Origin of the sequence: Pseudomonas sp. EL_65y_Pfl1_R83 (genome assembly GCF_963970695.1) — a bacterium.
Lineage (GTDB): Bacteria > Pseudomonadota > Gammaproteobacteria > Pseudomonadales > Pseudomonadaceae > Aquipseudomonas > Aquipseudomonas tritici.
The window spans coordinates 1-57,671 of the sequence record NZ_CAXAQI010000021.1 but is presented as its reverse complement, the minus strand read 5'-3'; the positions used below and the strand labels follow the sequence as shown (position 1 = coordinate 57,671).

Annotated in this window: 48 protein-coding genes, 2 tRNA genes and 1 other RNA gene (1 of these 51 running past the window's edge); 18 read left to right on the top strand and 33 right to left on the bottom strand. The window is 55.9% G+C overall.

Annotated elements, in window-relative coordinates:
- The 16 genes from AACY08_RS24535 to rlmE form a co-directional block, all read right to left on the bottom strand.
- Nucleotides 1-128 carry the 5' end (the start) of a BON domain-containing protein gene (locus tag AACY08_RS24535; RefSeq protein WP_339471741.1) on the bottom strand. The gene continues 493 nt to the left of window position 1, outside the view, so 128 of the gene's 621 nt are visible here — the first part of the coding sequence; its start codon is at nucleotides 126-128; the stop codon falls past the left edge of the window.
- 294 nt (nucleotides 129-422) lie between these two features.
- Nucleotides 423-2,528: a polyribonucleotide nucleotidyltransferase gene (gene pnp / locus AACY08_RS24530; RefSeq protein ID WP_339471740.1), complete on the bottom strand. Its 2,106-nt coding sequence runs from the start codon at nucleotides 2,526-2,528 to the stop codon at nucleotides 423-425.
- 194 nt (nucleotides 2,529-2,722) lie between these two features.
- A complete protein-coding gene (gene rpsO / locus AACY08_RS24525; RefSeq protein ID WP_003176135.1) occupies nucleotides 2,723-2,992 on the bottom strand; it encodes a 30S ribosomal protein S15 in 270 nt (89 codons plus the stop codon).
- A 159-nt stretch (nucleotides 2,993-3,151) separates the two neighbouring features.
- Nucleotides 3,152-4,069 carry a tRNA pseudouridine(55) synthase TruB gene (gene truB, locus AACY08_RS24520; RefSeq protein ID WP_016976825.1) on the bottom strand — a complete coding sequence of 306 codons (918 nt, stop codon included), beginning with the start codon at nucleotides 4,067-4,069 and terminating at the stop codon, nucleotides 3,152-3,154.
- Between the two features lie 3 nt (nucleotides 4,070-4,072).
- On the bottom strand, nucleotides 4,073-4,468 hold the full coding sequence (gene rbfA / locus AACY08_RS24515) for a 30S ribosome-binding factor RbfA (RefSeq protein WP_065875288.1): 396 nt from the start codon (nucleotides 4,466-4,468) through the stop codon (nucleotides 4,073-4,075).
- Between the two features lie 159 nt (nucleotides 4,469-4,627).
- On the bottom strand, nucleotides 4,628-7,138 hold the full coding sequence (gene infB / locus AACY08_RS24510) for a translation initiation factor IF-2 (RefSeq protein ID WP_339471739.1): 2,511 nt from the start codon (nucleotides 7,136-7,138) through the stop codon (nucleotides 4,628-4,630).
- Between the two features lie 27 nt (nucleotides 7,139-7,165).
- Nucleotides 7,166-8,647 (bottom strand): transcription termination factor NusA, encoded by a 1,482-nt coding sequence (gene nusA / locus AACY08_RS24505; protein WP_049711491.1) that lies wholly within the window; start codon nucleotides 8,645-8,647, stop codon nucleotides 7,166-7,168.
- A 47-nt stretch (nucleotides 8,648-8,694) separates the two neighbouring features.
- Nucleotides 8,695-9,153: a ribosome maturation factor RimP gene (gene rimP, locus AACY08_RS24500; protein WP_049713475.1), complete on the bottom strand. Its 459-nt coding sequence runs from the start codon at nucleotides 9,151-9,153 to the stop codon at nucleotides 8,695-8,697.
- 140 nt (nucleotides 9,154-9,293) lie between these two features.
- Nucleotides 9,294-9,370, bottom strand: a tRNA-Met gene (locus AACY08_RS24495).
- Between the two features lie 96 nt (nucleotides 9,371-9,466).
- Nucleotides 9,467-9,552 (bottom strand) — tRNA-Leu (locus AACY08_RS24490).
- A 21-nt stretch (nucleotides 9,553-9,573) separates the two neighbouring features.
- Nucleotides 9,574-9,957: a preprotein translocase subunit SecG gene (gene secG / locus AACY08_RS24485; RefSeq protein ID WP_003235031.1), complete on the bottom strand. Its 384-nt coding sequence runs from the start codon at nucleotides 9,955-9,957 to the stop codon at nucleotides 9,574-9,576.
- A gap of 4 nt (nucleotides 9,958-9,961) precedes the next feature.
- On the bottom strand, nucleotides 9,962-10,717 hold the full coding sequence (gene tpiA / locus AACY08_RS24480) for a triose-phosphate isomerase (protein WP_003194193.1): 756 nt from the start codon (nucleotides 10,715-10,717) through the stop codon (nucleotides 9,962-9,964).
- Between the two features lie 66 nt (nucleotides 10,718-10,783).
- A complete protein-coding gene (glmM, locus tag AACY08_RS24475; RefSeq protein WP_339420293.1) occupies nucleotides 10,784-12,121 on the bottom strand; it encodes a phosphoglucosamine mutase in 1,338 nt (445 codons plus the stop codon).
- A 16-nt stretch (nucleotides 12,122-12,137) separates the two neighbouring features.
- Nucleotides 12,138-12,989, bottom strand: coding sequence for a dihydropteroate synthase (gene folP, locus AACY08_RS24470; RefSeq protein WP_339471738.1), 852 nt, complete (start codon nucleotides 12,987-12,989; stop codon nucleotides 12,138-12,140).
- A gap of 8 nt (nucleotides 12,990-12,997) precedes the next feature.
- Complete coding sequence (gene ftsH, locus AACY08_RS24465) at nucleotides 12,998-14,908, bottom strand: ATP-dependent zinc metalloprotease FtsH (RefSeq protein WP_339471737.1); 1,911 nt, start codon at nucleotides 14,906-14,908, stop codon at nucleotides 12,998-13,000.
- 200 nt (nucleotides 14,909-15,108) lie between these two features.
- Nucleotides 15,109-15,759: a 23S rRNA (uridine(2552)-2'-O)-methyltransferase RlmE gene (gene rlmE, locus AACY08_RS24460; RefSeq protein ID WP_034117848.1), complete on the bottom strand. Its 651-nt coding sequence runs from the start codon at nucleotides 15,757-15,759 to the stop codon at nucleotides 15,109-15,111.
- 105 nt (nucleotides 15,760-15,864) lie between these two features.
- Between rlmE and AACY08_RS24455 the strand changes: the two genes are divergently transcribed.
- Nucleotides 15,865-16,173, top strand: a complete 309-nt coding sequence (locus AACY08_RS24455) for a YhbY family RNA-binding protein (protein ID WP_017139256.1) — start codon at nucleotides 15,865-15,867, stop codon at nucleotides 16,171-16,173.
- A 9-nt stretch (nucleotides 16,174-16,182) separates the two neighbouring features.
- Here the strand turns inward: AACY08_RS24455 and AACY08_RS24450 are convergent, their stop codons facing one another.
- The 8 genes from AACY08_RS24450 to grpE form a co-directional block, all read right to left on the bottom strand.
- Nucleotides 16,183-16,587, bottom strand: a complete 405-nt coding sequence (locus tag AACY08_RS24450) for an MFS transporter (protein WP_339471736.1) — start codon at nucleotides 16,585-16,587, stop codon at nucleotides 16,183-16,185.
- A gap of 28 nt (nucleotides 16,588-16,615) precedes the next feature.
- Complete coding sequence (greA, locus tag AACY08_RS24445; RefSeq protein WP_049711485.1) at nucleotides 16,616-17,092, bottom strand: transcription elongation factor GreA; 477 nt, start codon at nucleotides 17,090-17,092, stop codon at nucleotides 16,616-16,618.
- Nucleotides 17,089-20,310 (bottom strand): carbamoyl-phosphate synthase large subunit, encoded by a 3,222-nt coding sequence (gene carB, locus AACY08_RS24440; protein WP_339471735.1) that lies wholly within the window; start codon nucleotides 20,308-20,310, stop codon nucleotides 17,089-17,091. The genes greA and carB overlap by 4 nt, the downstream gene beginning before the upstream one ends.
- Before the next feature lie 105 nt (nucleotides 20,311-20,415).
- Nucleotides 20,416-21,552 carry a glutamine-hydrolyzing carbamoyl-phosphate synthase small subunit gene (gene carA, locus AACY08_RS24435; protein ID WP_065881648.1) on the bottom strand — a complete coding sequence of 379 codons (1,137 nt, stop codon included), beginning with the start codon at nucleotides 21,550-21,552 and terminating at the stop codon, nucleotides 20,416-20,418.
- A 257-nt stretch (nucleotides 21,553-21,809) separates the two neighbouring features.
- Nucleotides 21,810-22,616: a 4-hydroxy-tetrahydrodipicolinate reductase gene (gene dapB / locus AACY08_RS24430; protein WP_339420284.1), complete on the bottom strand. Its 807-nt coding sequence runs from the start codon at nucleotides 22,614-22,616 to the stop codon at nucleotides 21,810-21,812.
- A gap of 10 nt (nucleotides 22,617-22,626) precedes the next feature.
- Complete coding sequence (gene dnaJ / locus AACY08_RS24425) at nucleotides 22,627-23,751, bottom strand: molecular chaperone DnaJ (protein ID WP_339471732.1); 1,125 nt, start codon at nucleotides 23,749-23,751, stop codon at nucleotides 22,627-22,629.
- 317 nt (nucleotides 23,752-24,068) lie between these two features.
- A complete protein-coding gene (gene dnaK / locus AACY08_RS24420) occupies nucleotides 24,069-25,985 on the bottom strand; it encodes a molecular chaperone DnaK (RefSeq protein ID WP_339471730.1) in 1,917 nt (638 codons plus the stop codon).
- Nucleotides 25,986-26,087: 102 nt separating this feature from the next.
- Nucleotides 26,088-26,648, bottom strand: coding sequence for a nucleotide exchange factor GrpE (gene grpE, locus AACY08_RS24415; protein WP_339471728.1), 561 nt, complete (start codon nucleotides 26,646-26,648; stop codon nucleotides 26,088-26,090).
- A 254-nt stretch (nucleotides 26,649-26,902) separates the two neighbouring features.
- On the opposite strand from grpE, the gene recN reads away from it, so the two are divergent.
- Nucleotides 26,903-28,576 carry a DNA repair protein RecN gene (recN, locus tag AACY08_RS24410; RefSeq protein WP_339420278.1) on the top strand — a complete coding sequence of 558 codons (1,674 nt, stop codon included), beginning with the start codon at nucleotides 26,903-26,905 and terminating at the stop codon, nucleotides 28,574-28,576.
- Nucleotides 28,577-28,662: 86 nt separating this feature from the next.
- Here recN and fur read toward each other — a convergent pair whose 3' ends face one another.
- Nucleotides 28,663-29,067, bottom strand: coding sequence for a ferric iron uptake transcriptional regulator (fur, locus tag AACY08_RS24405; protein ID WP_003194220.1), 405 nt, complete (start codon nucleotides 29,065-29,067; stop codon nucleotides 28,663-28,665).
- A 98-nt stretch (nucleotides 29,068-29,165) separates the two neighbouring features.
- Here fur and AACY08_RS24400 point away from each other — a divergent pair, with 98 nt between their 5' ends.
- Nucleotides 29,166-29,693 carry an outer membrane protein assembly factor BamE gene (locus AACY08_RS24400; RefSeq protein WP_339471726.1) on the top strand — a complete coding sequence of 176 codons (528 nt, stop codon included), beginning with the start codon at nucleotides 29,166-29,168 and terminating at the stop codon, nucleotides 29,691-29,693.
- 63 nt (nucleotides 29,694-29,756) lie between these two features.
- Here AACY08_RS24400 and AACY08_RS24395 read toward each other — a convergent pair whose 3' ends face one another.
- Together AACY08_RS24395 and AACY08_RS24390 are read right to left on the bottom strand one after the other, a co-directional pair.
- A complete protein-coding gene (locus AACY08_RS24395) occupies nucleotides 29,757-30,059 on the bottom strand; it encodes an RnfH family protein (protein ID WP_339471725.1) in 303 nt (100 codons plus the stop codon).
- Complete coding sequence (locus AACY08_RS24390; RefSeq protein ID WP_339471724.1) at nucleotides 30,052-30,486, bottom strand: type II toxin-antitoxin system RatA family toxin; 435 nt, start codon at nucleotides 30,484-30,486, stop codon at nucleotides 30,052-30,054. Before AACY08_RS24390 ends, AACY08_RS24395 begins: the two co-directional genes overlap by 8 nt.
- Before the next feature lie 168 nt (nucleotides 30,487-30,654).
- On the opposite strand from AACY08_RS24390, the gene smpB reads away from it, so the two are divergent.
- Complete coding sequence (gene smpB, locus AACY08_RS24385; protein WP_049711476.1) at nucleotides 30,655-31,137, top strand: SsrA-binding protein SmpB; 483 nt, start codon at nucleotides 30,655-30,657, stop codon at nucleotides 31,135-31,137.
- 36 nt (nucleotides 31,138-31,173) lie between these two features.
- On the opposite strand, the gene AACY08_RS24380 is transcribed toward smpB, so the two are convergent.
- Complete coding sequence (locus tag AACY08_RS24380; RefSeq protein ID WP_028617983.1) at nucleotides 31,174-31,941, bottom strand: FCD domain-containing protein; 768 nt, start codon at nucleotides 31,939-31,941, stop codon at nucleotides 31,174-31,176.
- Between the two features lie 251 nt (nucleotides 31,942-32,192).
- Between AACY08_RS24380 and AACY08_RS24375 the strand changes: the two genes are divergently transcribed.
- From AACY08_RS24375 to AACY08_RS24340, 8 genes are all read left to right on the top strand, one after another.
- Nucleotides 32,193-33,887, top strand: coding sequence for a lactate permease LctP family transporter (locus AACY08_RS24375; protein ID WP_339471722.1), 1,695 nt, complete (start codon nucleotides 32,193-32,195; stop codon nucleotides 33,885-33,887).
- Between the two features lie 70 nt (nucleotides 33,888-33,957).
- The gene (locus tag AACY08_RS24370; protein WP_339471721.1) at nucleotides 33,958-36,819 is read left to right on the top strand and encodes an FAD-binding and (Fe-S)-binding domain-containing protein; all 2,862 of its coding nucleotides are present in this window, start codon (nucleotides 33,958-33,960) and stop codon (nucleotides 36,817-36,819) included.
- 99 nt (nucleotides 36,820-36,918) lie between these two features.
- A complete protein-coding gene (locus AACY08_RS24365; RefSeq protein WP_033898249.1) occupies nucleotides 36,919-37,197 on the top strand; it encodes a hypothetical protein in 279 nt (92 codons plus the stop codon).
- A 104-nt stretch (nucleotides 37,198-37,301) separates the two neighbouring features.
- Nucleotides 37,302-37,698, top strand: a transfer-messenger RNA (tmRNA) gene (gene ssrA / locus AACY08_RS24360).
- A gap of 173 nt (nucleotides 37,699-37,871) precedes the next feature.
- Nucleotides 37,872-39,077: a tyrosine-type recombinase/integrase gene (locus AACY08_RS24355; protein ID WP_339471720.1), complete on the top strand. Its 1,206-nt coding sequence runs from the start codon at nucleotides 37,872-37,874 to the stop codon at nucleotides 39,075-39,077.
- Between the two features lie 140 nt (nucleotides 39,078-39,217).
- On the top strand, nucleotides 39,218-44,113 hold the full coding sequence (locus AACY08_RS24350) for a DEAD/DEAH box helicase (protein ID WP_339471719.1): 4,896 nt from the start codon (nucleotides 39,218-39,220) through the stop codon (nucleotides 44,111-44,113).
- Nucleotides 44,114-44,595: 482 nt separating this feature from the next.
- Nucleotides 44,596-44,811 (top strand): helix-turn-helix transcriptional regulator, encoded by a 216-nt coding sequence (locus AACY08_RS24345; RefSeq protein ID WP_065897600.1) that lies wholly within the window; start codon nucleotides 44,596-44,598, stop codon nucleotides 44,809-44,811.
- Entirely contained in the window at nucleotides 44,811-45,923 is a 1,113-nt protein-coding gene (locus AACY08_RS24340; protein ID WP_339471718.1) for an AAA family ATPase, read from the top strand. The genes AACY08_RS24345 and AACY08_RS24340 overlap by 1 nt, the downstream gene beginning before the upstream one ends.
- Here the strand turns inward: AACY08_RS24340 and AACY08_RS24335 are convergent.
- The 3 genes from AACY08_RS24335 to AACY08_RS24325 form a co-directional block, all read right to left on the bottom strand.
- Nucleotides 45,883-47,823: a PIN-like domain-containing protein gene (locus tag AACY08_RS24335; RefSeq protein WP_339471716.1), complete on the bottom strand. Its 1,941-nt coding sequence runs from the start codon at nucleotides 47,821-47,823 to the stop codon at nucleotides 45,883-45,885. The two genes, AACY08_RS24340 and AACY08_RS24335, sit on opposite strands and share 41 nt — an antisense overlap.
- Before the next feature lie 234 nt (nucleotides 47,824-48,057).
- The gene (locus AACY08_RS24330) at nucleotides 48,058-48,633 is read right to left on the bottom strand and encodes a recombinase family protein (protein WP_339471715.1); all 576 of its coding nucleotides are present in this window, start codon (nucleotides 48,631-48,633) and stop codon (nucleotides 48,058-48,060) included.
- Between the two features lie 69 nt (nucleotides 48,634-48,702).
- Nucleotides 48,703-48,861: a hypothetical protein gene (locus AACY08_RS24325; RefSeq protein ID WP_339471713.1), complete on the bottom strand. Its 159-nt coding sequence runs from the start codon at nucleotides 48,859-48,861 to the stop codon at nucleotides 48,703-48,705.
- On the opposite strand from AACY08_RS24325, the gene AACY08_RS24320 reads away from it, so the two are divergent.
- Together AACY08_RS24320 and AACY08_RS24315 are read left to right on the top strand one after the other, a co-directional pair.
- Nucleotides 48,860-49,828, top strand: coding sequence for an integrase (locus tag AACY08_RS24320; RefSeq protein WP_339471712.1), 969 nt, complete (start codon nucleotides 48,860-48,862; stop codon nucleotides 49,826-49,828). The genes AACY08_RS24325 and AACY08_RS24320 overlap by 2 nt on opposite strands.
- A 542-nt stretch (nucleotides 49,829-50,370) precedes the next feature.
- Nucleotides 50,371-50,736: a hypothetical protein gene (locus AACY08_RS24315; protein ID WP_339471711.1), complete on the top strand. Its 366-nt coding sequence runs from the start codon at nucleotides 50,371-50,373 to the stop codon at nucleotides 50,734-50,736.
- A 379-nt stretch (nucleotides 50,737-51,115) separates the two neighbouring features.
- On the opposite strand, the gene mobI is transcribed toward AACY08_RS24315, so the two are convergent.
- Nucleotides 51,116-51,577 (bottom strand): conjugative transfer protein MobI(A/C), encoded by a 462-nt coding sequence (gene mobI, locus AACY08_RS24310; protein WP_169839429.1) that lies wholly within the window; start codon nucleotides 51,575-51,577, stop codon nucleotides 51,116-51,118.
- 343 nt (nucleotides 51,578-51,920) lie between these two features.
- Nucleotides 51,921-53,168: a hypothetical protein gene (locus tag AACY08_RS24305; protein ID WP_071174726.1), complete on the bottom strand. Its 1,248-nt coding sequence runs from the start codon at nucleotides 53,166-53,168 to the stop codon at nucleotides 51,921-51,923.
- Between the two features lie 304 nt (nucleotides 53,169-53,472).
- Between AACY08_RS24305 and AACY08_RS24300 the strand changes: the two genes are divergently transcribed.
- The 4 genes from AACY08_RS24300 to AACY08_RS24285 all read left to right on the top strand — a co-directional run bounded on the left by AACY08_RS24300 (nucleotide 53,473) and on the right by AACY08_RS24285 (nucleotide 57,273).
- Nucleotides 53,473-54,378, top strand: a complete 906-nt coding sequence (locus AACY08_RS24300; protein WP_339471707.1) for an HNH endonuclease signature motif containing protein — start codon at nucleotides 53,473-53,475, stop codon at nucleotides 54,376-54,378.
- Nucleotides 54,379-54,645: 267 nt separating this feature from the next.
- On the top strand, nucleotides 54,646-55,455 hold the full coding sequence (locus tag AACY08_RS24295; RefSeq protein WP_339471706.1) for a hypothetical protein: 810 nt from the start codon (nucleotides 54,646-54,648) through the stop codon (nucleotides 55,453-55,455).
- Nucleotides 55,448-56,125 carry a hypothetical protein gene (locus AACY08_RS24290; protein ID WP_143128224.1) on the top strand — a complete coding sequence of 226 codons (678 nt, stop codon included), beginning with the start codon at nucleotides 55,448-55,450 and terminating at the stop codon, nucleotides 56,123-56,125. Before AACY08_RS24295 ends, AACY08_RS24290 begins: the two co-directional genes overlap by 8 nt.
- Nucleotides 56,126-56,481: 356 nt before the next feature.
- A complete protein-coding gene (locus AACY08_RS24285; protein ID WP_339471705.1) occupies nucleotides 56,482-57,273 on the top strand; it encodes a potassium channel family protein in 792 nt (263 codons plus the stop codon).
- Nucleotides 57,274-57,671 lie beyond the last annotated feature (398 nt).

The window sequence follows — 57,671 nt, the reverse complement described above, 5'->3', positions numbered from 1 at the left end:
GCTTCTTTAGCCTTGGTCACTTCACCAGCAGCCAGGGTCATTGGCGCTTGGGAAGTCTGGGCAAAGGCCACGTTAGCACCCATGGCCAGGGTCAGAGCGGTAGCAGTAGCGAGAGCGAACTTCTTCATACGAGTAACTCCTGTTTTATTAAAAGACTGCAGTGTGTGAACCTTGATGCTGCAGCGCTAACAGGGTTGTTGCAGGCACTGTGCCAACTCACGCTCGCCAATTAAATCCTTATAAATCAATAGCTTAATAAAATCTTCTTTCTTCGAAATCGTGCAACTTGCATGAAGAGGAACTTGCCTGCATGCAAGTTGCGGGTTTTAGGTATAACTAAGCGACTGATTTCTAGAGATTTTCTTATAGGCATAAAAAAAGGACTCCGAAGAGTCCTTTTTTTCAGCCTACAGCGTGGGTAATTAAACGCCCGAAGCCTTGGCTGCTGCTACGTCCTTGATGGAGAGCTTGATACGGCCGCGGTTGTCCACGTCCAGTACCAGTACTTCCACTTCCTGGCCTTCTTTCAGAATGTCGGTCACTTTCTCAACGCGAGCGTCGCTCAGCATGGAGATGTGAACCAGACCGTCTTTGCCCGGCAGGATGTTGACGAATGCGCCGAAGTCGACGATGCGCTCAACCTTACCGACGTAGATCTTGCCGATCTCGGCTTCCGCGGTGATGCCCAGAACGCGCTGACGCGCCGCTTCTGCAGCTTCCTTGGTTTCGCCGAAGATCTTGATCGAGCCGTCGTCTTCGATGTCGATCGAAGCCTTGGTCTCTTCGCAGATCGCACGAATGGTCGCGCCACCTTTACCGATAACATCACGGATTTTGTCGGTGTCGATTTTCATCGCGATCATGGTCGGAGCATTTTCCGACAGTTCGGTACGGGACTGACCAATGATCTGGTTCATCTGGCCGAGGATGTTCAGGCGCGCTTCCAGGGCTTGGCCCAGAGCGATTTCCATGATTTCTTCGGTGATGCCCTTGATCTTGATGTCCATCTGCAGCGCGGTAACACCTTTGGCGGTACCGGCCACTTTGAAGTCCATGTCGCCCAGGTGGTCTTCGTCACCCAGGATGTCGGTCAGGATGGCGAACTTCTCGCCTTCTTTAACCAGGCCCATGGCGATACCGGCAACCGGTGCCTTCATCGGCACACCCGCGTCCATCAGCGCCAGGGAAGCACCGCAGACCGAAGCCATGGAGCTGGAACCGTTGGACTCAGTGATTTCCGACACAACACGGATGGTGTACGGGAACACGTCCGCAGCCGGCAGCATGGCGGCGATCGAACGACGCGCCAGACGACCGTGACCGATTTCGCGACGACCAGCGCCGCCCATGCGACCACACTCACCTACCGAGAACGGAGGGAAGTTGTAGTGCAGCATGAACGGGTCTTTTTTCTCGCCTTCCAGGGTGTCCAGCAGTTGTGCGTCACGGGCGGTGCCCAGTGTTGCAACGACCAGAGCCTGGGTCTCACCACGGGTGAACAGGGCCGAACCGTGAGTCTTCGGCAGAACGCCGACTTCGATGTTCAGCGGACGTACAGTGCGGGTGTCGCGACCGTCGATACGTGGCTTGCCGTTAACGATGTTTTCGCGAACGGTGCGGTATTCGATTTCACCGAAGGCAGCTTTGACTTCGCTGGAAGAAGGCTGGCCTTCTTCACCGGACAGCTTGGCAACAACCTGATCCTTCAACTCACCCAGGCGAGCGTAACGGTCGGCCTTGACGGTGATGGCGTAGGCCTGGGAGATCGCGTCGCCGAATTCGGCACGGATAGCGCCCAGCAGTGCGGTGGCTTCAGGCTGTGGAGCCCAAGTCCAGGTTGGTTTGGCAGCTTCGGCAGCCAATTCTTTAACAGCGTTGATCACAACCTGGAACTCGTCGTGAGCAAACAGCACGGCGCCCAGCATCTGGTCTTCGGTCAGCTCTTTGGCTTCCGATTCAACCATCAACACGGCTTCCGAGGTACCGGCTACGACCATGTCCAGGCTCGAAGCTTTCTGTTGCTCGTAAGTCGGGTTCAGCAGGTAACCGGTGCTTTCGTGGAAGGCAACGCGGGCAGCGCCGATCGGGCCATCGAAAGGAATACCGGAAATAGCCAGGGCAGCCGAGGTACCGATCATCGCAGCGATGTCCGGATCGGTCTTCTTGCTGGTGGAAAGGACGGTGCAGACAACCTGCACTTCGTTCATGAAGCCTTCTGGGAACAGCGGACGGATCGGACGGTCGATCAGTCGGGAAGTCAGGGTTTCTTTCTCGGAAGGACGGCCTTCACGCTTGAAGAAACCGCCAGGGATCTTACCGGCAGCGTAAGTCTTTTCCTGGTAGTGAACGGAAAGAGGGAAGAAGCCTTTGCTCGGGTCAGCGGTCTTGGCGCCAACAACGGTCACCAGAACGGTAACGTCGTCGTCAACGGTAACCAGCACTGCGCCGGAGGCTTGACGGGCGATACGGCCTGTCTCGAGAGTAACGGTCGACTGACCGAACTGGAATTTTTTGATAACCGGGTTCACGGTGTCCTACCTTCTTTGTGGCTCTTGGGGAACGTGTCTTCTTGCGAAATTCTTGGGCAATGTCGGGAATCGGCCCGACCCTCGTCCAGGGTAAAACGTGTATCCAGATAAAACTTGAGGCTGGGAGCCTGCCATGGGCCAGCGGGAATCCCACTGACACACGGCAGACAACCAACCTCTAGCGCAATCGCTTATTAGCGACGCAGACCCAGGCGACCGATCAGAGCCTGATAGCGACCCAGATCCTTGCCTTTCAGGTAGTCCAGCAGCTTACGGCGCTGGTTTACCATGCGGATCAGACCACGACGGGAGTGGTGGTCTTTACCGTTGGCCTTGAAGTGACCTTGCAGCTTGTTGATGTTGTGGGTCAGCAGTGCAACTTGCACTTCTGGCGAACCAGTGTCACCAACAGCTTGCTGATAGTCAGCTACGATTTGTGCTTTTTCTTGAACGTCGAGAGCCATGAGGCAATCCTTTTTTCAGGAAACCACCCAAAGGGCAGTTTCAACAGGCCAGGGATAAATCCCTGTATCTAAAAATGAGTGTTGACCGTGCCTGTTAACAGCCACACTCGTTCCAGTTTGCGTAAAAGCTACTGCGCTTTTACCACAAACTGGTTCCGGTCATTCTGACCGAATCAGTCGACGCGGCGCGATGCGCCCGTCTTCGCTCACTTCACCGATACCGATAAAGCGACCGTTATGATCCTGTACCCGCACCATACCGAACTTCGGGGCATCCGGGGCACGCACCGGTTGGCCGTTGAGCCAGTAGAACGCGCTGTGCTCCGAGAAGTGCAGCAACGGCCAATCCAGCAAGCCGCTGTCTGAAGGCATCAGGAAGCGATCAACCGCTTCGTTGCCACCTTCGGCATGTACCGCTTCCAACTCTTCCAGCGTGACCGTCTGGGCCAGGCTGAAAGGACCGGCCTGGGTGCGTCGCAGTTCTGCAACGTACGCACCGCAACCGAGCTTTTCACCAATATCTTCCACCAGGGTACGGATATAGGTGCCTTTGCTGCAGTCCACGGCCAAGCGGGCGGTGTCGCCTTCACAGGCGAGCAATTCCAAGCGCGCAATAGTAACAGAACGCGGTTCGCGCTCCACTACTTCGCCCGCACGTGCCAGCTTGTAAAGAGGCTGCCCATCGCGCTTGAGCGCCGAGTACATCGGCGGTATCTGACTGATTTGCCCACGAAAACCGGGTAAAGCAGCTTCGATATCAGCACGACCAACGGTCACGTCGCGAACCTGCAAAACATCACCTTCGGCGTCGGCCGTGGTGGTGGTCTTGCCCAGTTGCATCAGGGTTTCATAACCCTTGTCGGAATCGAGCAGGTATTGCGAGAACTTGGTCGCCTCGCCAAAGCACAGCGGCAACACGCCAGTGGCCAAGGGGTCGAGGCTGCCGGTGTGCCCGGCCTTCTCGGCATTGAGCAGCCAGCGGACCTTCTGCAACGCGGCATTGGAGGTAAAGCCAATGGGTTTGTCGAGCAGAATGATGCCGCTGACGTTGCGACGTATACGTTTGACCTGAGCCACCGCTTACTCCTTGGCGTCTTCAGGTGTGGACGGGCGCTGGCTGTCTTCAGCCACGGCGCGCTCGATCAGAGCCGACAGGTGCGCACCACGCACGACACTTTCGTCGTAGTGGAAGTGCAACTGAGGAACGCTGCGCAGCTTCATCTCACGGGCCAACTGCATGCGCAGGAAACCCGCTGCCGAGTTGAGCACCTTGATGCTTTGTGCAATTTCTTCGCTGTTGTCCTGCCCCATCACGGTGATAAAGATCTTGGCGTGACCCACGTCACGGCTCACTTCAACGGCGGTGATGGTGACCAGGCCAACGCGGGGGTCTTTGACTTCGCGACGGATCAGTTGTGCCAGCTCACGCTGCATCTGATCGCCGATACGCTGGGTACGGCTGTATTCTTTTGCCATGTCTTGTTACCTGTTACTGCCACACGGTGAAACCCGTGGGGTCTGAAAGCGGCAAACGCCCGGCCTGACAAAAGCCAGACCGGGCGTTGCGTTTAGAGTCCGGACACAGCGCAAGGCATTTGCATGCCCACACGCCGTGTGGCTCCTGAAGTGCGCGAGTTAGAGGCTGCGAGCAACCTGGACCTTCTCGTAGACTTCGATCTTGTCGCCAGGCTTAACGTCGTTGTAGCTCTTGACGCCGATACCGCATTCCATGCCGGCACGCACTTCGGAAGCGTCATCCTTGAAGCGGCGCAGGGATTCCAGCTCGCCTTCAAAGATAACGATGTCTTCACGCAGTACACGGATTGGACGGTTACGGTGCACAACACCTTCGATAACCATGCAACCGGCGATCGCGCCGAATTTCGGCGAGCGGAACACATCACGCACCTCGGCCACACCCAGGATGTTCTCCCGGACATCGCTGCCAAGCATGCCGGTGAGGGCTTTCTTGACGTCTTCGATGATGTCGTAGATGACGTTGTAGTAACGCATGTCCAGGCCTTCCTGCTCGACGATCTTGCGAGCGCCAGCATCGGCACGCACGTTGAAACCGAACAGTACAGCGTTGGAAGCCAGTGCCAGGTTGGCGTCGGACTCGGTGATACCACCGACACCGCCACCGACAACACGCACTTGCACTTCGTCGTTACCCAGGCCGTTCAAGGCGCCGTTCAACGCTTCGAGAGAACCACGGACGTCAGATTTGAGGACGATGTTGAGCGTCTTCTTCTCTGCCTGGCCCATGTTTTCGAAGATGTTTTCCAGCTTGCCGGCATGAGCACGAGCCAGTTTGACTTCGCGGAACTTGCCTTGACGGAACAGAGCCACTTCACGGGCTTTCTTCTCGTCAGACAGCACGCTCATCTCGTCGCCAGCGTCCGGAGTACCGTCCAGGCCGAGGATCTCGACAGGGATGGAAGGACCGGCTTCTTTGATTGGCTTGCCGTTCTCGTCGAGCATGGCACGTACACGGCCATAGTTCGAACCGACCAGCACCATGTCGCCTTGGCGCAGGGTACCGTCTTGAACCAGAACAGTTGCCACCGGACCACGACCTTTGTCGAGACGCGATTCAACCACAACACCGCGACCTGGAGCCGATGGCGTTGCTTTCAGTTCGAGTACTTCGGCTTGCAGCAGGACTGCCTCGAGCAGTTCGTCTACACCAGTACCGACTTTAGCCGAGACCGAAACGAACGGCGTATCACCGCCCCACTCTTCGGAAGTCACGCCGTGAACCGACAGTTCGCTACGGATGCGATCGAGATCGGCGCCCGGCTTGTCGATTTTGTTCACTGCAACAACCAGTGGAACACCCGCAGCCTTGGCGTGCTGGACAGCTTCAATGGTCTGCGGCATCACGCCGTCGTCCGCTGCAACTACCAGGATCACGATATCAGTTGCCTTGGCACCACGGGCACGCATTGCGGTAAACGCGGCGTGACCTGGGGTGTCGAGGAAGGTGACCATGCCGCGTTCGGTTTCAACGTGGTACGCACCGATGTGCTGGGTGATACCACCGGCTTCGCCAGCAGCTACCTTGGCACGACGGATATAGTCGAGCAGGGAAGTTTTACCATGGTCAACGTGGCCCATTACGGTCACAACTGGTGCACGGGAGAACGTCTCACCTTCAAACTTCAGGGACTCGGCCAGGGAGTCTTCCAAGGCGGTGTCGCTGACCAGGGTCACTTTGTGGCCCAGTTCTTCGGCTACCAGCTGAGCAGTTTCCTGATCAAGCACCTGGTTGATGGTCGCTGGGGTGCCCAGTTTGAACATGAACTTGATGATTTCAGCAGCCTTGACCGACATCTGATTGGCGAGATCGCCAACAGAGATGGTCTCGCCGATCTGCACATCACGCACGACAGGGCCGGTTGGGCTCTGGAAACCGTGGGCGTTGCGTTTTTTCAGCTTGGCCTTGCCGCGACCACCACGACGGAAGCTATCGCTTTCTTCGTCGGTAGTACGTGGGGCAACGCGTGGCGCAGGCGCTTTCTCTTTGACCGAGGCACGATGCGGAGCATTTTTGCGCTCGCCATCACCGCCGCCGCCGCGACGATTGCTATCGTCAGCACGTGGTTTGTCCGGACGGCGAGGTTCTTCGCGCTTGCGGGCATCAGCAGCAGGTGCTGGTGCCGCGGCAACCGGAGCGGCCTCACGCACAGCTTCTACTGGCGCGCTAGGCGCGGAGACCGATTCAGTAGTCGCAGGCTGGCGACGCGCTTCTTCTTCGGTGCGACGCTTGGCTTCTTCTTCAGCCTTCTGACGAGCAGCATTTTCTACTGCGCGACGTTCTTCCAGATCGCGTTTGCGCTCGGCTTCGATTTCTTCCGGGCTGCGTTGTACGAAGACTTTCTTCTTACGTACTTCAACGCTGATGCTCTTGCTACCCGCAACACGCAGTGTGCTGGTGGTTTTGCGCTGCAATGTAATCTTGCGCGGTTCTTCCACTTTCGCCTTGTGGCTGCTCTTCAAGTGAGTCAGCAAAGACTGCTTCTCACTATCGCTCACACCTTCATCGGCGGCGGTGTGCGGCAGACCTGCCTCACGCATCTGCTGCAACAGGCGCTCTACCGGTGTTTTGACCTCATCGGCCAGTTGTTTCACCGTGACTTGCGTCATGCACTTCTCTCCTCAGGCCGCGCCTAGTTACTCGAACCAATGGGCTCGGGCGGCCATGATCAACTTGCCGGCACGATCTTCGTCAATGCCGTCGATGTCGAGCAGATCGTCAATAGACTGCTCGGCCAGGTCTTCGCGGGTAATTACGCCGCGCACCGCCAGTTCCATCGCCAAATCCTTGTCCATACCCTCAAGCGAGAGCAGGTCTTCGGCCGGATGGGCGTCTGCCAGCTTTTCCTCAGTAGCGATGGCTTTAGTCAACAAACGATCCTTGGCCCGAGCGCGAAGCTCGTTGACGGTGTCTTCGTCAAAGCCGTCGATGTTGAGCATTTCTTCCAACGGTACGTAGGCAATCTCTTCCAGGCTGGTGAAGCCTTCATCTACCAGCACCTGTGCCAGGTCTTCATCGACTTCGAGCTCTTCGATAAAGTTGCGCAGGATGTCACCGGTTTCTGCTTGCTGCTTAGCCTGGATGTCCGATTCGGTCATCACATTCAGGGTCCAACCGGTCAGTTGGCTGGCCAGACGCACGTTCTGACCACCACGACCAATGGCCTGAGCCAGGTTGTCTGCGCCAACGGCGATGTCCATTGCATGGGCATCCTCGTCAACGATAATTGCCGCCACTTCAGCCGGCGACATCGCGTTGATCACGAACTGAGCCGGGTTATCGTCCCACAGCACGATATCCACACGCTCACCGCCCAGCTCGCCAGACACTGCCTGGACGCGCGAACCGCGCATACCAATGCAAGCACCTTGCGGATCAATACGCTTGTCCTTGGAACGGACCGCGATCTTGGCGCGCGAACCCGGGTCGCGGGACGCAGCCATGACTTCGATCAGGCCTTCGGCAATTTCCGGCACCTCGATACGGAACAGCTCGATCAGCATTTCCGGCGCGGTACGCGACAGGATCAACTGAGGGCCGCGGTTCTCGGTGCGGATTTCCTTGAGCAGCGCACGCAGACGCACGCCGACACGGAAGGTTTCGCGAGAGATGATGTCTTCACGGGCCAGCAACGCTTCAGCGTTGTTGCCCAGGTCAACGATCACGTTGTCGCGGGTGACTTTTTTCACGGTACCGGAGATGATTTCACCCAGGCGCTCGCGATAAGCGTCAACGACTTGAGCGCGCTCGGCTTCGCGAACCTTCTGCACGATGACCTGCTTGGCGGTCTGTGCAGCAATACGGCCGAACTCGATCGATTCGATCTTTTCTTCTACGACATCACCGACATTGGCGCCAGGGTGCGTTTCGGCAACCTTGCTCGGCCAGGTTTCGATGGCCGGATCATCAAGATCGGCTTCTTCGACGACCGTCCAGCGACGGAAAGTCTCATAGGCACCGGTGTGGCGGTTGATTTCCACACGCAGATCTACTTCGTCTTCAAAACGCTTTTTGGTAGCAGTGGCCAGGGCCAGCTCCAGCGCTTCAAAAATCACGTTTGCCGGTACGCCCTTTTCATTGGATACCGACTCAACAACCAGCAGTACTTCTTTGCTCATCGTACGCCTCGCCTTTCGCAAGCCATTGGATCCGCGGGATCCGCGTCTCAGCCAAAACTGGGAATAATGTTGGCCTTGTCGATCATATCGATCGGCAACAGGAACTCATGGTCTTCCACTTGCACCACAACGTCCTGCTCTTCTACACCGCGCAGAAGGCCCTGAAAATTGCGTCGCCCTTCGAACGGGGATCGCAGCTTGATCTTCACTTGTTCACCGGCAAATTTTGCAAACTGATCAATAGTGAACAGTGGGCGTTCCATGCCTGGCGAGGAAACTTCGAGGGTGTATTCAACAGCAATTGGATCTTCAACATCCAGCACACCGCTGATCTGACGGCTGACAATGGCACAATCGTCCACCAGCACGCCGCCCTCTTTATCGATATAAACGCGCAACATTGAGTGGCGACCTTGAGCCGAAAACTCAATACCCCAGCATTCATAGCCTAGGGCCACGACCACCGGGGCCAGCAAGGCCTGCAACTCTTCTAGCTTGCTCGACACCTGAACCCCCTCGTGCATGTATGTGCATGCTGTGCAAAATAAAAAAATGGGCGAAACGCCCATCCTTGAAACGCCGTCGAACAGCGGCGTTGAAAGTGTCCAGCTAACAAAAAGCCCCTTAAAAGGGGCTCCGCTAAAACTGGTTGCGGGGGCCGGATTTGAACCGACGACCTTCGGGTTATGAGCCCGACGAGCTACCAGACTGCTCCACCCCGCGACAAAGCTGGGGCGGAAGTATACGACTGATCCCTTACAGGGTCAATGTAACCTTCCACCTACAAGAAAGCCCGCAACAGCGGGCTTTCCTGATAATTGGTACCGAGAAGGGGACTCGAACCCCTACACCCTATGGGCACAACCACCTCAAGGTTGCGTGTCTACCAATTCCACCACCTCGGCAATACAGCGTTTACAACCTTCTTACTTCTGCTCTTGAGCTGGAGGCACGTCAGTCGCTGGAGTAGCCGACTTTTGCTCTTGAAGCACCGGGACATCATCAGAAGCCGGTTTTGCTTTTGGTACTTCCAACACTGCTGGGTTTGGCAAACCTGCTTGAGTCAGCACATGAGCTTTCTCTTTAGCAAAGTAACCTAACCCCAAGCTGGTTATGAAGAAACCGGCGGCAAGTATAGCAGTAAACTTACTAAGAAAGGTAGAGGAACCTTGGCTTCCGAACACAGTATTTGAAGCACCTGCACCGAAAGACGCACCAGCATCCGCACCTTTACCCTGTTGCAGCAAAACCAGGGCAACTACGCCCAGGGCAGCCAACAGATGAAAAACGACTACGACTGTTTCCAGCATTTTTTCAGTTTCCCGCGGCGCGACAGATCGCACCGAACTCATCTGCATTCAGGGAAGCTCCACCAATGAGCCCCCCATCGATATCCGGCATGCCGAACAGTTCGACCGCATTGGCCGCCTTCACGCTGCCGCCGTATAGAAGACGCACACCTTGTGCGACTTCAGAATTCTCTGCCGCCAACTGCGCGCGGATGGCTGCGTGCACATCCTGCGCCTGTTGCGGTGTAGCAGTCAGCCCGGTACCAATGGCCCAGACTGGCTCATAAGCAATTACTGCTTTTGCAAACGCACCAACACCCAGCTCCTCGATGATGCTGCCTAGCTGACGCGAGACAACTTCAAGAGTCTTGCCCGATTCACGCTGCTCCAGGGTTTCCCCTATGCACAACACTGGAATCAAGCCACAAGCCTGTGCTGCGGCGAACTTGCGATTGAGTGTCCCATCACGCTCGCCCATCATCTGGCGGCGCTCGGAGTGCCCAACAAGCACATAGGAACAACCCGCATCGACCAACTGACTCGGCGAAATCTCACCGGTCAACGCACCTTGCATCGGCTCCACCGCAGAATTCTGCGCGCCGACCTGGATCGACTTACCTTTCAAGCCATCAACCACTTGGTTGATATGCAGGCAAGGTGGGAAAACCGCAACGTCAACACCGCTAGGCAAGGCCAGATGACGAAGGCCATTGATCAGCTCAGCGACACTGGCGCGGGTACCGTGCATCTTCCAGTTACCAGCTACCATAGTGCGACGCATGCTGTACCTCGTCGGTCAAAGTGGGCGCAGATGTTACCCAACCACATCATCACTGGCAAGCCGAATTCAGGCGCAAACTTCAGTTACCAGTTTTGCCAGGTCTTCGGCATGGCCGCGAACCTGTGTTTCGTCGTCACCTTCGACCATGACGCGCACCAGAGGCTCTGTGCCGGACTTGCGCAATAACACACGGCCACGCCCCGCCATTGCCAGGGTCGCGCGCTCGCACGCCTCCTTGACAGCAGGGTGATCGATCGGATTTTCGCCACCGGCAAAACGCACATTGACCAGCACTTGTGGACATTTACGCAGCGCCTGACGGGCCTGGGCGAGGCTCTCTTCGCGACGACGCAATGACAGCAGCACCTGCAGCGCAGCAATAATCGCATCGCCTGTGGTGGTGTGCTGGAAGCAGACAACGTGCCCGGAATTCTCGCCACCCACTAGCCAGTTGCGCTCAAGCAGTTCGGCGATCACATAGCGGTCACCGACATTGGCACGCACGAATGGGATACCCAGGTCTGCCAAGGCCAGCTCAAGCCCCAGATTACTCATCAGCGTGCCGACAACGCCGCCTTGCAGCTTGTTACGCTCATGCAGGTCGCGTGCAATGATGAACAACAGATCATCACCATCCACAATGGCACCGGTGTGATCCACCATCAGAACGCGGTCGCCATCACCATCGAAGGCAATACCCAAGTCGGCATGCTCGGCAAGGACGGCCGCCTGCAACTGCCCCATGTGAGTGGAGCCGCAGTTATCATTGATGTTCAAGCCGTTCGGCTGAGCCGACAGCACCGTCACGTCCGCGCCCAACTCCTTGAATACGCTGGGCGCTACTTTGTAGGTAGCACCATGAGCGCAGTCGACCACAATTTTGAGGCCGGCGAAACTGGTACTGCTCGGCACACTGCTCTTGCAGAATTCGATATAGCGGCCAGACGCGTCATTGATTCGCGACACCTTGCCCAGCTTGCTGGAATCAACCACCGTCATCGGCGCATCCAGCAGCTCTTCAATCATCAACTCGATCTCGTCCGGGAGCTTGGTGCCTTGGCCCGAGAAGAACTTGATACCGTTATCATCATGGGGGTTGTGCGAGGCACTGATCACGATACCGGCTTCAGCGTGAAAGGTACGCGTCAGGTAGGCGATCGCCGGCGTCGGCATAGGCCCCAGCAGCATTACATCGGCACCCGCGGCGGACAGGCCTGCCTCCAGTGCGGACTCAAACATGTAACCCGAAATACGGGTGTCCTTGCCGACCAGGATGCGGCACGCGCCCATACTGCGGAACGCCATACCCGCCGCCCAACCCAGCTTGAGCATGAAGTCAGGGGTAATTGGAAATTCGCCGACCCGACCACGGATACCGTCGGTGCCAAAGTATTTTTTAGTCATAAGTGCTCCATCATTCTTATTCGGCTGATTCTACCGCAGCAATCATACGCACCACATCCACAGTCTGGGCGACATCGTGCACACGCAAGATGCGTGCGCCCTTCGTTACCGCGAGCGCTGCCAGTGCAAGACCACCGTACAGCCGCTCACCCACCGGACGATTCAGCGCCAGCCCGATCATGCTCTTGCGCGAAACACCGACCAACAGCGGCCGACCAAGTGCGTGCAGGGATTCCATATGCTTGAAAAGGCTTAAATTGTGTTGCAGGGTCTTGGCGAAGCCGAAGCCGGGATCGAGGATGATCTTTTCAGCCGCAATCCCTACGGCAGCGCATTGAGCAATCCGCTCAGCGAGAAAACCACTCACTTCACCAACAAGATCATCATAGTGAGGGTTGTCCTGCATGTTGCCGGGCTCACCCAGCATATGCATCAGGCACACCGGCAAACCGGTAGCCGCGGCCGCATCCAGCGCGCCATCTCGCTGAAGAGAGCGCACATCGTTGATCAGCCCGGCTCCCAGGCGCGCAGTCTCGCGCATCACGGCGGGGGTCGACGTATCAACCGAAATGATCACATCCAATTCTCGGGAGATACGCTCAACTATCGGCGCCACCCTCTCCAGCTCCTCCAGGGGAGAAACTACGCGAGCACCAGGGCGAGTCGACTCACCGCCGACATCAATAAGGGTCGCCCCCGCCGCCACCATTGCCTCGGCATGACGCAGCGCGGCATCAAACTGGCTGAAGCGGCCACCATCGGAAAAAGAGTCGGGGGTTACATTAAGAATGCCCATCACATGTGTATGGGCCAAATCAAGAACCCGGCTGCCGCAAGGCAACCGGGTGGAGGACAACGCAGAAGTCATTTCAAACCTTAGACGTCAGCTGCCGGACCGCCGATCGGAGTTTCAGGGCGTTCGTTCTGAACCACAGGCGGCGTGCCCGAAGTGCCCGAACCACCTTCCCAATCGCGAGGCTCGCGCGGTGCGCGACCCGCCATGATGTCGTCAATCTGGTCGGCATCAATGGTCTCGTACTTCATCAGCGCGTCGGCCATTGCATCCAACTTGTCGCGGTTGTCGGTCAGGATCTGCTTAGCCGTGCCGTAGCACTGGTCAATGATGCTGCGCACCTCGGAGTCGATCAGCTTGGCCGTCTCACCGGAGAAGCTGGCGCTTTGACCGCCACCGCCACGACCCAAGAATACTTCGCCCTCTTCCTCGGCATACATCAAAGGACCGAGTTTTTCCGACAGCCCCCACTTGGTGACCATGTTCCGCGCAATCTGGCTGGCACGCATGATGTCGTTGGATGCGCCAGTGGTCACACCGTCGAAGCCCAGCGTCATCTCTTCAGCAATTCGACCGCCGTACAGCGAGCAGATCTGGCTGATCAGTGCGCGTTTGGAGAGGCTGTAACGATCCTCTTCCGGCAGGAACATGGTGACACCCAGCGCCCGACCACGAGGAATGATCGACACTTTGTAGACCGGATCGTGCTCAGGCACAACGCGCCCCACAATGGCGTGACCGGCTTCATGATAAGCAGTGTTCTGCTTCTCTTTCTCGGACATGACCATGGATTTGCGCTCAGCGCCCATCATGATCTTGTCTTTCGCCAGTTCGAACTCTTTCATTTCAACGATACGCTTGCCGGTACGGGCAGCGAACAGCGAAGCCTCGTTGACCAGGTTAGCCAAGTCAGCACCGGAGAAACCTGGAGTACCACGGGCAATCACGGCCGGAGCCACATCGTCACCCATAGGTACTTTGCGCATGTGTACTTTCAGGATCTGTTCGCGGCCACGGATATCCGGCAAGCCAACCACGACCTGACGGTCGAAACGACCAGGACGCAGCAGCGCAGGGTCCAGCACGTCAGGACGGTTGGTTGCAGCGATGACGATGATGCCGTCATTCATTTCAAAGCCGTCCATCTCAACCAGCAACTGGTTGAGGGTCTGCTCACGCTCATCATGACCACCGCCCATGCCGGCGCCACGATGGCGACCAACGGCGTCGATTTCATCGATGAAGATGATGCAGGGCGCGTGCTTCTTGGCTTGTTCGAACATGTCGCGAACACGGCTTGCACCGACGCCAACAAACATTTCTACGAAGTCGGAACCGGAAATAGTGAAGAAAGGCACCTTGGCTTCGCCGGCAATCGCCTTGGCCAGCAAGGTTTTACCAGTCCCCGGAGGACCGACCATCAGCACGCCGCGCGGAATACGACCACCCAGGCGCTGGAACTTGCCTGGATCGCGCAGGAACTCGACCAGCTCGCCCACTTCTTCCTTGGCCTCGTCGCAACCGGCAACATCAGCCAGGGTGGTTTTCACCTGGTCTTCGGAGAGCAGGCGCGCCTTGCTCTTGCCGAAGCTCATCGGCCCGCCCTTGCCTCCCGCACCGCCTTGCATCTGGCGCATGAAGAACATGAACACGGCGATGATTACCAGAATCGGGAAGCTCGCCACCAGAAGCTGGGTCCAGATGCTTTGCTGCTCAGGCAGCTTACCCTCAACAACGACCTTGTTATCCACCAGATCGCCGATCAGACCGTTGTCCTGAATAGCCGGACGAATGGTCTTGAAGCTGTCGCCATCGACGCGCTTACCGGTAATCACGTAGCCATCAACCGCTACGCGCTCGACTTTGCCATCCTTAACTTGCTGAATGAAGTCGGAATAGTTGAGGGTCTGCGGCTCGTTAGGGCTGGAGAAGTTGTTCATCACCGTCACGAGGACAGCCGCGATGATCAACCACAGGATCAGATTCTTTGCCATATCGTTCAATTAACTACCCTCTGAAGCAAGCTCCGCTACTGGCGCGCGCTTCGCATGATATTCACCGGCCTAACTTACTACATTACCTACAACTCTGGCAGGCGCCGTCTGTAACCCTTTGTGAAACTTTGACTACACAATATTCGTAAAGCTTCGTGACGAAAGCGATATAAAAAAACCTATCGCCCTCCTCCAAATCCTCAAAAACGCTCTTCGCTCGCAGCGCCTTCAACACCGCGGAAGCCGCGGCACAACAGATACTGCTCCCGAGACCTGTCCCGGGAAGAGTCAGGCTTGCGCGTCTGCACCTTATCGAACAACTTGCGGATGTTCTTGTGGTACTCGTCAAACCCTTCGCCCTGGAAGACCTTCACCAGAAAGTCACCACCAGGACGCAACACCCGACCCGCCAAATCCAGGGCCAGCTCACACAGGAACATGGCTCGCGGCATATCGACGGCCGGTAATCCACTCATATTGGGGGCCATGTCGGAAATCACAAGGTCTACCTGCGAATTTCCCACAGCCTCAAGGATCTCGGCGAGCACGGCGTCCTGGGTGAAGTCCCCATGAACAAAGGTCACATCCGGGATACTGTCCATTTCCAGGATGTCGGAAGCGATCAAGCGACCTTGACCACCAATCAGACGACTGGTCACCTGCGACCACCCACCCGGCGCCGCGCCAAGGTCGATAACGCTCATGCCTGGACGGATCAGCTTGTCCTTGTCCTGGATCTCCAGCAGCTTGTAACTGGCCCGTGAACGGTAGCCGTCCTTTTGCGCCTTTTTGACGTAAGGGTCGTTGAAATGCTCTTGCAGCCACTTAAGGCTAGTTTTGGAACGGGCCACGGGCCACCTCGAAAATAAAACGGGTCGTGATTAACTGGGCGGTCCCGGACTCGCTCGGGTAAACTGGCCGCCGCTTTTTACAAGATCAGACGCAGGGGTCAGATTATGCCGCTCACTCAAGAGCAGAAGAAACAGTACAAATCCATTGGCCACCATCTGAAACCAGTTCTGATTGTGGCAGACAACGGTTTGACTGAAGGTGTGCTAGCCGAACTTGAACGCGCATTGGGCGATCACGAACTGATCAAGATCAAGGTCAACATCCTTGACCGCGAAGCACGCCTGGCCGCCATTGCAGAACTGTGCAAGGTGGGCAAAGCGGACCTGGTTCAGGTCATCGGCAAGATGGCGCTGCTGTATCGCAAGAACTTCAGCGTCAACAAGCAACTGTCGAACGTTCATCGTTTCAAATGATATCAAGGGTTACGGGCGTGCTTCGCGCGCCCCGCCACTCCATCCCGGTGCCGGCTGTATAACCAGCACCAGACCGGAGAACCCTAGCACAAGATAGCTGAACAGCTGCCAGCGCAACGCTTCCGGCAGCCACACATGCACCACGCAAAACATTGCGCACGCATACAGCGCCATCAACAGCAGTTGGCCGCGAATATCCCGCCATAAACTCCCCAAGCCTTCGGCCTTGACCAGCACCAATGCCTGGAGCGTCACGCACGCCGCCGCGAAACCCACCAGCAACGCACTGAGCAATCCATCGATTTCATCGATCAGCAACGGTGCCAGGCCAATCAGGCCCAGCGCCGGTAACACACCGATGTGCAACAACCACAGGCCGCCTACCCAAAGCATCTGGGAGAGCTGCCAAAGCATGGCGCCCGCATAGAGCGGGCGCCGTCTTTCAGATGTGACGAACTTCAACAATCTCGTACTCGATCACGCCGCTTGGCGTTTTCACAGCCACTACATCACCCTCTTCCTTGGCAATCAAGGCGCGGGCAAGCGGAGAACCAACGGAGATCTTGCCGAGTTTGAAGTCAGCTTCGTCTTCGCCCACGATGTGGTAGACGACGCGCTCATCCGTCTCGACGTTGGCGATTTCCACGGTGGTGCCGAAAATCACCTTGCCGGTATGTGGAATGGTCGTCACATCGATGATTACCGCATTCTGCATACGGCCTTCGATGTCACGGATCCGCGCCTCGACCATACCTTGCTGCTCGCGAGCAGCGTGGTATTCGGCATTTTCCTTCAAGTCACCCAGCTCGCGAGCGGTGCCGATATCCTGGCTCAGCTTCGGGCGGACGACTTTGGTCAGATGGGCGTGTTCCTCTTCCAGGGCCTTGGCGCCCTGGACGGTCATTGGGTATTTGGTCATGCCTTCAATCCTGCGTGTAGATCTTGCAAGCGACGCACGGTCTTTTCCGGACCGAACTTGAGCGCTTCACAGATGGCTTCGCCAGCAGCAATGGTGGTGGTGCAGTAGATCTTGTGCTGCAAAGCGTTACGACGAATGGAATAGGAGTCCGCGATCGACTGGCGACCTTCGGTGGTGTTGATGATCAGGGTGACTTCGTCATTCTTGATCATGTCGACCACGTGCGGACGGCCTTCCGTCACTTTGTTCACGCGACGCACTTTCAGGCCGGCGGCTTCGATCAGCTTGGCGGTCCCGGCGGTGGCCACGACCTCGAAGCCCAAGTTGATCAAATCACGGGCCACGCCCGCAACGAGCGGCTTATCGTCATCGCGCACGCTGATGAACGCAGTACCGCCGGTCGGCAGCACTTCGCTGGCACCCATTTGGGCTTTAGCAAACGCCTCGCCGAAGGTATCGCCCACGCCCATCACTTCACCGGTGGACTTCATCTCTGGGCCCAGGATCGGGTCCACACCAGGGAATTTGGCGAATGGGAACACCGCCTCCTTCACGCTGTAGAAGTTCGGAATGATCTCCTTGGTGAAGCCGATTTCCTTCAGGGTCTTACCGGCCATCACACGGGCAGCGATCATAGCCAGGGACACACCGATGCACTTGGAAACAAACGGTACAGTACGCGAAGCGCGCGGGTTGACTTCGATGACGTAGATGTCTTCGCCTTGCAGCGCCAACTGTACGTTCATCAGGCCGACCACGCCCAGTTCCAGGGCCATTTTCTTGACCTGTTCGCGCATCTCGTCCTGGATGTGCGCCGGCAGCGAGTACGGCGGCAGCGAGCAAGCGGAGTCACCGGAGTGAACGCCAGCCTGTTCGATGTGCTGCATGATCGCGCCGATCACTACGTCGGTGCCGTCGCAGACTGCGTCCACATCCATTTCGATGGCGCAGTTGAGGAAGTGGTCGAGCAGCACCGGGCTGTCGTTGGACACTTTCACTGCATCACGCAGGTAGCGCTTGAGCTCTTCTTCTTCGTAGACAATTTCCATCGCACGACCGCCCAACACGTAGGACGGACGCACCACCAGCGGGTAGCCGATCTTGCTGGCTGCGCGAATGGCTTCATCTTCGCTGCGCACGGTGGCGTTTGGCGGCTGACGCAGGTTCAGGCGCTCAACCATTTGCTGGAAGCGCTCGCGGTCTTCGGCACGGTCGATGGCGTCCGGGCTGGTGCCGATGATTGGCACGCCGGCCTCTTCCAGGGCACGCGCCAGTTTCAGCGGGGTCTGGCCGCCGTACTGGACGATTACACCCTTAGGCTTCTCAACCCGGCAGATTTCCAGCACGTCTTCCAGGGTCACGGGCTCGAAGTACAAGCGATCGGAAGTGTCGTAGTCGGTGGAAACAGTTTCTGGGTTGCAGTTGACCATGATGGTCTCGTAACCGTCTTCGCGTAGGGCCAGTGCCGCGTGTACGCAGCAGTAGTCGAACTCGATACCCTGGCCGATACGGTTTGGACCGCCGCCGAGGATCATGATCTTGTCGCGGCCCGAAGGCGCGGCTTCGCACTCTTCCTCGTAAGTCGAGTACATGTAGGCGGTGTCGGTGGCGAATTCAGCCGCGCAGGTGTCAACGCGCTTGTAGACCGGGAAGATCTCCAGCTTGTGACGGTGACGACGCAGCGCTTTCTCGGTCACGCCAAGCAGCTTGGCCAGACGCATGTCGGAGAAGCCTTTGCGCTTGAGCTTGAACATCAAGTCGCGGTCGATGCTGGCCAGACCCAGGGTTTTGACCTTCTCTTCGTCCTTGATCAGGTCTTCGATCTGCACCAGGAACCACGGGTCGATCATGTTCATGCCGAAGATGTCTTCGACCGACAGACCGGCGCGGAAGGCGTCAGCCACGTACCAGATGCGCTCGGCACCCGGCACGGTCAATTCGCGCTTGAGGATGCTCATGCTTTCCGGATTGCTCAGGTCGAGCTTTTCGTCCAGGCCGCAAACGCCCACTTCCAAACCGCGCAAAGCTTTCTGCAGGGATTCCTGGAAAGTCCGGCCGATAGCCATGACCTCACCCACCGACTTCATTTGAGTGGTCAGGCGTGCGTCCGCTTTCGGGAATTTCTCAAAGGCGAAGCGTGGCAGCTTGGTCACGACGTAGTCGATCGACGGTTCGAAGGACGCTGGAGTAGCGCCGCCGGTGATTTCGTTCTGCAGTTCGTCAAGGGTATAGCCGATCGCCAACTTGGCAGCGATACGCGCAATCGGGAAACCGGTGGCTTTCGAGGCCAGGGCCGAGGAACGGGATACCCGCGGGTTCATCTCGATGACGACCATGCGACCCGTGTCCGGGCAGATGCCGAACTGGACGTTGGAGCCGCCGGTTTCCACGCCGATCTCGCGCAGTACCGCCAGGGAGGCGTTACGCATGATCTGGTATTCCTTGTCCGTCAGGGTCTGTGCCGGCGCAACAGTGATCGAGTCACCGGTGTGCACACCCATCGGGTCAAAGTTTTCGATGGAGCAGACGATGATGCAGTTGTCCTTCTTATCGCGGACAACCTCCATCTCATACTCTTTCCAGCCGATCAGGGATTCGTCGATCAGCAGCTCTTTGGTCGGCGACAGGTCCAGGCCACGGGCGCAGATTTCTTCGAACTCTTCACGGTTGTAAGCGATACCGCCGCCGGTGCCACCCATGGTGAAGGACGGACGGATGATGCACGGGAAGCCCAGCTTCTCGAGCACTGCGTTGGCTTCTTCCATGCTGTGGGCGATGCCCGAGCGCGGGCAGTCCAGGCCGATGGATTTCATTGCCTTGTCAAAGCGCGAACGGTCTTCTGCTTTGTCGATGGTGTCGGCATTCGCGCCGATCATCTCTACGCCGAACTTTTCCAGGACGCCCTCGCGCTCCAGGTCCAGTGCGCAGTTCAGAGCAGTCTGGCCGCCCATGGTCGGCAGCAGCGCGTCCGGACGCTCTTTCTCGATGATCTTGGCAACGGTCTGCCACTTGATCGGCTCGATATAGGTGGCGTCGGCCATGTCCGGGTCGGTCATGATGGTGGCCGGGTTGGAGTTCACCAGGATGACGCGGTAGCCCTCCTCGCGCAGGGCTTTACAGGCCTGGGCGCCGGAGTAGTCGAATTCGCAGGCCTGGCCGATCACGATCGGGCCAGCGCCGAGAATCAGGATGCTTTTTATGTCTGTACGTTTTGGCATGGGTTTGTCACTCAAATCCGCAGGTCAGTCGGCAAGCCGTCTTGAACAATCTTTAGAGAGCCTGCAGGGGCCGCCGGAGTTAGGGGCCGCCCGCAGACCGCTCAGTTAGCGTCGCTTGGCCATCTCATTGATGAAACGGTCGAACAGCGGCGCTACGTCGTTCGGGCCCGGGCTGGCTTCAGGGTGGCCCTGGAAGCTGAACGCGCTCTTGTCAGTGCGCTCGATGCCTTGCAGGGAACCGTCGAACAGCGACTTGTGAATGGCGCGGACATTCGCCGGCAAGGTCGCTTCATCCACCGCAAAACCGTGGTTCTGGCTGGTGATCATCACAACACCGGTGTCCAGGTCCTGTACAGGGTGGTTGGCACCGTGGTGGCCGTGGCCCATTTTCAGGGTCTTGGCGCCGGAAGCCAGTGCCAGCAGCTGGTGGCCGAGGCAGATGCCGAACACCGGAATCTCAGTCTCCAGCACTTCCTTGATGGCCTGGATAGCGTAGTCGCATGGCTCAGGGTCACCCGGGCCGTTGGACAAGAACACGCCGTCTGGCTGCAAGGCCAATACATCGCTGGCCGGAGTTTGCGCCGGCACCACGGTCACGCGGCAACCGCGCTCTACCAACATGCGCAGGATGTTGTATTTGACGCCGTAGTCGTAGGCGACAACGTGGTACGGCAGCTCAGCGGCATCGATAGTCGCGTGACTGTCGGTCTTCAAGTCCCAGACAGTGGAGCGCCACTCGTACTTCTCTTTGACGCTGACGACTTTCGCCAGGTCCATGCCTTTCAGGCCAGGGAAACCTTGCGCTGCGGCAATCGCCGCCTCTTCGGAGATATTGTCACCGACCATGATGCAGCCGTTCTGCGAGCCTTTTTCACGCAGGATGCGCGTCAGGCGGCGCGTATCGATACCCGCGATAGCCACAACGTTGTTGGCTTTCAGGTAGTCGGACAGCGACATCGTGTTACGCCAGTTGCTCGCAACCAGTGGCAGGTCACGAATCACCAGACCAGCCGACCAGACACGATCAGACTCGACATCTTCCGGTGTAGTACCGGTGTTGCCGACGTGCGGATAGGTCAGGGTAACGATCTGTTGGGCGTAGGAAGGATCGGTAAGGATTTCCTGATAGCCGGTCATGGCAGTGTTAAACACCACCTCTCCAACGGTCTGACCGTCGGCTCCAATGGCTTCGCCGCGAAAAATGCTGCCATCAGCAAGGGCGAGTATGGCTGGCTTAGTCAAGAAGACCTCCCGTAAATAAAGCCTGAAAGGGCGATCGCAGGTGTAAAAAAGCGGAGTGACGTATGGACACGTCACCCCGCTCATTCACTGAATTATTCTGCGCGCTTTTAGTGAACACACTAAAGCTGTAGCTTACAGAAAAAGGCTTTTTTGGTCCACCGCTAATGAGCCTAAAAGGCAGGGGAATGCGACAGGACGTCGCTTAGCGGGAAAAACGGGGCCCAAGCATAAGCTTTAAGCCCTGTTTTAGCGACTGATCAGTGCAGATCCAGCACATCGCGCATGTCATAGAGACCTGGCTCGCGCCCTTCCAACCACAGCGCAGCACGTACCGCACCCTTGGCAAAGGTCATCCGACTAGACGCCTTGTGCGTGATTTCCAGGCGCTCGCCTTCAGTGGCGAACAACACGGTGTGATCACCGACCACGTCGCCACCGCGTACAGTCGCAAAGCCGATGGTGTCACGCGCACGCGCACCGGTGTGACCTTCACGCCCGTACACCGCCACTTTCGACAAATCGCGACCCAGCGCATCGGCGATGGCTTCACCCATGCGCAATGCAGTACCCGACGGCGCGTCGATCTTGTGGCGATGATGGGTCTCGATGATCTCGATATCCGCTTCATCACCCAGCACGCGCGCCGCCAGGTCCAGCAATTTGAGCGACAGATTCACACCGACACTGAAGTTCGCCGCGAAGACGACCGGAATATCCTTCCCCGCCTCCACCAGCAACTGCTTCTGCTCAGCCGTCAAACCGGTGGTGCCAATCACCATGGCCTTACCCGCCCTGCGGCAGAACGCGAGGTTTTTCAGCATCACGTCCGGCAGCGTAAAGTCGATCAGTACGTCGAACTCATCAGCCACCTGCTCCAAGTGGCCGGACAGCGAAACACCGATACGCCCCAGAGAAGCCAACTCACCGGCATCCGCACCGATCAACGTGCTACCCGGACGCACAATCGCCGCGGTCAGCCCGGAGGCCGGCGAGCGCTGTTGCACCGCTTCGACCAGCGTCTTGCCCATGCGCCCGGCAGCGCCCATTACGGCTATACGTCGCATATTCAATTCCTTACAGGTCGCCGAAGAAGCGCTTCACGCCATCGAAAAAGCCCGTGGTTTTCGGCGAGTGTGAGTCATCGCCTTCCAGCGAACTGCGGAACTCTTCAAGCAATTCGCGCTGACGACGCCCCAGATTGACCGGCGTTTCAACTGCCACACGGCACATCAGGTCGCCCGCTCCACCACCGCGCACCGGCGCAACGCCTTTGCCACGAATACGGAACTGCTTGCCGGTCTGCGTGCCTTCAGGAATCTTGAGCTTGACCCGTCCGTCCAGCGTCGGGATTTCCAGCTCGCCACCCAAGGCTGCGTCGACAAAGCTGATCGGCACTTCACAGAACAGGTGCTTGCCGTCGCGCTGGAAAATCGAGTGCTCGCGCACATTGATTACAACGTACAGGTCGCCCGTAGGTCCGCCTTGAGCACCCGCCTCACCTTCGCCCGACAGGCGAATGCGGTCACCGGTATCCACGCCAGCCGGCACTTTTACCGACAGCGTCTTGTACTCTTCGACACGTCCTTCGCCGTGGCAGGAATCGCACGGATCAGAAATGATCTTGCCCTGGCCATGACAGCGCGGGCAGGTCTGCTGCACCGAAAAGAAGCCCTGCTGCATACGAACCTGGCCGATACCACCACACGTCGGGCAGGTGATCGGCGAGGAGCCCTTCTTGGCACCCGAACCATCGCACGGCTTGCAGTTGACCAGCGTCGGCACGCGAATGTTGACGGTGGTGCCGCGCACGGCCTCTTCCAGATTCAATTCCAGGGTGTAGCGCAAATCGCTGCCACGCTGGGCGCCGCCACGCTGACCACCCCGGGCACCGCCGAAGAAATCGCTGAATACATCGCCGAAAATGTCGGAGAAGTTCTGACCACCAAAACCGGCACCGCCGCCCCCCATGTTCGGGTCGACACCGGCATGGCCATACTGGTCGTAGGCCGCACGCTTGTTGGGATCAGACAGGCATTCGTAGGCCTCATTGGCCTCTTTGAACATCTCTTCGGATTCTTTGCTATCCGGATTACGGTCCGGGTGATGCTTCATCGCCAGGCGACGGTAGGCCTTCTTCAGGTCCGCCTCGCTGGAGCCGCGTTCCACACCCAACACTTCGTAATAGTCACGCTTTGCCATAAGTCTTTGCACTCTTAAGGACGTTCGGCCAGACCCTCCTGAGCCCCGCCAAACTCGTTGAGCCCCAATACAGGCCCGGACCCAACTCACGTCAATTCAACGATCCTGGTCATTACTACTTTTAGCCAAGGACCCGGCCAAAAATACGGTAGTTATTGCTCGGAAAGCAGGAGCATTCCCGATCACACCGCCAGCACCCGAACGCTGTCGCATGCTGTAAAAATTCGCTTACCCCAGACACGCCAACGCGGGAGCAAGCTCCCGCGCGGCGACATCCTACCAGTCACCGCTTAAAAGCGGTCAACCGGGCGACCAAGTTACTTCTGTTCTTTAACTTCTTCGAACTCGGCATCGACAACATCGTCGTGCTTGGCTTCAGGCTCTGCCTGTTGCGCTGCACCGTCAGCTGGCTGACCTTGTTCGGCATACATTTTCTGTGCAACCGGCGCGGAGACTTTGGACAGCTCCTCGATCTTGGCTTCGATAGCAGCCTTGTCGTCGCCTTTAACGGCGGCTTCCAGGGCAACTACGGCAGCTTCGATCGCGGCCTTCTCTTCAGCACTCACTTTATCGCCAGCATCAGCGACCATTTTGCGCGTCGAGTGAACCAGTGCATCACCCTGGTTGCGGGCGCCAGCCAATTCAGCAAACTTGGCATCCGCATCAGCGTTGGCTTCAGCATCACGAATCATCTGTTGAATTTCTTCATCAGACAGACCGGAGTTGGCCTTGATAGTGATCTTCTGCTCTTTGCCGGTCGCCTTGTCTTTCGCGCCAACGTGCAGGATACCGTTGGCATCGATGTCGAAGGTCACTTCGATCTGTGGCACGCCACGGGGTGCTGGCGGAATCTCAGCCAGGTCGAACTTGCCCAGGGACTTGTTCTGAGCCGCTTGCTTACGCTCACCTTGCAGCACGTGAATGGTCACAGCACCCTGGTTGTCATCGGCAGTCGAGAACACCTGGGATTTCTTGGTAGGAATCGTGGTGTTTTTCTCGATCAGCGCAGTCATCACGCCGCCCATGGTTTCGATACCCAAGGTCAGCGGGCTGACGTCGAGCAGCAGCACGTCTTTCACATCACCGGCCAATACCGCACCTTGGATAGCAGCACCCATGGCAACTGCTTCGTCAGGGTTCACGTCTTTACGCGCTTCCTTGCCGAAGAACTCGGTAACTTTCTGCTGAACCAGTGGCATGCGGGTCTGACCGCCCACCAGGATCACGTCGTTGATGGCGCCAACGTCGATACCGGCATCTTTCAAGGCGATGCGGCAAGGTTCGATGGTGCGCTGAACCAGGTCTTCAACCAGAGCTTCCAACTTGGCGCGAGAAATCTTCACGTTCAAGTGCTTAGGACCGGTGGCATCTGCAGTGATGTACGGCAGGTTAACGTCGGTCGACATGCTCGAGGACAGCTCGATCTTGGCCTTCTCAGCAGCTTCTTTCAGGCGCTGCATGGCCAGCGGGTCACCCTTGAGGTTCATGCCGCTTTCTTTCTTGAATTCGTCAACGAGGTAGTCGATCAGACGAATATCGAAGTCTTCACCGCCCAGGAACGTGTCACCGTTGGTGGCCAACACTTCGAACTGGTGCTCGCCGTCGACTTCAGCGATCTCGATGACCGAAACGTCGAAAGTACCGCCACCCAAGTCATAAACGATCACGGTGTGATCGCCTTTGGCCTTGTCCATACCGTAAGCGAGAGCCGCTGCGGTGGGTTCGTTGATGATGCGTTTTACGTCCAGGCCCGCGATGCGGCCGGCGTCTTTGGTCGCCTGACGCTGGCTGTCGTTGAAGTAGGCCGGAACAGTGATCACCGCCTCAGTCACTGCCTCACCGAGGTAATCTTCGGCAGTCTTTTTCATCTTTTTCAAGACTTCAGCCGAGATCTGCGGTGCAGACATCTTGTTGCCATTTACTTCAACCCAGGCGTCACCGTTGTCAGCCTTGGCGATTTTGTAAGGCACCATCTTGATGTCTTTCTGCACGACTTCTTCATCGAACTTACGACCGATCAGACGCTTCACCGCGTACAGAGTGTTGTGCGGGTTGGTCACAGCCTGGCGCTTGGCCGACTGCCCAACCAGGATCTCGCCATCATTTGCATAAGCAATGATCGACGGCGTAGTACGCGCGCCTTCGGCGTTTTCGATGACTTTAGCTTTGCCGTTTTCCATGACGGAGACACAGGAGTTGGTGGTCCCCAGGTCGATACCGATAATTTTGCCCATGATTTACTCTCCCGAAACTTGAATTTGGATGCCGCAGCAGTGGTGGCTAACTGCGGTAGCACTTAAACGCTTGACTTATAGATGGGGGCCTTACGGCGTATTTCAAGCCTGCTCATCAATAGAAGGCGAAACCGGTGAAGGAGCCTTGCTCACCACAACCATCGCCGGGCGCAGCAAGCGACCGTTGAGCTGATATCCCTTCTGGAACACTTTCAACACGCTATTAGGCTCCAGGTCATGGCTTTCCTGCATGGCCATGGCTTGGTGGTGTTCAGCGTTGAACGGCTCACCACCCATTGGATCGATGGCTTCCAACTGATAACGCTTCAGGGTGTCCTGAAACATTTTCAAGGTCAGCTCGATCCCTTCGCGCATTGGGCGGATGTTTTCGTCGTCCGGGTTGGACAACTCAAGGCCACGCTCCAGGCTGTCAATGATCGGCAGCAAGTCACTGGCGAACTTCTCCAGTGCGAATTTGTGAGCCTTTTCTACATCCTGCTCGGCACGGCGGCGGACGTTCTGCAGATCGGCGGCAACACGCAAAGACTGGTCCTGCGCAGCAGCCAATTGCTCTTCGAGCACTTGCACACGAGTTGCCAGCTCATCGCCGACAGCCGAATTGGCGTCTGGAGTTTGCGTATCCTGCGTCTGTTCGTCAGCCATAGTTTTCTCCTTTCAAAATCATGCGCGAACTCAACTCGCGCTTCTGTTCCGGTATATGGGGCCACAATTTCCAGGTTCAAGGGCGAAGGCGTTACCAAAAGTCTTTCGACTGACCTTCATCAATTCCTGCCCGCTAATTCCTGGCAGCACTTAAAAAGACGTTGACTCAAGCAAATCGAGCTAAGCGTCAGGATTGTCAGCGCCAAAGAAAACACTGTATAAATAACCAGACCTAAAGCCTGGGAGCGGCCAACATGCTCGTGCACCTGTCCGTACATAACTACGCCATCGTTGAACACCTGGATCTTGAATTGGATCGCGGGATGAGCGTAATCACAGGCGAAACCGGCGCCGGCAAGTCGATCATGCTAGACGCCCTGGGCCTGACCCTGGGTGATCGCGCCGACAGCGGCGTGGTTCGCCCCGGTGCGGACAAGGCCGACATCCTGGCCACCTTCGACCTGGCAGACATACCCGAGGCGGAAGTCTGGCTAGCCGAGCGCGACCTAAATAATGAAGGTCCGTGCATCCTGCGTCGGGTCATCACGGCGGAAGGCCGTTCACGTGGCTATATCAACGGCACACCTTGCCCGTTGGGCGACCTTAAAGCCCTGGGCGAGTTGCTGATAGATATCCACAGCCAACACGAACACCAGTCCCTGCTGAAAACCGACACCCATCGCCGCCTACTCGACGAATACGCTGGCGCGACAGACCTTGCCCGCCAGGTGCAACTTGCCGCTCAACGCTGGCGCCAGACTCGCCAAGAGCTGGAGCGGCTCTCCAATTCCGGCGATGAACAACGTGCTCGCCATCAGTTGCTCAGTTATCAACTCGAAGAGCTGGAAAGCCTGGGCCTGGGCGAGACCGAACTAGAGCAGCTTGAGCAAGAACATAAGAACCTCACCAACGCAGAAACCCTGCTGGGTATCTGCCGACAGGTGGTGGAGCAATGTAGCGAGAGCGATTCCGGCAATGTGCTCAACGCACTGACTGCCAGCCTCAATCGCTTGTCGAGCGTGAACAACGCTTCCGGGTCGCTAAGTGAGGCCACCACCCTGCTCACCAGTGCACAGATTCAAGTAGAAGAAGCGGTAGGCGAACTGAACCGTTTCCTGGATCACTTCGATGCCGACCCGGCACGCCTGCAGGACATAGAAGAACGCCTGGACACCATTTATACCCTGGCGCGCAAACATCGAATCCAGCCCACCGAAGTAGTGACGATGCAGCAGAAGCTACTGGATGAAATCGAGACCCTGAACGCCAACGATGAATCTATCGAGCGCCTGGGTGACGAGCTCGCTTCTTTCGCCCGTCATTACCAAGAGAAAGCGCGCGAACTGAGCGACCTGCGTCAACAAGCAGCCACTGGCCTGGCCAGCGCAGTGGAGTTGGAAATCCAGCGCCTGGGTATGCCGGGCGGACGCTTCACCATTGAATTGCGCACCAACGCCAGCAACGAACTGCAGCCCCACGGCCTGGAACAGGTGGAACTACTGGTCAGCGCCAACCCTGGACAGCCGCTCAAAGCACTGGCAAAAGTGGCATCTGGTGGCGAGCTGTCGAGGATCAGCCTGGCGATCCAGGTAATTACCGCGCAAACCTCTCGGGTGCCGACCCTGGTATTCGATGAAGTCGATGTGGGTATTGGCGGACCGACGGCGGAAATTGTTGGCCAGTTGCTGCGGCGCCTGGGAGATCGAGGCCAAGTGCTAACGGTGACTCACTTGCCGCAAGTCGCGGCCCAAGGGCATCAGCATTTGTTTGTGCATAAGGTACGCGGCAGTGATGCAACACACACAGCCGTGTCCAAGCTGAATAAGTCGGAGCGCGTGGAAGAAGTCGCGCGCATGCTCGGTGGCATCGATTTGACCAAGGAGTCTTTGGCGCACGCGAAGAAGATGGTCGTGGCGGCGAAGGCCTAAGCGGACAATTTTCTCTATTATAGAAAGCACGAAGGCGACCCTAAGGTCGCCTTCGATCGTTTTGCAACGTCAATCTGCAGCGCTTGTTACTTTTTCTTACGGATGTACAGGACCAGATTATGGTCAACCAAATCGAAGCCATGCTCCTCAGCAATCTTATGCTGCAGGGCTTCGATCTCCGGGCTGGTGAACTCGATAACCTCATTGGTATCCAGGTCAACCATGTGGTCATGATGCCCACCGTCAGCCAATTCGAACACCGCATGACCGCCGTCGAAATTATGACGAACCACCAGCCCTGCGGCCTCAAACTGGGTCAGCACACGGTAAACCGTGGCCAGGCCAACGTCCTCGTTAGACTCCATCAGCGCCTTGTAGACATCCTCGGCACTCATGTGGCGCTGCTCAGCAGAATCGAGCATTTGTAGAATCTTGACTCGTGGCAGAGTCACTTTAAGACCGGCTTTGCGTAGTTCGCTATTTTCAACCATGGTTAGCTTTCTCGCGGATGCTGCTTCGCAGCTTCTCTTAATACGGGTATGATCGGCGTTTACGTTGTCCCAGCCAAGATAGTGGAAGTCGCCCACCGATGCAAAACACCAAGCTCTTGCTAACCAGTTTCACCTTTGTGGGACTGCTCGCACTCGCCGGTTGTTCATTCCCCGGGGTTTACAAAATCGACATCCAGCAGGGCAATGTCGTCACGCAGGACATGATAGACCAGTTACGCCCCGGAATGACCCGACGGCAAGTACGGTTTATTATGGGTAACCCCCTGCTGACCGACACTTTCCACGCCGATCGCTGGGATTATCTCTACAGCCTGCAGCCAGGTGGCGGTGAACGCCAGCAGGAGCGCGTCAGTGTCATCTTCAATGGCAATGACCAGCTTGTCAGCCTGTCCGGCGACTTCATGCCTGGCGTAAGCCGTGATGAAGCCCTGCTCGGCAAGGATAACGGCACTAACGTGACCGCACCTGCGCAGGAAGGCGAGAAGCCGAAGTCTGAAGTACCGGCTAAGCCTGGATCTTTGCTCGACAAGATCCAGAAAGACATCGACGGCGTGGAAACTGTTCCCGTCCCGACGCCGCAGCCTCTGGACACCAGCCCGCAGTAAGTTTGCGGCGCCCAACAAAAAGCCCGGCATGCCGGGCTTTTTGTTGCCTGCCATTTGGAGGGCTTACGAGCCCTGCTGCTTGGCCAAAGCAGCCTTGGCTGCGCGCAGCCGGCGCACCTCTTTCGGGTCCGCCAGCAGCGGCCGGTAAATCTCAATACGATCACCCGCCTGCACGGCATGCACTTGCGCGTTCGCGACCACCTTGCCGAATATCCCCAAAGGGCAGTCAGCCAGATCCAGCTCTGGAAAGTGCACAGCAATACCTGACGCCTGAACCGCCGAGCGCACGCTGGTGCCTGCTGGCACCCTCACCACCAGCAAAACCTGGCGATCCATGGCGGCATATACCACCTCAATCTCAACCATGCAGTTGCTTGGCTCGCTGACAGAACGCATCCACCAACGTATTGGCCGCCTGGTTGAATAAAGGCCCCAACGTCGCACGCACGACAGGACCGGCGTAATCAAAGGAAAGATCGAGGCTTATTTTGCAGGCCTTATCGGTCAGCGCCTTGAATACCCAGACGCCATGCAACTGGGTAAACGGCCCTTCCTGCAACTTCATTTCGATGGATTTCCCGGGCACCAGCGCATTACGCGTTACAAAGTGCTGACTGAGGCCGCCCTTCGCGACCCCAACGCTGGCGACCATGTACTCATCGCTGCCCTCCAGCACTTCGGCTGTCGAGCACCACGGCAAGAATTCCGGGTAACGCGCCACGTCGTTGACCAGGTCATAAAGCGCTTGTGCCGGATAAGGCAGCAGCGCCGAACGTTGAATATGCGTCGTCATGTGTGCGTTATTTCCACAGCTGAGCGGCAAACATCGCGAAAGAACAGACCGATCCGCGAAAGAAAAAAACAAGAGAACTGCCCGCATTGTCCGGGATTCGTCCAACACGCTCAAGCACGCAGGTTGACCGTAGCCGATACGCTCGCAACTCCCTATAATGCCGCCCCTATGGCTAAACAAAAGAAACACCCCACAGGGACCATCGCGCAAAATAAAAAGGCGCGACACGATTACTTCATCGAGCATCGGTTCGAGGCTGGTCTGGTCCTGGCCGGCTGGGAAGTAAAGAGTCTGCGTGCCAGCAAGCTGCAACTGGTCGACAGTTATGTGCTGCTCAAGGATGGCGAGGCGTGGCTGCTAGGCAGTCATATCACCCCGCTGACCACCGCGAGCACCCATGTGATTGCCGACCCGGTACGCACGCGCAAACTGTTGCTCAACGCTCGCGAACTGGAAAAGCTCGCCTCCGCCGTACAGCAGAAGGGCTACGCCTGCATCTGCTTGTCCTGGTACTGGAGCAAGCACCTGGTCAAGTGCGAGATCGCCTTGGGCAAAGGCAAGAAGGAATACGACAAGCGTGATACCGAACGCGAGCGCGATTCCAATCGCGAGCTGCATCGCGCTGTGCGTAACAAGGGCAAGGAAGACTGACCCTTGCTGCGAAGTAGCCTTGGGAGCTCCCCTCGGCTACATCCCCTTGCGCCGCTCCGCACGCGCCACACGCTGAACCTCCTGACGCACCTCTTCCAACACTTCCTGCACATACAGCAGGTGACGTGTGGAAACTTCTCGCGCCTGCTCGGCCCGCCCCTCGATGATTGCCAGGTACAGATCCCGGTGCTGACTGATCAGCATGTCGCGGGTTTCCGTACGCTGCTGGTACATGCCACCGATGTTGGTCACCACGTTGCGCTTGAGCAGGTCGAACAGCCCGCGAATGGTGTGCAGCAAAACCGCGTTGTGGCTGGCCTCGGCGATAGCCAAGTGAAACCGCGCATCCGCCGCCCCCTCTTCCGCACGACTTACTTCATCGGAACGGGTGTAGCAATCCTGTAGCGCTTCGAAAGCCGCCGTAAGACGCTCACGATCGACTTCGGTGGCGCGCAGCGCTGCGTAATAGGCACAAGATGCCTCAAGGGTCTGGCGAAACTCCAACAGATCACGCTGAGCTTCGGGATTGTTTTCCAGCAGGTGCAGCAGCGGATCACTGAAAGTAGAACCCAATGACTCAGCCACGTAGTTCCCCCCGCCCTGGCGGCTGACGAGCAAGCCTTTGGCAGACAATTTCTGGATTGCCTCCCGCAAGGAAGGGCGCGACACACCAAATTGCTCAGCCAAGGCGCGCTCGGCCGGCAAGCGCTCGCCGGACTTTAGCGTGCCCTCAAGGATCATGCCCTCAAGCTGCTCGACGATATCGTCAGACAAACGGCGCTGACGCACCTGATCAAACCCCATAACTCACTCTCCACCATCCCGACCACTCGCCGGGGCCTCTATTCTGGCCTATCGCAGCGCTTGCAGCACCTATCAGAACGCGCTCGTTTCAACCGATCAGAACGACCTGCCCGCGGACCTACGACCAAAGTTTCGCGAGCGGCAAATTGACACACGCCTGCCAAGGCTTTTACTCTAGCCAACAGCGACTGTAAATTGGTATTACCAATTATCCAAGCTGACCAAACAACAACAATCAGGGGCCACCCCATATGCAAACCTGGCAACAGCTCTACAGCCCACTCGGCAGCCTCGGCCTGTCCGCACTGGCGGCGGTTATTCCGATCGTATTCTTCTTCCTGGCCCTGGCCGTGTTCCGCCTCAAAGGTCACGTAGCCGGCAGCATCACCTTGGCGCTGTCGATCCTGGTAGCGATCTTTGCCTTCCAGATGCCGGTGGACATGGCACTGGCCGCCGCCGGTTACGGCTTTGCCTATGGCCTGTGGCCAATCGCCTGGATCATTGTCGCGGCCGTGTTCCTGTACAAACTGACCGTCAAGAGCGGCCAGTTCGAAGTCATTCGCAGCTCAGTCCTATCGATCACCGACGACCAACGCCTGCAAGTGCTGCTGATCGGCTTTTGCTTCGGCGCCTTCCTGGAAGGTGCCGCCGGTTTCGGCGCTCCCGTGGCAATCACCGCGGCACTGCTCGTCGGCCTGGGCTTCAATCCACTGTACGCCGCTGGCCTGTGCCTGATTGCCAACACCGCCCCCGTGGCCTTCGGTGCACTCGGCATCCCGATCATCGTTGCAGGCCAAGTGACCGGCATCGATGCGTTCAAAATCGGCGCCATGACTGGCCGTCAGTTGCCCCTACTGTCGATGTTCGTGCCGTTCTGGCTGGTGTTCATGATGGACGGTTTGCGCGGCGTGCGTGAAACCTGGCCGGCCGCACTGGTAGCGGGCTTGAGCTTTGCCATCACCCAGTACTTCACTTCCAACTTCATCGGCCCGGAACTGCCGGACATCACCTCGGCGCTCGCCAGCTTGATCTCCCTGACCCTGTTCCTGAAAGTCTGGCAACCCAAGCGCACAGCAGGTGCACAGATTGCCGGTGCGACTTCAAGCGCAGCGGTCGTCGCCAGCGCCGGCGGTTTTGGTCTGCCACGCAACACGGTTGTCTCGCCGTACAGCCTGGGGCAAATTTTCAAGGCCTGGTCACCGTTCCTTATTCTGACCGTGCTGGTCACTATCTGGACCCTCAAGCCGTTCAAGGCCATGTTCGCCGCCGGCGGCTCGATGTATAGCTGGGTGTTCAACTTCGCGATCCCGCACCTGGACCAACTGGTGATCAAAGTTGCGCCGATTGTGACCAACCCCACTGCAATTGCGGCAGTGTTCAAGCTGGACCCCATCTCGGCGACCGGCACAGCAATTTTCTTCTCTGCGCTGATCTCAATGCTGGTGCTGAGGATCAATCTAAAAACTGGTCTTACCACTTTAAAAGAGACCTTCTACGAACTGCGCTGGCCAATTCTGTCCATTGGCATGGTGCTAGCCTTCGCTTTTGTCACCAACTACTCCGGCATGTCTTCGACCATGGCGCTGGTATTGGCCGGCACAGGTGCAGCCTTCCCATTCTTCTCGCCATTCCTCGGGTGGTTGGGCGTTTTCCTGACAGGCTCCGACACCTCGTCCAACGCGCTGTTCAGCTCACTGCAAGCCACCACCGCGCATCAGATCGGTGTCAAAGACACGCTGCTGGTCGCCGCGAACACCAGTGGCGGTGTGACCGGCAAAATGATCTCGCCACAATCGATTGCCGTGGCCTGCGCCGCCACGGGGTTGGTGGGCAAGGAATCCGACCTGTTCCGCTTTACCCTCAAGCACAGCCTGTTCTTTGCGACGATCGTCGGGTTGATCACCCTGGCTCAGGCCTACTGGTTCACCGGAATGCTGGTGCATTAAGGTCGGTACGTAATAGGGTAAGAATCGACGCCGGACACCCATTCCGGCGTCTGCTATTTCTGGAGGACCGATGAGCCTGCCTGCTGCTTTTCTGAGCGACGTCGCACAACTGATCCCGAAAGATCGGCGTTTCGACGATCCACTTTCCACCCTCGCTTTCGGCACCGACGCTAGTTTTTACCGACTGATCCCACAGTTGGTGATCCGCGTGGAGTCGGAAGACGAGGTGGTGGCGCTGTTGCAACTCGCCCAACGCGACCGTGTGGCCGTCACCTTCCGCGCAGCCGGCACCAGCCTTTCAGGCCAAGCCATCAGCGACTCAGTGCTGATCGTGCTGGGGGACAATTGGAACGGCCGCGAAATTCGTGGGCAGGGCACCCAAATTCGCCTGCAACCTGGCGTGATCGGCGCCCAGGCCAATGCATGGCTGGCGCCTTTTGGGCGCAAGATCGGGCCGGATCCGGCGTCGATCAATGCCTGCAAGATCGGCGGCATCGTCGCCAACAACGCCAGCGGCATGTGCTGCGGCACAGCGCAGAACACCTATCACACCCTGGCAGGCATCCGCTTGGTACTGGCTGACGGCAGCCGACTGGACACCGAAGACGCGGCCAGCGTGGCGGCGTTTCGCGAACGACACGGCTCGCTGCTGGAACGCCTGGCGACACTGGGCCGCGAGACGCGGGCAAACGCTGAATTGGCGGCAAAAATCCGCCACAAATATCGCCTGAAAAATACCACCGGGCTGTCACTTAATGCCCTGGTGGATTTCGATGAGCCGCTGGATATCCTCAGCCATCTGCTGGTGGGCTCCGAGGGTACGCTTGGATTTATCAGTGCGGTCACCTATGACACGGTGGTCGATCATCCGAACAAAGCCTCGGCCTTGATTGTGTTTCCGGATGTCGAGACCTGCTGCAACGCGGTGACCGTCCTCAAGACCCAACCGGTCTCGGCCGTCGAGCTGTTGGATCGACGCAGCATGCGCTCGGTTCAAGACAAGCCGGGAATGCCCGCCTTCGTACAACATCTATCGGAAAATGCCTGCGCACTGTTGATCGAATCTCGCGCAGCGTCGCCGTCTTTGTTGCATGAGCAATTGGCGCTGATCATGGCCTCCCTGGCCGATTTCCCTGTGGAGAAACAGGTCGATTTCACCGAAGACCCGGTAGAAAATGCGCGCCTGTGGGCCATTCGCAAAGACACCTTTCCCGCCGTCGGCGCCGTACGCAAAACCGGCACCACGGTAATCATCGAAGACGTCACCTTTGCGGTCGAGCAACTGGCAATCGGTGTAAATCGCTTGATCGAACTGTTCGACAAACATCACTACGACGAAGCAATCCTTTTCGGACACGCGCTGGAAGGCAACCTGCACTTCGTGTTCACCCAAGGCTTCAACAGCGCGGAAGAAGTCGCACGCTACCAAGCGTTCATGGACGACGTGGCGCACCTGGTGGCGGTGGAGTTTGGTGGTTCGTTGAAAGCTGAACACGGTACCGGCCGCAACATGGCGCCGTTCGTTGAGTTGGAGTGGGGCAGCGACGCCTATCAATTGATGTGGCAACTCAAACGCCTGCTCGACCCCAATGGCATTCTCAACCCGGACGTGGTGCTCAGCGAAGACCCGCAAATCCACCTCAAACACCTCAAGCCGCTACCCGCCGCCGACGAGCTTGTGGATAAGTGCATCGAATGCGGCTTCTGCGAGCCGGTGTGCCCGTCGAAAGGCCTGACTTTGAGTCCACGCCAACGCATCGTGATCTGGCGCGATATCCAGGCGAAGAAACGAGCGGGCGTCGACACCACCGAGCTAGAAGCCGCCTACCACTATCAAGGCATCGACACCTGCGCCGCCACCGGCCTTTGCGCTCAACGCTGCCCCGTGGGAATCAATACCGGCGACCTGGTAAAAAAACTACGCAGCGGTGACGCCGACCGTACGAAAACGGCCGAATGGCTCGCCACTCATTTCGCCACTGCGCTGCAGGGCGCGCGCTTTACCCTGCATGTCGCCAACGGCGCACGCATGCTGCTGGGCGCACCTCGCCTGGCGAAGCTATCGGCCACCGTCACCAAGCTGTCCAAGGGACAGATTCCGCAGTGGACAAACGCCATGCCGCAGCCGGAGAAAGCCATCCGCTTCAGCCCGGCGGTCACGGACGAGCGGCCACGGGTGGTCTACTTGGCCGCCTGCGTCTCACGCGCCATGGGCCCGGCGGCGGGAGATAAAGAACAGATGTCGTTGTACGACAAAACCCGCGGTCTCTTGGAAAAGGCCGGTTACCAAGTCGTCTTCCCCGACAATCAGGACAACCTGTGCTGCGGCCAGCCCTTTGCCTCCAAAGGCTACGCTGAACAGGCCGAACACAAGCGCCAGGAACTGATCGGCGCCCTGCTCCACGCCAGCCGCGGCGGGCTCGACCCGATTTACTGCGACACCAGCCCGTGCACCTTGCGTCTGGTGCAGGATCTGGCTGAAACACGGCTGGATCTTTACGATCCGGTGCGTTTTATCCGCACTCACCTAATGGATCGCCTCGATTTCACACCACAGGCAGCCCCCATCGCCGTGCACGTCACCTGCAGCACCCAGCATCTGGGAGAGAGCCAGGCGCTGATCGACCTGGCCCGGCGCTGCTCTAACACCGTGGTCATCCCGGAAGGCATTCATTGCTGCGGGTTTGCTGGCGATAAGGGTTTCACCACGCCGGAACTCAACGCCCACTCACTGCGCACCCTCAAGGACGCGGTGCAGCATTGCAGCGAGGGTATCTCCACCAGCCGCACCTGTGAGATCGGCCTGAGCCAGCATGGCGGCATTGATTATCACGGGCTGGTCTACCTGGTGGACCGTGTCACGCAGGCTCGCGCCCACCGAGCCTGCAAAAATGAGCCTGCAAAAAAACAGAACCCCTGCGCGCCGGTGTAGTCATCTGCATAGGCCTCGACAAACGAGGCTCATCACTGATGTCGCTGGCAGCCGTTCAATGCCAGCAGCGTCGAGCCCTTTTGCGCAAGGAGATACCCTATGAAGCGTTCCGCTCTTGCTGGCTTGTTCATTACCGCTGCGATGCTGGCGTCCCCTGCTTTCGCGGCAGGTGATAAAGACCTGTGCCAGATCAACCTGGACAAAATCAACAACGGTAAAGCGCTGCTCGCCACCGACACCAGTGGTAAAAGTGGCGAGATAGACACCGCTGTGTCTTCGGCTAAAGCAGCCCACGCCGCCGGCGATGACAAAAAGTGCATTGAGATCACCTCGAAGGCGCTGCAGGACCTGCAGAACAGCGAAAAAGGCGGCCAATAGGCAGCACGGTCAGGGACGGCTAACCTTCGGGTTGGCCTTCCGTGACGGTTTGGCGTACACTGCACAGGCTTGTCACTCACTAAGAAACAACGAGTTACAAGCACGGGGCCGTTTAGGATTCGACGCCGGTCGCGAAACTTTAGGTGCATGCCGAGTTGGTAACAGAACTCGTAAATCCACTGTTGCAACTTCTTATAGTTGCCAATGACGAAAACTACGGCCAGGAATTCGCTCTCGCTGCGTAAGCAGCCTTAGCCCTGAGCTTCTGGTACCTTCGGGTCCAGCAATCACCAGGGGATGTCTGTAAACCCAAAGTGATTGTCATATAGAACAGAATCGCCGTGCAGTACGTTGTGGACGAAGCGGCTAAAACTTACACAACTCGCCCAAAGCACCCTGCCCTTCGGGTCGCTGAGGGTTAACTTAATAGAAACGGCTACGCATGTAGTACCGACAGCGGAGTACTGGCGGACGGGGGTTCAAATCCCCCCGGCTCCACCATTTAGTCTTCCCAGGAAGACCCAAAAAAGCCGTAAAGCCTAGAGAAATCAGAGCTTTACGGCTTTTTTCTTGCCCGCGCTTTCCCACCTGATCCCAGGGCATCCCACGGTTGACGGGGGCATATATGGGGGCATAAAACGCTCATCAGCTCGCTCGGAGAGGATGTGCCCCCAATGCCCCTGAAAGACACCAACTGCCGCAACGCCAAGCCCCAGGAAAAGCCGTACCGCCTGTATGACGAACAGGGCTTGTACCTAGAAGTACAGCCCAACGGAGGCCGTTACTGGCGCTTGAAGTACCGCTTTCTGGGAAAGGAAAAGCGCCTGGCGCTTGGTGTTTATCCTGAGGTCGGCCTGCAGGAGGCCCGGCGCAAGCGTTATGACGCTCGTGTTCAGCTCGCCGGCGGCCAAGACCCTTCGCTGCAACGGCGTATGGCCAAGGTGGTCAGCCAGCTCGATCACCAACACACCTTTGAATCGGTCGCAAAGCAATGGCTCACTATTCGCGAGTCAACCTGGGATCCGGAGTACACCCGGACTGTACGGCAGCGCCTTGAGCTCAATGCCTTCCCCTGGCTGGGAAAACTCCCGATTAGCAGCTTCAGCACGCCCATGCTGGTCGAAAACCTCCAGCGCATTATCAAGCGCGGCGCTCGCGAGACGGCGCGTCGTGTTGCCCAGATCTACAAACAGATTTTTGAGTTCGCCGAAGCTGCCGGCATCACCCCACCCAACCAGATCGGGAATCTCTCGCGCACTCTCCCAGCCAAGCGGGTGAAACACTTTGCTGCCGTGACCGACCCTGAAAAGCTCGGCGCTCTGCTTAAAGCACTGGATAGCTACAGCGGAACGATGCCTGTTTGTTGTGCGTTAAAACTGGCTCCGTTGCTGTTTTGCCGGCCCGGTGACCTGCGCCACATGGAGTGGTCGGAGGTCAATCTGGATGCGGGCGAGTGGTTGATTCCCGGCCACAAGATGAAAGGGCTCACTGCCACCAAACAGGATCGTCCGGACCATTTGGTTCCCCTGAGCCAGCAAGCAATCGCTGTTCTGCGCGAGCTGAAACCACTCACCGGCAGACATCGATACGCCTTCCCCTCGGCACGAGGAGGCGACCGGCCGATGTCCAACAATGCCGTACTCAGCGCATTACGCCGCATGGACATCAGCGGCGACGAAATGACTGGGCACGGCTTTCGTGCGACAGCGAGAACCATAGGTGCGGAGGTGCTGGGATTTCGCCCAGATCTCTTGGAGCATCAGCTTGCTCACACGGTAAAAAATCCGCTGGGACGTGCGTACGATCGAACCAGCTTCTTGCCAGAGCGGCGTGAAATGATGCAGATCTGGGCCGACTTTTTGGACTCGATAAAACGCTGAATGCAAGCGCCCCCATCAGCCAGCGAGCCCTCAAGCTAATACGAGCACTATCTTATCGCTCCAGTACTGGCTGAATTGCTAAACTGCGCCGATTTGGCGCCTGTAATGCGCCAGACGCAGTCCAAAAGGAATTCCTACCGATGTCAGCCTTATCAGCTTTGCTGAATACCTACCGCAGCGCTTCTGTCACCGAACGCGAAAAAGGTACTTACTTCGAAGAGCTGATTTGCACTTACCTCCGCAACGAAGCCACCTACCGCGACCTTTATGACAAAGTATGGACGTATGCGGAGTGGGCGAAGGAACAAAGCCTCAGTGGCAAGGATGCGGGCATTGATTTAGTGGCTCGCACCCAGGGCACCGGCGAGTACCACGCCATCCAGTGCAAGCTGTACGCCGAGGACTACAAAGTCCAGAAGAAGGACATAGACAGTTTCTTCACCGCCTCGGGCAAAGCGCCGTTCTCGCACCGCGTCATTGTTGCCACCACCAACAACTGGAGCGAGCACGCCGAGGACGCGTTGCAGGGCCAGCAGCCTCCAGTCAGTAAAATCGATCTGCAAGCCCTGGAAGACAGCCAGATAGACTGGGCCAAGTACCAGCCCAATCAGGCAGTCGCTCTCAAGGCCAAGAAGCAGCTGCGCGAGCACCAGCAAACCGCGTTGAATGCCGTGGCCGCTGGCCTCAAGGACGCCGAACGCGGCAAGCTGATCATGGCCTGCGGCACCGGCAAGACCTTCACTAGCCTGAAAATTGCCGAGCAGCAGGCCGGCAAGGGTAAGCGTGTACTGTTCCTGGTGCCCAGCCTGTCGCTGTTATCGCAGACCCTTACCGAATGGACGCAGGAAAGCGCCACTCCGCTCCACAGCTTTGCCGTCTGCTCCGACAGTGACGTAGGCAAGAAGCGAAAAGCAGAGGATGACGCGGTTCAGGTGTTCACCCATGAACTGCGATACCCGGCCACTACCAAGGCAGATCGCCTCGCGGCAGAAATGCTCAAGCGTCACGATTCCGAGCACATGAGCGTGGTGTTCTCCACCTATCACTCCATCGACGTAATCAGCCGCGCCCAGGCTGATCATGGCCTGGCCGCTTTCGATCTGGTGATCTGCGACGAAGCGCACCGCACCACGGGTGCCACCTTTGGCGACGATGACGAAAGCAACTTTGTGCGTGTTCATGATGCCGACTACATCCGCGCCACCAAACGTCTGTACATGACCGCCACGCCGCGCATCTACGGTGACAACGCCAAGCTCAAGGCCGAGTCCGGCGAAGTCACCCTATGCTCGATGGATGACGAAGCCCTCTACGGCAAAGAGCTGTTCGTCATCAACTTCTCCGAGGCCGTTCAGCGCGGCCTGCTCACCGATTACAAGGTGCTGGTACTCACCGTAGAGGAGAGCACCATCAGCCGCCGCCTTCAGGAGATGCTGAAGGACGAGAACAACCAACTCAAGGTAGACGACGCCGCCAAGATAGTCGGTTGCTGGAAGGCACTGGCCAAGCAGGGATTGGCCGAAAACTTGGTGGGTGATGATCAGCCCATGAGACGCGCTGTGGCTTTCTGCCAGGTCATCTCGCCCAACTACAAAGGCACCAAGCACAAGGTCAGCTCGATCAATATCGCCAGCATGTTCCAGTCGGTGGTGGAGGCTTATCAGGAGTCAGAAAACATCGATGAGTCCTCACGCATCATCTGCGAAGCCGCACACGTCGATGGCGGCATGAACGCAAGTGCTAAGGAAGCCAAGCTCAACTGGCTCAAGGAAGAACCGCCAGCCAACACCTGCCGCATCCTCAGCAACGTTCGCTGCCTGTCTGAAGGTGTGGACGTACCGGCGCTTGACGCCGTGCTCTTCCTAACCCCGCGTAACTCCCAGGTCGACGTGGTGCAATCCGTTGGCCGGGTAATGCGTAACGCACCGGGAAAGAAGCGCGGCTATGTGGTGCTGCCCGTGGTCATTCCGGCCGGCATGGAGCCCCACGAAGCGCTCAATGACAACCAGACCTACAAAGTGGTCTGGCAGGTACTGCAGGCACTGCGGTCGCACGACGACAGCTTCGACGCCATGGTCAACAAGCTCGACCTGATCGGCTCTGACCCGCGCAAGATGGAAGTCATCGCCATCACCGACAAGGCCGAGAAAAAGGCCAGGAAAACTAGCGGCACCAGCAACGGCCAGGTAGGCAAAGGCCAGTACGGCATTGGTGAAAAACGCGCTAAGTACGATGTCGAAGGCCAGATGACCCAGCAGGCCGAGCTGGCCTATGAGGTGGGGGAAATCGAGAAGGCCATCTACGCCAAGATCGTCGACAAGTGCGGCAACCGCCACCACTGGGAAGACTGGGCCAACGATATCGCCAAGATCGCCCGCACCCATATCGACCGTATCCAGGGCATTTTGGAGAACCCTGAATATACCCAGGAGAGAGCGACTTTCGAGGCCTTCGCCGCAGAGCTGCGCGATGATCTCAACGACAGCATCAGCGATGGCGAGATCGTCGAAATGCTTGCCCAGCATCTGGTAACAAAGCCAGTGTTCGATGCGTTGTTCGATGAATACAGCTTTGCCAGTCACAACCCCATGTCCAAGGCCATGCAAGGCGTACTGGACGCGCTTCACGAACATCACCTGGCCAAGGAAGCCGATACCCTCGAGAAGTTCTACGCTAGTGTGCGTCAGCGTGCTGCCGGCATCGACAACGCCCAGGGTAAGCAGAAGATCATCGTCGAGCTGTACGACAAGTTCTTCCGCAACGCCTTCCCCAAGATGACCGAGCGCTTGGGCATCGTTTACACCCCGGTCGAAGTGGTGGACTTCATCCTCCACAGCGTCAACCACCTGCTGCAACAGGAGTTCGGCCAAACCCTGGGCAGTAAGGGCGTCCACATCATCGACCCGTTCACTGGCACCGGTACCTTCATCACCCGCCTGATCCAGTCTGGCCTGATCAAGCCGGAAGAGTTGCCGCACAAATACCGGCACGAGATCCACGCTAACGAGCTGGTACTACTGGCCTACTACATTGCCGCCATCAATATCGAAGCGGCCTACCATGGCGAAGTAATCGACGAGTACGCCCCGTTTGAAGGCATCTGCCTGACCGATACCTTCCAGATGTATGAGAAGGACGATTTGGTAGACGCACTGCTGGAGGACAACAGCGCCCGGCGCAAGCGGCAGAAAGATTTGGATATACGGGTAATTGTGGGAAATCCGCCGTATTCGGTGGGCCAAGGTGATGCCAACGCCAATAACGCCAACGTCTCTTATCCAAGTCTGGATGAGCGTATTCGAACAACCTATGCCGCTCGCTCAGACGCGAACAACAAGAACGCGCTCTATGACAGTTACATTCGCTCCATTCGCTGGGCCAGTGATCGTATTGGCAATGCTGGCGTGATTGGCTTTGTCACCAACGCAGGTTTTGTTGAGGCCAACACAGCAGACGGCCTGCGCAAGTGCCTTGTAGATGAGTTCTCAAGCCTTTATGTGTTCCACCTTCGTGGCAATCAGCGTACCAGTGGCGAAACGTCACGTAAGGAAGGTGGCAAGATTTTTGGCAGTGGCAGCCGCGCCCCCATTGCTATTTCACTACTGGTCAAGAACCCCGAAGCGGAGGTTCACGGTCAGATCCATTTCCACGATATTGGCGACTATCTCAGTCGCGAAGAAAAGCTGAAAAAGATCGTCAGCTATGCCAGCGTAGCCGGTGTTCCAGGCTGGCAGCATGTAGTCCCGGACGAGCATGGTGATTGGTTGAAGCAACGCGATAACAGCTTTAGTCAGTTCATAGCTTTGGGCTCCAAGAACGATAAGAGCGAGCCAACGCTTTTTGATAACTACACCAGAGGGCTGGAAACCGGTCGAGATGCTTGGGTTTTCAACAGCTCAGAGAAAATGCTGAAAAGCAAAGTAGCTTCAATGATTGAGTTCTATAACGGCGAGGTCGATCGATTTATCGAGGCAACTCCTGGTATGGATGCTCAAGCCAAGGCTCAGGCCATTACCGACTTCATTAATACAGACGCATCCCAAATTAGTTGGACACGCGGGCTACGCAATGATTGTGCAAAGGGTAAGTACGCTCGCTTCAACGCAACAGGATTGATCACTTGTCTGTATCGCCCCTTCACAAAGCAGCATGGTTACTTTGATCGCATGCTCAATGCTTATGTGAATCAGCTACCTCGTATGTTTCCGGATGCTAATGCAGGGAACTTGCTCATCATGGTTAAGCAGCGGCCCTCCGAAAGTGGCCAAATTGCTTTAATGGTGGATTGCACGCCTGAACTACAGACAGACGGCGGTACACAATGCTTTCCTCTCTACCTCTACGACGAAGCAGCCAAAACCTCGAAAGATGACCTCTTTGCTGAGCCTGTTGCAGGTGGCTTGCGCCGCCGCGATGCCATCACCGACGCAGGTCTAGCTCACTTCCACACGGCCTACCCAGGTGAACAGGTTAGCAAGGAAGACCTTTTCTACTACGTATACGGCATCCTGCATTCCCCGGATTACCGCGAGCGCTTTGCCGATAACCTCGGCAAGGAATTGCCGCGCATTCCGGCTGTGAAGAAAGCTGCAGACTTCTGGGCCTTCAGCAAAGCAGGCCGCAACCTGGCCGACCTTCACCTTAACTACGAAACCGTCGAGCAGTACCCGTTGACCATTGAGGCCAAGGGCACGCTCACCGACGCCGATTACCGCGTGGAGAAGATGAAGTTCGCCAAGAAGGGCGACAAAACTACCGTCATCTACAACCACCGCATCACCCTCAAGGGCATCCCCGAGGCTGCCTGGGATTACGTGGTCAACGGGAAGGCCGCGCTGGACTGGGTGATGGAGCGCCAAGCGGTGCGTACCGACAAGGCCAGCGGCATCGTCAATGACGCCAACGACTGGGCCGTGGAAACCATGGGCAACCCCAAGTACCCACTCGAGGTGTTCCAGCGCGTGGTCACCGTCAGCTTGGAAACCCAGAAAATCGTCAAGGCGCTGCCCAAACTCGATATCGGCACAGATGACTAGTTGAGTCCGATAGAACGCTAAGCATTCAGTCAACTACTGCCTTGGTTGGGCCTCCGTTTCCCAACCAAGGCAGAGCATCTGCTGATTGCCAGCCCGGCACTCTCATGTTAAGTATTGTCCGTCCCAAGCGATCCCTATCGATCCGCAACGGTCCGCCACGTCGCTCTGGTAACGACGTTAAAAACTTTCGCCTCGTTCGCATCCGCTGAACGGGCCGCATCAGCTGCCATTGGCTGATTTGCGTATCTGGTCAGAACACTCGCAGTCCGTTCTGCCCCTAGAAGCCTTAGTGCCCCTAGACTCTCTGTAGCCCACAACGACCTCCGACGCTACCGACCATAAATCTCGGAAACGCGCATATACCTATGCGTGTGGCATCTGCCCCTGCTCGCTATATAGCCAGCCGATATCCGTCTTTTACCCTTTTTCGCAGTAGTGCCGGAGGACGCTGCCCCACGCTTCAGAACCTAGGACTCAAACCTATGGAAATGCACGTTAGCAACTCTGACGACGTCGGCGACGATGACAAAATTCTTCGTTTGCGCGATGTCGAGGCAATCGTCGGCCTAAAACGCTCAACGATCTATCGCAAAATATCGGAGGGCCTTTTCCCGCGCCAACGCCTTTTGTGCGGCTCCAGCGTCGGCTGGCGTAACAGTGAAATCCAGGCTTGGATTCGACAAAGGGAGGCGCTGTAATGCAGCGCCAAACACCTCAACAACCGGGCTGGATGGTAGAACTCACAGCAGCGGTCGATATTCCAGCGGAAAAAATCCAGTGGATTTGGCCAGGCTGGCTGCCAAGGGCAAAGTTATCCATTCTTGCCGGCGCAGGTGGATGCGGCAAAACCACGTTGGCAATCTCGCTGGCAGCCAGGCTTAGTAAAGGAGATTCCTGGCCAGATGGTAGCAAATGTGAGGCCGCAGGCAACGTCGTAATCTGGAGTGGCGAGGATGGTATAGCTGACACGATAATTCCTCGCCTTACGGCTGCAGATGCAGACCTAAACCGCGTGCACATTATCGAAGGGCTCAGGGATCAGAGTGGGAATAGGCGACAATTTGATCCTGCAGCCAACTTTGCCCTTTTGAACGAGGCAGCCGCACGGATTGACGGCGTTTCATTGCTGATTTTCGACCCACTGATCAACCTCATTCGGGGGGACATGCACCGAGCAAACGAAGTTCGACAGGGGCTACAAATGGTAGTGGATTTTGCAGAGCGGCATTGTTGCGCTGTCCTCGGCATATCTCACCTGAGCAAAGGTACGTCTCAGTCCTCCGCAGCTAATCGTGTAATCGGCAGCCAGGCATTCTCCGCGCTCGCTCGCACTGTACTGGTGGCAGAGAAGGATCAATATTCAGAAGCCAGGGTGCTTGTCCGAGCCAAGTCCAACGTTTCGATTGATAGCGGAGGGATCGAGTATTTCGTTGAGCCCATCGTTATAGACGAGCAGTTGGAGACAACCTGCATTCGATGGGGAGAGGCCATCGAAGGAAGCGCTGAAGCCATTCTGGCTGCTATCGAGCAAACGAACAGCCCAATACCAGCATCAGCCATTCAAGAAGCGTGCAGCTTTCTGAAGGAGACGTTACAGGCTGGGCCTGTTGCAATCACTGCGTTGAAGTCTCTAGCTGAAGAGTCTTGCATTTCGTGGGCATCAGTTCGTAGAGCTCGGAAAAAGCTCGGTATACGGTCACATAAAACAGGTATGCAGGGCGGATGGGCATTGGGACTGCCCACGTCTCCCAGGCAACATCTAAAGCAACTCAGTCCGCCTCAGCTCCGTCCAGCACGACACCAGGGTTGAGCCAGCGATTTTCAGGTACGTAGAAACGAGCATCAGCTTTAACTTGCGGATCCAGCTCCAAGCTCAGAGCCCAGTCGGGAATCGACAGGCTGATGGCGATATCTTCGAGAATGTCTTTGGCTCGATAAGAGAGTCGATATCGAACAAACAATTCGTCGCCCGCAGGCAGCGCATCGACCAAAATTTCATGTCCGTCTAGGGTAATCGAACTCAGTATCCGCTTCTCTTCGGTATCATCCGGTTGTCCTACTGGCTCTGTTCGAACAACGACCAGACACTGCCGCTCATCCCCTGGCGTGAAGAATAGGTTGGCACCGGCTGCTTCAAGCTTGGAGCGAATAAAGCCTCGCACATCCTCATAATCTTCTTTGGCGACAAGGGCTAACGGCTTCGCAAACGCTCCCGCCTTGGGCGTTTGACGCAACTCACCTTGACCGTTGAAGTAGATTTCATAAACGATGCCTGCCAGCACGTACTTCGAAGCAGGCTCCGGAAACGCCCTCAATCGCGAATCGAGGTTGAGTATGAAGTCCATGGCTTTTTGCGCATTGCCACAAGCGGCTTGGTAAATATTACGCCCCAAGACGAACCAGGAGGTAGGCGGAAAGTGTTCCTGCAGGATCGTTCTGAGCTTAAGAATCGCGGGGTTCTGGATATACCAGTTATGTGACTGCAGCGAACTGATTATATCGTTGAGCGCATCAGGGCCGCTCGAATGGTAGTCAGCATCACGATATCCCTGAATATGGATGGCCTGTGCTATCGCTTCACCAGGATCTATGTTCGCCGGTGCTACAGGCTCGGCAGGAAGAACGGGCTCAACCGGATCAGCCTCTGCCGGCACCTCCTGGACTACCTCAGGCTCTACAGCTTGCACCTCCACCGCCGCCTGTGGCTCAACAGCAGCGGCTTCGACTCCCGCGGCTCCGGATTCAGTAGCTACACCATCGCTCGCCACCAGCTCGATCTGGATAGCAGCAGCGAGTTGAGCAACCACCGTAGGATCGGTCTTCGACAGGCCCTGAACCAATGCGGACAAGGTACAGATTGAAACGTGCTCGTGCCCCACCACCTGTTTGAATTCAGAAACCAGACGCGGATCGATAATTTTTAAGGCCGGGTTATTGTTCGGAACTGGCTTCAGCGTACCACGCACGGTATCGAGTCGCTTCGCAGGTGCGTACACCCAGTCCGACTTCTCATCGTTGGTCAAAAATAGCACATGGGTGAAATCGTCTTTTCGGATCTCACTGTAGCGAATAATCTCCAACCAGATGATCAAATCGCCCAAGCGATTCTCAGGCTTGGCCTCATCCCTGAAGCCAGGTGGCAAACGGTGTTCGATGCGCGAAGGACCCGCTTTGGCAGCCCGGTCGCAGAGTTGAGCGACCGGCGAATCCAGAACGACTGGCCCTAGAAACTCTTCGATCTCTGCATGGATCTTGTCGGGGTCAAACTGATGACGAAAAGCCCGCGTGTACTGCTTCAGACCATCGATTGCTTCTCGAAACCCTGTGAGATATTGAGCCCGAGTGCCGGCGAAACCCGAAGCCGCGAGAACGGCTTCATCGACAAACAGCGAAGCGGTATCGAGCATCGCCTCAAGCTGGTTTCTCGGTTGATCGTCCTTACTTCTCGGGGTATAGGTGTGAAGCTGGTTTTCTCTTACGCGCGCCAGATATTCCCCTGCGCACCAGGCTGGGAGGAAGAGCCGTCCCTCGCCGATCGCCTTAGCAGTCCAGTCAAAAAATTCCTGCCGAGCTGCGGCATGGAGCTTGAACAAGTAGGAAATGATGTTGGTGTCGATGAAGATGAGCGTGCTTTGCGCTTTCGCCAGAGTCGCAAGGTCTGCGAGGAAATCATCTTTGGTTTGCTTCAGAAGGTTCAGACCGAGCATCATCACATAATCCTTGGCATTGGGGTGGGCAGAGGATAACCGCACTCAATGGAGCGTAGCCATCAAAGCTGCATTCGACTCTCCAGCGGGTCGGCCAATGACCATCAAGTGATGCTGCTAAACCTCACATGGAGAGCCCACTTATCCAGTTACCGCTACGACTAGTACGCCAGATATAACCTTCGCTCGCCTGCTCGACCACCCTTTGAGCAATTAAGCGGAAGATATCAACATCAATTAAATAGCTGCAGATGATTTCGACGGTCCAACATAGCGGTAAAGTGTTGTCCGGGAAACGCTATACCGTTGGGCAATATCCATTACCCGAATTTCAGGATCTTTGAGAAGCGCCCGTATTTCACGCACCTGACGGTCATCCAACGCAGGCTTGCGTCCCCCCTTCCGTCCACGAGCACGAGCCGCAGCCAGTCCAGCACGAGTTCTCTCTCGAATCAGGTTGCGCTCGAACTCGGCCAGTGCAGCAAACACATGAAAAATCAACCTGCCGGCAGCGTTGGTGGTCTCGATATGCTCGTTGATTGACTCGAATCCTACTCCCCCCTGCTCCAAGCGACTGACGATACCGACCAGATCAGGCAGCGAGCGGCCGAGGCGATCCAGTCGCCACACGACGAGGATGTCACCGTTGCGTAGAGCTTTGAGACAATGCATTAGCTCCGGCCTATCCGCTGACTTGCCGCTCATGGTCTCTTCGTAAACCAAGGAGCACCCAGCCAGAGCAAGTGCATCTCGCTGCAGATTGAGATTCTGATCATCAGTTGACACTCGGGCATATCCAATCCGCTTTCCCATACGTTTTTCTCACACTGATTTCGGTACGGGAAAAGTGACAGGAAAACGGGAAATCCCAAGTCCAAAAGATCATTTGGGATAGGTGTGCCATAAATGACCGTTTACCGGACGGATGCGCTCGTCAATTTCAGGCGCTGAAAGCGACCAAAAACGAACCCCAGAATATTTTTCCTCGCTCAACATTTCCTTCAGCAGCTCAGCACCTGAGCTGAATGGAGGAATGACCATGAAGCAGAGTTTCCACGCACATTTTGATCAGGACTTGACCGAGGTCGGTTCGGCAATTCTCAGAGAGGCAGTCCGGCGCGGGCTTCTCAGTCAGCACGAGGCCATGATCCACGACCAGCAATGGGCGCAGTTTAGTGTTTATGCCAACGAGTCTCATGAGGTAGACATCCTGGAATTCGTCAATAAAAAATTGGTGAGGGAGTACGGGGAAGAGCTCTACACCCAGGCATACCAAGGAAATCTCCCGCTGCAAAACGTGTCTGGCCTGCTTGAGACTGTATATTCAGTGATGGGCTTCGCAACTAATGGGCGCTGGAAAGGCGCAGCGGCTAACGTCGGTAGCCGTCTTGGCTTTCCAAGCCATGCACGGATTACCGTACCGCGCAGTCTTGACCGTACTAACTTTGAAGCCGCGATGGTGGATATTCAGGCTCTCTACTCAGAGCAGCTAGCAACATTAATCAGGTCAGTTCGATACCTCGGCATGTCATTGCTTGAGGCTTTTTTCTTCGACGCAGAAGATGCTCACAAGAACGCCGAAGAAGAAAACATCTTTTATGTGTTCAGCAAAGATAAACATGAGCATCGGATCATTAATATCTCTGCCCCTGAGCAAATTGTAATTTTGGAGAAGGCCGCGGCATTTCAAAAACGTCAGGGCAGCAGTCAGGCGACGCCAGCAGCTTGGTGTACATGGAAATTAAAGAACCTACCTGCAGCTCAAGAGCTTTTACTTTCTCACGGACTAAACATTGATGATTGTCGCGCGGCATATGCCTGCGAGCTCTACCGGCGATTGTCTGGTCACCACGCCCCGATTCTTGGGGGAAAAGCTCCCTACGATGAGGATCTGGAGGCTCGGAATCACGTCGCCTACGAGCTCGGGAATATGCGTATCTGGGAAACTGATGCGTACGTTGGTGTCCGAGCCAACCTGAGAAAGGAAACCGCCGGTACCAGTCGCTAAGCCATCACACAGCAGATTTGGGATTAGATCAGACGCCCTTAACCTTGGCAGACCTCGAAACAAAGGAGTCAGGGTATGGATCGTTTTGAATTGCTTGTATACGCCGTGCTTGCCGTCATCAGTGCGCTGACTATCGCAGGTGTAATTGGCTATATGGTCGCAGCGCACCTGGACAAGAAACACGGCGACGATTGAGCCTTCAGCGGCACGACCAGATACCTGCAACAGACTGTCCGCTGCCCTTTGGCAGCGGGCGCTTACCCAATCCATCGGCAAGGCACCCTACTGCTGCGATAAGCACTATTTCCCCAAGCCTATGAGGTCACGGGACGACTTCGTATTGGCTGGCAGTTTCCGCGCCATAGAGAAAGTGAGCGGAGCGCCGAAGTGTTTAGTTCAGCAACATGCACACTCGCCATGTGGCGAGCTAGCTTGCCCAGCACGCTAAAACTCGCGCGCCGACTCGCGGGCAACATCTCATCTTGGGTTTTCCGAAAGCTACCGGAGAGTGTCTAGCGACCTCATCTATCCGGAGCACCACCATGGAATTTCGTCACCTCGGTAACGGGCAGTACTTCCCACCTATTGCACCAAACGGTCGGGTTTACGCTGTACCTCTTGGGCAGGAAACCCAGGTAGAAATTTTCTGCCTGACCCCAGTAGGCATAATGGGCGCGGGCATCCAATTGCACTGGTCAGAAATCGTTGGTTGTTACTACGACGACGAATCATGGGAGATCATCCCGCGCAACTACTCGGGACGAGGGATGCGCTTCCGCAGAGGCCTATCCTGCATCATGGTGATCGCAGGCAACGAGGCTCTCACGACCCACATCCAAGGCTACCCCATCCCCATCTGCGTAATGAACCGCATTGCATTCGAACAGCAGCGAGGCAACGAGGGGTAGCGCATTACCGTCACCACCCGCTGCGCGACACAGGTACCAGCTGGAACGGCACCTACCAATGTTTATTTTATGAAAGTGAAGCCTTTCACTACTAATACAAAACAAAGCTGGCCGGCTGACTTGGTCGTAAGCGTCACTGCTAATAGCAAATACGGCCTCCGCCCCCGCCTGCATGGGCCTGCTGGCTGACAACGAGTAGATTTAGCGCCCTACACTGCTTATAGCCCAAACCCGTCGCCTTCCCCGATCAAGCGCAGCAATATATCTCGCCGTAGTTCACTGCTGATACGAGAAAGCCCCGCCAGACCAAGCTGCACGGGGCTTTCGGGATTTACAATCGGGTCAAATCTGTTCGGCACTGCTTATAGGTACTCAGCCGCTACCCTGCCGAATAGAGGTCGCCATGATTAAGCGCTTGGTATCTAGACAGCTTCTTCTCATAAGCGACCAACGTCCGACGTAGCTGACGATTCTCGCTCGCAACGCGGCGAATCTCTGCAAGCCGCCCCTCAACTTGCAGAACGAGGTTACGGTATGGGTATTCAACAAACTCAAACGAGGAAGCCGGGTATTTATGTTTGCCATTCCCCTTGGCAATAGTCAGGGGCGCGAATTTGTTTTGTTGCCCTTGCAGTGGCACCAGCTTGCACCAGTAGATCGAGTAAGCATTCGGGCTCACCTGCTTGATTGATACGCCGGCCACAACAGATTTGACCCCAGTCTTTTTGTACAGCTTCATGGACGCATCCACATAGCTTGCTACCAAGCATCTCGCGTCCGTAAGCAGCTGCTCGTACTGCTGATCCAGCAGGGTGACTATCGTCTGTGCGTCTTTACTCATGGCCAAGGCTCTCTTCGCTGTAAGAGCCAAAATGGTGACCGATCGCTGAGCCCCCGGAATTCGATTTCAGACCGTTCTACCGTCGGAAATCTACGGAAAGTGGGCGGACTGGCTCAGGGTGTGACCCAGCTTCGCATCAGATGACCGAAGGATGACGACATGTCAGTCGCAGAAAAACATAACGTGCAAAGGATGCACGATAGATGACGACGGCAGCCTTGACCCTGTGCGAAACAAGGTCGACATGTTAAAAGCAGATGACAGCGAGCGGGCGTGTATCCCTGCCAAGCTGCAACTGGCCAATTTCTGCCAGTTACGAAAGGCAGAAATCGGCCAGGAGCAGTCACTCAGCGTCAATTAAATCAACGGTGATCTGTTCTGCAGCAACCATCTCAAACAGAAACTGATCAGCGCTCCTACCGGTTTCCAAGTGTGGCGCTGAAAGCTCAATTAGAAGTGACTTGCTGTGAGTTGAAAAGAACTCACTGGCGATATCGTCCAAGTCGCCGCCAGCAGCTTGAACATGCAAGTCGATGAGAGATCGACGAATCGACAGCAAGATAATTGGCCCCCTACCATCGCGAGAGTGGGTCTCCAGTACCCACGTCCCTTTCTCCGGGCTGTTGAGCTTCTCGCACAGCGCTATCAGGTAGTCACTGGCCTCTTGTCGGACGTCCTCATAGAACCATAAGCCAATACCGACAGAGAGGTCTGGTATCCCGTCAGTGAACGGCCCAATGTACTCGTAAACTTTTCCGGTGAGGGTGCCGGCCCACAAAATGAGTTGAGCGTCATGACATTTGAAGCCGTCATTGGTGAGCGTCAATCCGCAAAAAGTCGGCGAGATGAAGTCTCCACCACTGCCCCCACGAGGAACTCGAAGTTTTTCAAGGTGTGCCCCTTGAAACTCCGCTCTAAGGCAGCTATCCGCAGCTTTACCCAACCCTGCCAGCCCTCGCGTAAGTCGTTGATAGGCAGGGTAGGCAGTAATATCCGCTAGATCGATACGTGTTCCATTCATATCGTTGTCTCCAAGGAATTTTTTGAGTTGGTTAGTGAGGTAATTCAATGCACTGGTCGACGAGATATGGTCTGTGAAAGTTCGTAAGTACTTTTCAACAGCACGCCAGTACAGCGTCTGATGTGTCCAGTCTGACGGAGGCAAAGTGGAGTGTGTAATCAGGACAAGGCCGCCACACACCTCCTTGCGACTTCTACGGTATGACTGGTACATGGACAGTTGATCGACTCGCCCAAGTTCATCCTGGTATTGGGTAAATCCAGCTGCGATTTTGCTCTCGATGATCAGGAAAAAATTTGAGCATCGTCCAATCAGGTCTGGGCGTTTGCCCTCAGCCCGGTGGTCGCCTGGACCAATGACGTGTTGAGTTTCCCAGATAATTGAATTGAGTTTACTCAATTCTCCAAGTTGGGCCGGTGCCAGCTTGAAGAGGTCAGTCAGCACCTCTGAGATTCGACCAGCAAGCGTCACTTGACGTAGCCACTCGGCAAAAAGCTCGGTGAGAAAATCCTCAAGGGGTGTCCGAAATTCGTTCTGTCGGAACGCGAACAAACGTTCGAAAAAACTCATACCTTTCCTTGGTCGTTGGGGCCGGGCGTAGATTTTGGCATAGTCAGATGATCATGAACTGGCTAAATGCCGTTACGGCCTTTGGAAACCCTTTCCAAGACCCGAATTCATGTCTTCGTATCTGTGGTAGACGTTATAGCTCCTACCGGCTCTGAAGGGAGCTGAGGTGGCAGGGGCCTTGCTGGTCGACCAGGGAGCTTTCTCGGCTGGGGAGCACCGCACCCGGTAGTCGATCTTGAGCAACTGACTGATTTGCTATAATTTCTCGATAAAAAAATTAACTCTGATCTCTGTGAGTAAGAGCATGGATAGCATCTACACAACGAAACGCCCCACCATTGCGGCAGAGGTTGCCAGAGCAATTAAAGTTGAGAGTGGTCATTGCTGCGCAATTAATCAGTGTACTGAGCACACTTACCTGGAAATTCACCATATTGATCACAACCGTGAGAATAACGATCCAAGCAACCTAATCGTTCTCTGCGACAAACATCATAAAATGGCGCACGCTGAGATCATTGATCGAAAAGCGTTGAGGCTTTACAAACAACTGCTTGCAGCTTCAATCTTGAACCCTGTGCCAAAGCATCTAGTAGATAATGCTCCGGGCCTCAAGATTGTTGACTTGTATGAAGTTGAAAGCTGTAGCGGCGAAAACGAGGAATACATCACCTCTTTAGAGCTGAAGCTGGTCAATCGCGGTACGCAAGTCACTTTTATAAAAGAAGTTAGGGTAACCACGCTCAAGCACTGGGAAACGTTGACTAATCACCACCATAGTCTTGTACCTATCTCGGCTACGTACGACCTAAAGATATACAAAGAGGAAGGGTCAGTTTCGCGCATAAAGGTTCACCACGAAGTGAAGCCTCAGGAGACGGAGCGAGTAACATTCCGCCTGGAGACTGACTATGACTCAGATCCTAATGGGCTGTCTCTTTTCTTGATCAAGCTTGAGGTTCTCCACGACGAGACCAATAGCGTCGTGATCGCGCCACTCATCGTAGTGAACATCCATCCTCGCTTTGCAAGCGCAGGGTCTTTCTTTCCAGGCTACCAGCTCGGAACTATCCCTCAAAACAAGGCTGTTGCTTCAGAAGTGCTGTGTCTCGCGGACAATGGCACCCTTGTCAGCCAAGACGTGATCACTGCTCTTGAATCTTGGAAAAATGCCCCTGAGGAAAGCGAGTATTTTGCTGGCGCAAGTTGAGGTCTCACTGACGGCAGAAGTCGGCCATTTGCGGACGGTCAACAAAGGCTACCTCCGGTCATTGCAAAGCGGCAAAATTTATCCAAAAGCAGAGCGATAGGCTTTTCAGTAGTGTGGGAATGATAATAATTAAAAGTGATTGTATGTTTGCGGTATTGCGCAGCTAACGAGTTTCGATTGTAGTTGCCAAACAGGTGCTACCCAATGATATTTGGCGCAAGCCTGTTAAATAATTGACACCAGCAATCTCAAGCTTCGGAGAATAAAATGAAACGTGCTAATTTTTTAAGTCGGCTGCCTAATGGAAAGCTAAAGATATTTGTTGAAGGGCCTTCCGACAGGCAGATAGTGGCAAATATTTTAATCGCCATGGGCCTAGAGGTCGATGCAGGCTTTGACATAATTCAATGTGATGGCAAGCACCAGGTTAGGAAAATGGTCAAAAATTTGACTGATAATGACAACGCCATTGCTTTGATTGATGCGGACTCATCTTCAGTGGCTGATTCCGTCCAGTTCGCTCGTGAATATCTAGGACATCCTCGGATTCCTGTATTTTGTGCAGTTCCTACAATCGAAGCTTGGTTATTTGCAGACAAACAACTTGCCTTGGATTTTGCAGTTGATGATGATTCAGCTATCGCAGCAATCAGGAGAATAGTCACGCCTGAATCTATGGTTGAGCCTTGGCGCCTCGCTAAAAAGGCATTTCGCAGAAATTATTATCGAGGAGATTTTTCTTTTTTACGTCGTATGGATATTGGGCGCGCTGTGGCATCAAGCGCTTCACTTTTAAGTTTTGTAAGGGGTATAGAAACGGCGCTGGGACGTACTCACGCTTATTCAGAGGCTGTCATTTCCGAGAGCTTGAATAGGCAAGTTTTCGCCAATTTATTACGCGAACTACCCCATGATAAAATAAGCTGGAGAACTTTAGAAGGAGACTATTCTGCCGGTCAGTTGGGGGACAAAATACTTCAGGGAGATGAAATAGGGTTGCGATATGTTTCAGATCTTCTGCGTCTCTCCCGAGATATTTTGGCGGCTCAAGCGTTAGAGGATGACAAAGATGCTTAAAGCATTTGTACCCGCATATGATATAGCCACTTATGAAAATGCTAGACTTGCCAGGCACTTGTTCCCCTATAGTTCAAATCTAATTGTTGGCGAAGACGCCACCCAGCAGGCGTTGTTTGATATTTTTAAACTGATTCACACTAAGTCTGTGCTATTGATGGGTCATGGAGGTGTAAATAGAGTTTATGGGCAAAATGATGAGCTTGCGATAGGTCTCGATGACGTTATGCTCAATAAAGAAGGTTTGCTCAGATTGAATGTGTTTGCGTGGGCGTGCAAGACTTCAAATGGAATAGGTACTGCCTTCCAACAGTCTGCGAACCTTCACTCACTATCAGGAAGCTGGTGGGGCTACAATGCCGCTATAACCGCCCCCAACCCTAAGGAGCTATCCGCTTTTCGAGAAATATTTACTCTTATAATAAATAGATTTCCTTCTGCATATAATGAGTCCACAGTTTCTAACTTTGGTTCGGAACTTAAAGAGTTGTGCGAGTCTCACCGATTGAGACTAATATCTTCCATGGCTCAGGGACGCACATACCGAGATTCGCATGAGGCGGCGGTAGCATTTCGGGAAATTTGGAGTTGTTTGGTGGTGCGGTTTCCAGATTTCACGTATCGACATCTAGAGGGGGAAATGCTGTCGCCAACTATTGCCGATATTTAGGCGAGAAGCAGACCCGATGCCGAAGGTCTGTTGTTGGCCGACTGCTGCCTGTCACGAAAGGCAGTAAACGATCCACTACAGCCTGTCGCGACAGGCTGCTTTCGACCCAAAGCGGCCATTCGAGATAGCTCGCTTTCGGCCAAGAGCGGAATGCTCTCCTCTAGGTTTAAGCAGGCGGCATGGAATACTAACCCCAAAGTGCTGAAGGTAAGACAGAAGGGATGACTTGCGTGTATTTGGGCTTTGGAGTGCCGGGTGCGATCACGGATGATGTGGCAGGTGACCAGACCGTGGGCAAACTCAAAGTCGGCTAGTCAGCGTTCTAGCAAAACAGGTAACCATAAAGAAAGAGAAATATGAATAGCACAAAAGAATCACTCGCAAAAACGATAGCCAAATCTGCACTACAGACAGCTATAGCCTTTCCAATTATTTTTGGAATGTTTCATTTTTTCATATTAAGCATCTGGCTTTACTGGGACATCGCTCCAGAAATCCCTTTGGTCCTTTCAAGCCTGATTCTTCTCTTGTGTTACTGGAGAATGGAGAGCTTCGTTCCTTACCCGCTGCATAACAGAAACAGCAAAAGCACATCCGGAATTCAAAAGTTTATCGAGCTACCATTTTGGTACGTGGTTATGGTTGGCCTTTATGTCTACTTGGATCACATATTTAATTTCAGGAACAGGCTGGAAGCACAAGACATGTATAAGCCATTGCTTTGGGGGTATGGTGCTTTTTTTGCTCTGTGCATTATTGGCCCAATGCTAAGCCACTCAGCAATTACGATAATTAAGGGTCTCGTAAAAAGCGCAAAGGAAATTAAAAACCTTATAGCGAGAGTGCTGTCTGTGTTTTATGCATACATGGCCGTCGCTATTGTTTTTTCTGCTCTGTATAGGCTGCTCGAGCACAATAATCCAAAAAGCTTCAGTGCTTCTTTCGGTTCATGGTTTGATGCTATCTATTTCAGTTTTGTCACAATCACGACCGTAGGGTATGGAGATATATATCCAGTAACAGTGCCGGCTAGAATCATGGTTGTCCTGGAGGTTTTAATTGGACTACTATTATTGGTAATCATGCTGGCAACCGCAATTTCAATTTCATTCCATGAGTCGGTTATCACCTCGCCAAAAGATGAATAACCAAACTATAGCTAACTCATAATACTCTGCAAATAACTTCTCGTCAGTCATTTGCAAAGCTATATAAAAAGCTCATCATCGGCTATTGAGTTACGCTTTCTTCTATGAAACCCCTTAGCTCGGTCCTGGCCGGAATCTGCCAATTGTGTCTGGCTGCTTTCGACCGATTCTGTTGAAAAAGTAGGCCACGGTTTCCACGGCAGAAAAGTACGCGTCTGAGCTTGAAATCTTCGCTTTGAGCAGAGGGTTCCGGGTTTAGATTTCGCGTAGATGCGCATTCCACGCCATCCGGCCACCCAGTCCACCAACATCCGGCCACCCTTTCCACGCTCATCCGGCCAGGCAGTCGGAGCGCAGCGACGCAGGTTTGCATTGTTAGTCTGAAGTCCCTGTCGTCG

Bases quoted from the DNA above. Each gene is read 5' to 3' on its own strand.
- dnaK (WP_339471730.1), bottom strand. From the start codon at position 25,985: ATGGGCAAAATTATCGGTATCGACCTGGGGACCACCAACTCCTGTGTC.
- secG (WP_003235031.1), bottom strand. From the start codon at position 9,957: ATGCTGGAAACAGTCGTAGTCGTTTTTCATCTGTTGGCTGCCCTGGGC.
- mobI (WP_169839429.1), bottom strand. From the start codon at position 51,577: ATGAGTAAAGACGCACAGACGATAGTCACCCTGCTGGATCAGCAGTAC.
- AACY08_RS24450 (WP_339471736.1), bottom strand. From the start codon at position 16,587: ATGCTTTGGCAGCTCTCCCAGATGCTTTGGGTAGGCGGCCTGTGGTTG.
- glmM (WP_339420293.1), bottom strand. From the start codon at position 12,121: ATGACTAAAAAATACTTTGGCACCGACGGTATCCGTGGTCGGGTCGGC.
- AACY08_RS24315 (WP_339471711.1), top strand. From the start codon at position 50,371: ATGGAATTTCGTCACCTCGGTAACGGGCAGTACTTCCCACCTATTGCA.
- recN (WP_339420278.1), top strand. From the start codon at position 26,903: ATGCTCGTGCACCTGTCCGTACATAACTACGCCATCGTTGAACACCTG.
- AACY08_RS24350 (WP_339471719.1), top strand. From the start codon at position 39,218: ATGTCAGCCTTATCAGCTTTGCTGAATACCTACCGCAGCGCTTCTGTC.
- AACY08_RS24285 (WP_339471705.1), top strand. From the start codon at position 56,482: ATGAATAGCACAAAAGAATCACTCGCAAAAACGATAGCCAAATCTGCA.
- AACY08_RS24300 (WP_339471707.1), top strand. From the start codon at position 53,473: ATGGATAGCATCTACACAACGAAACGCCCCACCATTGCGGCAGAGGTT.
- rbfA (WP_065875288.1), bottom strand. From the start codon at position 4,468: ATGGCAAAAGAATACAGCCGTACCCAGCGTATCGGCGATCAGATGCAG.
- nusA (WP_049711491.1), bottom strand. From the start codon at position 8,647: ATGAGCAAAGAAGTACTGCTGGTTGTTGAGTCGGTATCCAATGAAAAG.
- AACY08_RS24400 (WP_339471726.1), top strand. From the start codon at position 29,166: ATGCAAAACACCAAGCTCTTGCTAACCAGTTTCACCTTTGTGGGACTG.
- tpiA (WP_003194193.1), bottom strand. From the start codon at position 10,717: ATGCGTCGCACTATGGTAGCTGGTAACTGGAAGATGCACGGTACCCGC.
- folP (WP_339471738.1), bottom strand. From the start codon at position 12,989: ATGACTTCTGCGTTGTCCTCCACCCGGTTGCCTTGCGGCAGCCGGGTT.
- AACY08_RS24295 (WP_339471706.1), top strand. From the start codon at position 54,646: ATGAAACGTGCTAATTTTTTAAGTCGGCTGCCTAATGGAAAGCTAAAG.
- AACY08_RS24330 (WP_339471715.1), bottom strand. From the start codon at position 48,633: ATGGGAAAGCGGATTGGATATGCCCGAGTGTCAACTGATGATCAGAAT.
- AACY08_RS24380 (WP_028617983.1), bottom strand. From the start codon at position 31,941: ATGGGGTTTGATCAGGTGCGTCAGCGCCGTTTGTCTGACGATATCGTC.
- AACY08_RS24305 (WP_071174726.1), bottom strand. From the start codon at position 53,168: ATGAGTTTTTTCGAACGTTTGTTCGCGTTCCGACAGAACGAATTTCGG.
- greA (WP_049711485.1), bottom strand. From the start codon at position 17,092: ATGACCAAATACCCAATGACCGTCCAGGGCGCCAAGGCCCTGGAAGAG.
- AACY08_RS24365 (WP_033898249.1), top strand. From the start codon at position 36,919: ATGAAGCGTTCCGCTCTTGCTGGCTTGTTCATTACCGCTGCGATGCTG.
- AACY08_RS24455 (WP_017139256.1), top strand. From the start codon at position 15,865: ATGCCGCTCACTCAAGAGCAGAAGAAACAGTACAAATCCATTGGCCAC.
- AACY08_RS24375 (WP_339471722.1), top strand. From the start codon at position 32,193: ATGCAAACCTGGCAACAGCTCTACAGCCCACTCGGCAGCCTCGGCCTG.
- dapB (WP_339420284.1), bottom strand. From the start codon at position 22,616: ATGCGACGTATAGCCGTAATGGGCGCTGCCGGGCGCATGGGCAAGACG.
- smpB (WP_049711476.1), top strand. From the start codon at position 30,655: ATGGCTAAACAAAAGAAACACCCCACAGGGACCATCGCGCAAAATAAA.
- fur (WP_003194220.1), bottom strand. From the start codon at position 29,067: ATGGTTGAAAATAGCGAACTACGCAAAGCCGGTCTTAAAGTGACTCTG.
- dnaJ (WP_339471732.1), bottom strand. From the start codon at position 23,751: ATGGCAAAGCGTGACTATTACGAAGTGTTGGGTGTGGAACGCGGCTCC.
- infB (WP_339471739.1), bottom strand. From the start codon at position 7,138: ATGACGCAAGTCACGGTGAAACAACTGGCCGATGAGGTCAAAACACCG.
- AACY08_RS24395 (WP_339471725.1), bottom strand. From the start codon at position 30,059: ATGGTTGAGATTGAGGTGGTATATGCCGCCATGGATCGCCAGGTTTTG.
- AACY08_RS24370 (WP_339471721.1), top strand. From the start codon at position 33,958: ATGAGCCTGCCTGCTGCTTTTCTGAGCGACGTCGCACAACTGATCCCG.
- AACY08_RS24335 (WP_339471716.1), bottom strand. From the start codon at position 47,823: ATGATGCTCGGTCTGAACCTTCTGAAGCAAACCAAAGATGATTTCCTC.
- AACY08_RS24390 (WP_339471724.1), bottom strand. From the start codon at position 30,486: ATGACGACGCATATTCAACGTTCGGCGCTGCTGCCTTATCCGGCACAA.
- rpsO (WP_003176135.1), bottom strand. From the start codon at position 2,992: ATGGCTCTCGACGTTCAAGAAAAAGCACAAATCGTAGCTGACTATCAG.
- AACY08_RS24355 (WP_339471720.1), top strand. From the start codon at position 37,872: ATGCCCCTGAAAGACACCAACTGCCGCAACGCCAAGCCCCAGGAAAAG.
- grpE (WP_339471728.1), bottom strand. From the start codon at position 26,648: ATGGCTGACGAACAGACGCAGGATACGCAAACTCCAGACGCCAATTCG.
- AACY08_RS24325 (WP_339471713.1), bottom strand. From the start codon at position 48,861: ATGGTCATTCCTCCATTCAGCTCAGGTGCTGAGCTGCTGAAGGAAATG.
- AACY08_RS24320 (WP_339471712.1), top strand. From the start codon at position 48,860: ATGAAGCAGAGTTTCCACGCACATTTTGATCAGGACTTGACCGAGGTC.
- AACY08_RS24290 (WP_143128224.1), top strand. From the start codon at position 55,448: ATGCTTAAAGCATTTGTACCCGCATATGATATAGCCACTTATGAAAAT.
- carB (WP_339471735.1), bottom strand. From the start codon at position 20,310: ATGCCAAAACGTACAGACATAAAAAGCATCCTGATTCTCGGCGCTGGC.
- AACY08_RS24345 (WP_065897600.1), top strand. From the start codon at position 44,596: ATGGAAATGCACGTTAGCAACTCTGACGACGTCGGCGACGATGACAAA.
- ftsH (WP_339471737.1), bottom strand. From the start codon at position 14,908: ATGGCAAAGAATCTGATCCTGTGGTTGATCATCGCGGCTGTCCTCGTG.
- AACY08_RS24340 (WP_339471718.1), top strand. From the start codon at position 44,811: ATGCAGCGCCAAACACCTCAACAACCGGGCTGGATGGTAGAACTCACA.